Annotated in this window: 53 protein-coding genes, 2 tRNA genes and 1 pseudogene; 25 read left to right on the top strand and 31 right to left on the bottom strand. The window is 71.0% G+C overall.

Going from position 1 to position 56,358, the window contains the following annotated elements:
• Positions 1 to 67: 67 nt before the first annotated feature.
• Positions 68 to 502 (top strand): hypothetical protein, encoded by a 435-nt coding sequence (locus E9934_RS00595; protein ID WP_136560900.1) that lies wholly within the window; start codon positions 68 to 70, stop codon positions 500 to 502.
• 24 nt (positions 503 to 526) lie between these two features.
• Here the strand turns inward: E9934_RS00595 and E9934_RS00590 are convergent, their stop codons facing one another.
• From E9934_RS00590 to E9934_RS00560, 7 genes are all read right to left on the bottom strand, one after another.
• The gene (locus tag E9934_RS00590) at positions 527 to 1,921 is read right to left on the bottom strand and encodes an endonuclease/exonuclease/phosphatase family protein (RefSeq protein WP_136560899.1); all 1,395 of its coding nucleotides are present in this window, start codon (positions 1,919 to 1,921) and stop codon (positions 527 to 529) included.
• Between the two features lie 132 nt (positions 1,922 to 2,053).
• Positions 2,054 to 2,263: a hypothetical protein gene (locus E9934_RS00585; RefSeq protein ID WP_136560898.1), complete on the bottom strand. Its 210-nt coding sequence runs from the start codon at positions 2,261 to 2,263 to the stop codon at positions 2,054 to 2,056.
• Positions 2,260 to 3,537, bottom strand: coding sequence for a DUF6752 domain-containing protein (locus E9934_RS00580; RefSeq protein WP_136560897.1), 1,278 nt, complete (start codon positions 3,535 to 3,537; stop codon positions 2,260 to 2,262). Before E9934_RS00580 ends, E9934_RS00585 begins: the two co-directional genes overlap by 4 nt.
• Positions 3,534 to 5,111 carry a hypothetical protein gene (locus E9934_RS00575; protein ID WP_136560896.1) on the bottom strand — a complete coding sequence of 526 codons (1,578 nt, stop codon included), beginning with the start codon at positions 5,109 to 5,111 and terminating at the stop codon, positions 3,534 to 3,536. Before E9934_RS00575 ends, E9934_RS00580 begins: the two co-directional genes overlap by 4 nt.
• Before the next feature lie 70 nt (positions 5,112 to 5,181).
• Positions 5,182 to 6,549 (bottom strand): phospholipase D-like domain-containing protein, encoded by a 1,368-nt coding sequence (locus E9934_RS00570; protein WP_158294876.1) that lies wholly within the window; start codon positions 6,547 to 6,549, stop codon positions 5,182 to 5,184.
• Between the two features lie 135 nt (positions 6,550 to 6,684).
• Positions 6,685 to 7,107 carry a hypothetical protein gene (locus tag E9934_RS00565; protein ID WP_136560894.1) on the bottom strand — a complete coding sequence of 141 codons (423 nt, stop codon included), beginning with the start codon at positions 7,105 to 7,107 and terminating at the stop codon, positions 6,685 to 6,687.
• A gap of 29 nt (positions 7,108 to 7,136) precedes the next feature.
• Positions 7,137 to 8,222, bottom strand: a complete 1,086-nt coding sequence (locus E9934_RS00560) for an endonuclease/exonuclease/phosphatase family protein (protein ID WP_136560893.1) — start codon at positions 8,220 to 8,222, stop codon at positions 7,137 to 7,139.
• Positions 8,223 to 8,400: 178 nt separating this feature from the next.
• Here E9934_RS00560 and E9934_RS00555 point away from each other — a divergent pair, with 178 nt between their 5' ends.
• From E9934_RS00555 to E9934_RS00540, 4 genes are read left to right on the top strand one after another with little or no spacing between them, the layout of a single operon-like run.
• Entirely contained in the window at positions 8,401 to 9,660 is a 1,260-nt protein-coding gene (locus tag E9934_RS00555; RefSeq protein WP_136560892.1) for a magnesium transporter MgtE N-terminal domain-containing protein, read from the top strand.
• Complete coding sequence (locus tag E9934_RS00550; protein ID WP_136560891.1) at positions 9,657 to 10,211, top strand: DUF1003 domain-containing protein; 555 nt, start codon at positions 9,657 to 9,659, stop codon at positions 10,209 to 10,211. Before E9934_RS00555 ends, E9934_RS00550 begins: the two co-directional genes overlap by 4 nt.
• Before the next feature lie 47 nt (positions 10,212 to 10,258).
• Positions 10,259 to 11,404: an Mrp/NBP35 family ATP-binding protein gene (locus tag E9934_RS00545; RefSeq protein WP_136561447.1), complete on the top strand. Its 1,146-nt coding sequence runs from the start codon at positions 10,259 to 10,261 to the stop codon at positions 11,402 to 11,404.
• A 30-nt stretch (positions 11,405 to 11,434) separates the two neighbouring features.
• Entirely contained in the window at positions 11,435 to 11,782 is a 348-nt protein-coding gene (locus E9934_RS00540; RefSeq protein ID WP_136560890.1) for a sec-independent translocase, read from the top strand.
• Positions 11,783 to 11,785: 3 nt separating this feature from the next.
• Here the strand turns inward: E9934_RS00540 and E9934_RS00535 are convergent, their stop codons facing one another.
• Positions 11,786 to 12,322, bottom strand: a complete 537-nt coding sequence (locus E9934_RS00535) for a hypothetical protein (RefSeq protein WP_136560889.1) — start codon at positions 12,320 to 12,322, stop codon at positions 11,786 to 11,788.
• A gap of 139 nt (positions 12,323 to 12,461) precedes the next feature.
• Here E9934_RS00535 and E9934_RS00530 point away from each other — a divergent pair, with 139 nt between their 5' ends.
• The 3 genes from E9934_RS00530 (at position 12,462) to E9934_RS00520 (ending at position 14,903) form a co-directional block, all read left to right on the top strand.
• Positions 12,462 to 13,115: a LysM peptidoglycan-binding domain-containing protein gene (locus tag E9934_RS00530; protein WP_136560888.1), complete on the top strand. Its 654-nt coding sequence runs from the start codon at positions 12,462 to 12,464 to the stop codon at positions 13,113 to 13,115.
• Entirely contained in the window at positions 13,112 to 13,633 is a 522-nt protein-coding gene (locus E9934_RS00525) for an Rv3235 family protein (protein WP_136560887.1), read from the top strand. The genes E9934_RS00530 and E9934_RS00525 overlap by 4 nt, the downstream gene beginning before the upstream one ends.
• 70 nt (positions 13,634 to 13,703) lie before the next feature.
• On the top strand, positions 13,704 to 14,903 hold the full coding sequence (locus tag E9934_RS00520; RefSeq protein ID WP_136560886.1) for an SGNH/GDSL hydrolase family protein: 1,200 nt from the start codon (positions 13,704 to 13,706) through the stop codon (positions 14,901 to 14,903).
• A gap of 56 nt (positions 14,904 to 14,959) precedes the next feature.
• On the opposite strand, the gene secA is transcribed toward E9934_RS00520, so the two are convergent.
• From secA to E9934_RS00470, 10 genes are all read right to left on the bottom strand, one after another.
• Positions 14,960 to 17,851 (bottom strand): preprotein translocase subunit SecA, encoded by a 2,892-nt coding sequence (secA, locus tag E9934_RS00515; RefSeq protein WP_136560885.1) that lies wholly within the window; start codon positions 17,849 to 17,851, stop codon positions 14,960 to 14,962.
• A 29-nt stretch (positions 17,852 to 17,880) separates the two neighbouring features.
• The gene (locus tag E9934_RS00510; protein WP_238694665.1) at positions 17,881 to 18,291 is read right to left on the bottom strand and encodes a DUF4233 domain-containing protein; all 411 of its coding nucleotides are present in this window, start codon (positions 18,289 to 18,291) and stop codon (positions 17,881 to 17,883) included.
• Complete coding sequence (gene folC / locus E9934_RS00505; RefSeq protein WP_136560884.1) at positions 18,288 to 19,640, bottom strand: bifunctional tetrahydrofolate synthase/dihydrofolate synthase; 1,353 nt, start codon at positions 19,638 to 19,640, stop codon at positions 18,288 to 18,290. Before folC ends, E9934_RS00510 begins: the two co-directional genes overlap by 4 nt.
• Positions 19,641 to 19,697: 57 nt before the next feature.
• A complete protein-coding gene (locus tag E9934_RS00500) occupies positions 19,698 to 20,471 on the bottom strand; it encodes an ABC transporter ATP-binding protein (protein WP_136560883.1) in 774 nt (257 codons plus the stop codon).
• Entirely contained in the window at positions 20,468 to 21,460 is a 993-nt protein-coding gene (locus E9934_RS00495) for an ABC transporter substrate-binding protein (protein ID WP_136560882.1), read from the bottom strand. The genes E9934_RS00500 and E9934_RS00495 overlap by 4 nt, the downstream gene beginning before the upstream one ends.
• A 30-nt stretch (positions 21,461 to 21,490) precedes the next feature.
• Positions 21,491 to 22,492 carry a FecCD family ABC transporter permease gene (locus tag E9934_RS00490; RefSeq protein WP_202977170.1) on the bottom strand — a complete coding sequence of 334 codons (1,002 nt, stop codon included), beginning with the start codon at positions 22,490 to 22,492 and terminating at the stop codon, positions 21,491 to 21,493.
• Positions 22,493 to 22,650: 158 nt separating this feature from the next.
• Complete coding sequence (locus E9934_RS00485; protein ID WP_136560880.1) at positions 22,651 to 23,538, bottom strand: alpha/beta hydrolase; 888 nt, start codon at positions 23,536 to 23,538, stop codon at positions 22,651 to 22,653.
• Positions 23,539 to 23,562: 24 nt separating this feature from the next.
• Positions 23,563 to 25,353: a methionine--tRNA ligase gene (gene metG / locus E9934_RS00480; RefSeq protein ID WP_136560879.1), complete on the bottom strand. Its 1,791-nt coding sequence runs from the start codon at positions 25,351 to 25,353 to the stop codon at positions 23,563 to 23,565.
• A gap of 44 nt (positions 25,354 to 25,397) precedes the next feature.
• Positions 25,398 to 26,033: a mycothiol-dependent nitroreductase Rv2466c family protein gene (locus E9934_RS00475; RefSeq protein ID WP_338036655.1), complete on the bottom strand. Its 636-nt coding sequence runs from the start codon at positions 26,031 to 26,033 to the stop codon at positions 25,398 to 25,400.
• Positions 26,034 to 26,064: 31 nt separating this feature from the next.
• Entirely contained in the window at positions 26,065 to 27,714 is a 1,650-nt protein-coding gene (locus E9934_RS00470) for a CHAP domain-containing protein (protein ID WP_158294875.1), read from the bottom strand.
• A 172-nt stretch (positions 27,715 to 27,886) separates the two neighbouring features.
• On the opposite strand from E9934_RS00470, the gene pepN reads away from it, so the two are divergent.
• Positions 27,887 to 30,478 carry an aminopeptidase N gene (pepN, locus tag E9934_RS00465; protein WP_136560876.1) on the top strand — a complete coding sequence of 864 codons (2,592 nt, stop codon included), beginning with the start codon at positions 27,887 to 27,889 and terminating at the stop codon, positions 30,476 to 30,478.
• Between the two features lie 7 nt (positions 30,479 to 30,485).
• On the opposite strand, the gene E9934_RS00460 is transcribed toward pepN, so the two are convergent.
• Both E9934_RS00460 and E9934_RS00455 read right to left on the bottom strand, forming a co-directional pair.
• Positions 30,486 to 30,845 (bottom strand): DUF5130 family protein, encoded by a 360-nt coding sequence (locus E9934_RS00460; protein WP_136560875.1) that lies wholly within the window; start codon positions 30,843 to 30,845, stop codon positions 30,486 to 30,488.
• Between the two features lie 7 nt (positions 30,846 to 30,852).
• On the bottom strand, positions 30,853 to 31,212 hold the full coding sequence (locus tag E9934_RS00455; RefSeq protein ID WP_136560874.1) for a hypothetical protein: 360 nt from the start codon (positions 31,210 to 31,212) through the stop codon (positions 30,853 to 30,855).
• A gap of 61 nt (positions 31,213 to 31,273) precedes the next feature.
• Between E9934_RS00455 and E9934_RS00450 the strand changes: the two genes are divergently transcribed.
• The 5 genes from E9934_RS00450 (at position 31,274) to E9934_RS00430 (ending at position 34,991) form a co-directional block, all read left to right on the top strand.
• Entirely contained in the window at positions 31,274 to 32,308 is a 1,035-nt protein-coding gene (locus tag E9934_RS00450; protein ID WP_136560873.1) for a mechanosensitive ion channel family protein, read from the top strand.
• 7 nt (positions 32,309 to 32,315) lie between these two features.
• Positions 32,316 to 32,699, top strand: a complete 384-nt coding sequence (locus tag E9934_RS00445; RefSeq protein WP_136560872.1) for a globin — start codon at positions 32,316 to 32,318, stop codon at positions 32,697 to 32,699.
• A gap of 157 nt (positions 32,700 to 32,856) precedes the next feature.
• Positions 32,857 to 33,504, top strand: a complete 648-nt coding sequence (locus tag E9934_RS19880) for a hypothetical protein (RefSeq protein WP_193556848.1) — start codon at positions 32,857 to 32,859, stop codon at positions 33,502 to 33,504.
• Positions 33,505 to 33,630: 126 nt separating this feature from the next.
• On the top strand, positions 33,631 to 34,182 hold the full coding sequence (locus E9934_RS00435) for an RNA polymerase sigma factor (RefSeq protein WP_136560871.1): 552 nt from the start codon (positions 33,631 to 33,633) through the stop codon (positions 34,180 to 34,182).
• Positions 34,183 to 34,214: 32 nt separating this feature from the next.
• Positions 34,215 to 34,991, top strand: a complete 777-nt coding sequence (locus E9934_RS00430) for an enoyl-CoA hydratase/isomerase family protein (RefSeq protein ID WP_136560870.1) — start codon at positions 34,215 to 34,217, stop codon at positions 34,989 to 34,991.
• On the opposite strand, the gene E9934_RS00425 is transcribed toward E9934_RS00430, so the two are convergent.
• On the bottom strand, positions 34,975 to 35,838 hold the full coding sequence (locus E9934_RS00425) for an acyl-CoA thioesterase (RefSeq protein ID WP_136560869.1): 864 nt from the start codon (positions 35,836 to 35,838) through the stop codon (positions 34,975 to 34,977). The two genes, E9934_RS00430 and E9934_RS00425, sit on opposite strands and share 17 nt — an antisense overlap.
• Positions 35,839 to 36,004: 166 nt before the next feature.
• On the opposite strand from E9934_RS00425, the gene E9934_RS00420 reads away from it, so the two are divergent.
• From E9934_RS00420 to E9934_RS00410, 3 genes are read left to right on the top strand one after another with little or no spacing between them, the layout of a single operon-like run.
• Entirely contained in the window at positions 36,005 to 37,219 is a 1,215-nt protein-coding gene (locus E9934_RS00420) for an acetyl-CoA C-acetyltransferase (protein WP_136560868.1), read from the top strand.
• A gap of 40 nt (positions 37,220 to 37,259) precedes the next feature.
• The gene (locus E9934_RS00415; RefSeq protein WP_136560867.1) at positions 37,260 to 37,829 is read left to right on the top strand and encodes a GNAT family N-acetyltransferase; all 570 of its coding nucleotides are present in this window, start codon (positions 37,260 to 37,262) and stop codon (positions 37,827 to 37,829) included.
• A 4-nt stretch (positions 37,830 to 37,833) separates the two neighbouring features.
• On the top strand, positions 37,834 to 38,322 hold the full coding sequence (locus E9934_RS00410; RefSeq protein WP_136560866.1) for a MarR family winged helix-turn-helix transcriptional regulator: 489 nt from the start codon (positions 37,834 to 37,836) through the stop codon (positions 38,320 to 38,322).
• Between the two features lie 20 nt (positions 38,323 to 38,342).
• Here the strand turns inward: E9934_RS00410 and ettA are convergent, their stop codons facing one another.
• The 5 genes from ettA to E9934_RS00385 form a co-directional block, all read right to left on the bottom strand.
• Complete coding sequence (ettA, locus tag E9934_RS00405) at positions 38,343 to 40,025, bottom strand: energy-dependent translational throttle protein EttA (protein ID WP_136560865.1); 1,683 nt, start codon at positions 40,023 to 40,025, stop codon at positions 38,343 to 38,345.
• 61 nt (positions 40,026 to 40,086) lie between these two features.
• Positions 40,087 to 40,485: a single-stranded DNA-binding protein gene (ssb, locus tag E9934_RS00400; RefSeq protein WP_158294874.1), complete on the bottom strand. Its 399-nt coding sequence runs from the start codon at positions 40,483 to 40,485 to the stop codon at positions 40,087 to 40,089.
• A 204-nt stretch (positions 40,486 to 40,689) separates the two neighbouring features.
• Entirely contained in the window at positions 40,690 to 42,309 is a 1,620-nt protein-coding gene (locus tag E9934_RS00395; protein WP_136560863.1) for a GTPase, read from the bottom strand.
• Positions 42,306 to 44,000, bottom strand: coding sequence for a dynamin family protein (locus E9934_RS00390; protein ID WP_136561445.1), 1,695 nt, complete (start codon positions 43,998 to 44,000; stop codon positions 42,306 to 42,308). The genes E9934_RS00395 and E9934_RS00390 overlap by 4 nt, the downstream gene beginning before the upstream one ends.
• Before the next feature lie 53 nt (positions 44,001 to 44,053).
• On the bottom strand, positions 44,054 to 45,175 hold the full coding sequence (locus E9934_RS00385; protein ID WP_136560862.1) for a PrsW family intramembrane metalloprotease: 1,122 nt from the start codon (positions 45,173 to 45,175) through the stop codon (positions 44,054 to 44,056).
• 59 nt (positions 45,176 to 45,234) lie between these two features.
• Here E9934_RS00385 and E9934_RS00380 point away from each other — a divergent pair, with 59 nt between their 5' ends.
• Positions 45,235 to 46,689, top strand: coding sequence for an aminopeptidase P family protein (locus E9934_RS00380; protein ID WP_238694663.1), 1,455 nt, complete (start codon positions 45,235 to 45,237; stop codon positions 46,687 to 46,689).
• Between the two features lie 298 nt (positions 46,690 to 46,987).
• Positions 46,988 to 47,818, top strand: a complete 831-nt coding sequence (locus E9934_RS00375) for a hypothetical protein (protein ID WP_136560861.1) — start codon at positions 46,988 to 46,990, stop codon at positions 47,816 to 47,818.
• Between the two features lie 30 nt (positions 47,819 to 47,848).
• Here the strand turns inward: E9934_RS00375 and E9934_RS00370 are convergent, their stop codons facing one another.
• Positions 47,849 to 48,889 carry a phosphotransferase family protein gene (locus E9934_RS00370; RefSeq protein WP_202977140.1) on the bottom strand — a complete coding sequence of 347 codons (1,041 nt, stop codon included), beginning with the start codon at positions 48,887 to 48,889 and terminating at the stop codon, positions 47,849 to 47,851.
• A complete protein-coding gene (locus E9934_RS00365; protein ID WP_202977139.1) occupies positions 48,886 to 49,983 on the bottom strand; it encodes a TIGR03857 family LLM class F420-dependent oxidoreductase in 1,098 nt (365 codons plus the stop codon). The genes E9934_RS00370 and E9934_RS00365 overlap by 4 nt, the downstream gene beginning before the upstream one ends.
• A gap of 146 nt (positions 49,984 to 50,129) precedes the next feature.
• On the opposite strand from E9934_RS00365, the gene E9934_RS00360 reads away from it, so the two are divergent.
• Both E9934_RS00360 and E9934_RS00355 read left to right on the top strand, forming a co-directional pair.
• Positions 50,130 to 51,470, top strand: coding sequence for an NAD-dependent malic enzyme (locus E9934_RS00360; protein ID WP_136561441.1), 1,341 nt, complete (start codon positions 50,130 to 50,132; stop codon positions 51,468 to 51,470).
• A 26-nt stretch (positions 51,471 to 51,496) separates the two neighbouring features.
• Positions 51,497 to 51,570, top strand: a tRNA-Arg gene (locus E9934_RS00355).
• A gap of 111 nt (positions 51,571 to 51,681) precedes the next feature.
• On the opposite strand, the gene E9934_RS00350 is transcribed toward E9934_RS00355, so the two are convergent.
• From E9934_RS00350 to E9934_RS00340, 3 genes are read right to left on the bottom strand one after another with little or no spacing between them, the layout of a single operon-like run.
• Entirely contained in the window at positions 51,682 to 52,719 is a 1,038-nt protein-coding gene (locus E9934_RS00350) for an adenosine deaminase (protein ID WP_136560860.1), read from the bottom strand.
• A gap of 2 nt (positions 52,720 to 52,721) precedes the next feature.
• Positions 52,722 to 53,483 carry a DsbA family protein gene (locus tag E9934_RS00345; protein WP_136560859.1) on the bottom strand — a complete coding sequence of 254 codons (762 nt, stop codon included), beginning with the start codon at positions 53,481 to 53,483 and terminating at the stop codon, positions 52,722 to 52,724.
• On the bottom strand, positions 53,483 to 53,986 hold the full coding sequence (locus E9934_RS00340) for a DoxX family protein (protein ID WP_136560858.1): 504 nt from the start codon (positions 53,984 to 53,986) through the stop codon (positions 53,483 to 53,485). The genes E9934_RS00345 and E9934_RS00340 overlap by 1 nt, the downstream gene beginning before the upstream one ends.
• A 91-nt stretch (positions 53,987 to 54,077) precedes the next feature.
• On the opposite strand from E9934_RS00340, the gene orn reads away from it, so the two are divergent.
• The 4 genes and pseudogenes from orn to E9934_RS19435 form a co-directional block, all read left to right on the top strand.
• Positions 54,078 to 54,692: an oligoribonuclease gene (gene orn / locus E9934_RS00335; RefSeq protein ID WP_136560857.1), complete on the top strand. Its 615-nt coding sequence runs from the start codon at positions 54,078 to 54,080 to the stop codon at positions 54,690 to 54,692.
• Between the two features lie 88 nt (positions 54,693 to 54,780).
• A tRNA-His gene (locus E9934_RS00330) sits at positions 54,781 to 54,856 on the top strand.
• A 94-nt stretch (positions 54,857 to 54,950) separates the two neighbouring features.
• Positions 54,951 to 55,445 (top strand): GNAT family N-acetyltransferase, encoded by a 495-nt coding sequence (locus E9934_RS00325; RefSeq protein ID WP_158294873.1) that lies wholly within the window; start codon positions 54,951 to 54,953, stop codon positions 55,443 to 55,445.
• Positions 55,446 to 55,610: 165 nt separating this feature from the next.
• Positions 55,611 to 56,358, top strand: a pseudogene (locus tag E9934_RS19435) (hypothetical protein); the annotation flags it as partial.

The raw sequence follows: 56,358 nt of genomic DNA, 5'->3' as shown, positions 1-56,358 counted from the left end.
GTAGGTCCGGGTCGGTGGGTGAGCACGACACATGGACCCGTGAGACGCAGCACTACGATCGGCGGCCATGAGCGAGTTCCACCCCACCCCGCGTCCCGGCCTCGACGACCCGACGGGCGACGGACGCAAGCGCTCCCGGGTGCGGACCGTCCTCGACGTCGACCAGACGATCACGAAGCTGGACGCCACCGCCGACCGGCTCAACACCACGCTCGACACGTTCGGCTCCCTGCTGGTCGACTTCACCGCCGCCCTCGAGGGCTTCAATGCCTCGATCCGGGGCTTCGACGGCACCGTCGACGACTTCCGCGTCGTCGTGGAGAAGGCCGACGGCCTGCTCGCACGGGCCGACCTGATCCTGGCGCCTCTGGCCGCGACCCAGCAGGTGGGCGACCAGCTCCGTCAGGCGGGAGCGATGGCCGGCCAGATCGCCGGCCAGGTGGCCTCGAGCGCGGTGAAGAAGGGCATCGCCTCGGGTCGCAACCTCACCCAGCGTCCCTGACCGCCTGGCCCTGGCCTCCGCCGCTCAGGGCTTCCAGCCGGAGGCCCGCTGCTTGCGGCTCCACAGGGCGTCGTAGGCCGTCTTGCCGATCTGGATCCGGGCCCGGGTCGCGACCCGGGCGGACGCGGGGACCAGCGGACGGTTGATGTCGGTCCGCAGTGCGGTCGCGCCGCCACTCGCGCTGGCCAGCACGCTCGCGGTCGGCAGCTGCCACCGGTCCCACGTCGCGCCGGAGACCCGCAGGATCCACGACCGGCCGGACGTCCTCGTGCCGAGAACGCGGATGAGGCGACGCTCGGCGGCGCTGGCCCGATACGCCTTCGTGCGGGTCATCACCTGGACGTTCACGCCGCGAGCGCGGGCCTGCTCGATCGCGGTCAGCAGGGCGCTGCCATCGATCCGTCGCGTGATGACGTGGACGGTCGCGCCCGCCGGCGCCTTGTTGAGGATCCGCCGCACCAGCACCGCCACGGTGTTGGGGGCGTCGACCGGGTCGTTGGTCACCACGCCGGGCGAGAAGGCCACCGCGCCGGCGCCGACCATCGCGACGTCGGCGAACAGGAGGCGGTGGTCGGAGTTGATGTCCTGCACCCACTGCTTGAGCACCTGGAACTGCTCGGCCGCGCCGAGCAGGATGTAGTCGATGGTGGCGTTGCGATAGACGCCGGTCGCGAGGGCCGCTCCCATGACGTCGTACGTCGGGGTGAGCCCGGCCTCCTTCATCGTGCTCCGCGGGTAGTCGCTGGCGTTCTTGTAGTTGGCGTTGAGGTCACCGCCGACGAGGACCGGACCGGCGGCGCGCAGGCCGGCGACGAGGAGACCGAGACGCCGTAGCGATGGCGCGGTGATGCCCGCCGTGTAGCCGCCCTCCGGGGAGAAGTGCGTCGAGACCACCGACACCGTCTGTCCCGAGGCGCTCTGGACGGTGATCCAGTTGGCGTAGCGGATGCCGAGCTCGAAGCCGGAGGTGCCGGCCGGCCGCTTGCGGTTGCTGATCAGATGGGTGCCAGAGCCGATGAGGGTCCAGCGCGCGGTGTTCCAGGCGACCGGGGTCTCCCCCTTGTAGGCCCCGGGAGTGCGGAAGAGGGCGTAGCCGTCACGGAGGAGCATCGAGTCGGGGCGGTAGGTGACCTCGTTGAAGGTCACGAAGTCGGGGGCGCGACGATAGACCGCGTTGACGTCCTCGCGCGTCCTGGAGTTGGCCATGCCGGACTTGATGTTGGCCTGGACGATGCGGATCGGCTCGCTCACGGCACCGTCGGTGCGCTGCGCCACGCGCGGGGACTCCGCTGCCGTCGGGGTCAGGACGTCACGTCCCCACTCGCCGGCGGCGAGCGCCAGGGCCAGCAGCAGGACCGCCGTCAGGAGGGTTCCGGGAGCGCGGAATCCGCCCGCGGTGCGGCGCAGACCTGCGGACATGGAAGAACCCCCGTAACGCTGATGAACTCGGTGCACACGGATCACACCAGTCACATCGACACCACGGCAAGGGGTGTTGAGAAACTACAAATATGTAATTCCCATCCGCCGTTGTCGCGGCGACACGCCGACTTAGTGCTGGTCGGGGTGGATCCGCTCCAGCACCGGCACGACGGCCCGCTCCAGTTCGGAGAGCACGCCGTCCAGCCGCTCGCGCAGCAGGGCGTTCTCGCGTACGCCGATCTCCAGCTCGGCCAACCGCCGGTACTGACGGCTCACCCTCACCACGTCGGCCAGCGCCGCGCTGTCCTGAGCCCGGCGACGGACGCGGTCGAGGCTCACAACGAGTTCCTGCGGTAGCGGCGCAACCCGCTCAGCGTCACGTCCCGGTTGCGGGCGTCGGCCGGCAGCACCAGCTCCGTCACGACGTCCTGGAGCATCGCCACGCGCTGCTGCAGCTCGCGGGCCTCCTGGACCTCGCGCTCGAGCTCGTCGAGACGGCGGCGCAGCGCCTCGTCACGCTGGCGCACGACCGGACCCGTCGCGGAGCGGACCCACCGGCTCAGCCGCGATCCGCCCGCTCCCCCACGGCCTCTGCCCCGCGATCCCGCCGCCGAGCGGTGGACCAGCAGGAGCTCGAGGAGGGCGTCGAGCGCGGCGTCGAGCACCTCGGCGTCACTCACGTCACTCGGCATCCGCCCGGTGCTCCGCGAGGCACGCAGGTCCTCGAGGTCGCCGTGGACGACGCAGCCGGCGGCGGTCAGCGCCTCGATGGTCGCCGCCGAGCGGCGCTCGGCCTTGCGGAGGTGCTCGTCGGTCATGGCGAGCGGCACGTCGTCCCGCTGGGCGATGATCTGGTGCGCCATCAGGTCGCGCAGCCAGCGTGCGCGCTCGGCACTGCCGACCAGCGGCGGGCGGAGCCGCTCGTTGAAGCGTCGCAGCAGCTCGGCGCCCACGGCACCCAGCGACTCGTTGACGCGCGGGAGCTCGAGGTCGACCGGGATCCCGCTCAAGCCGCACGCATCGGCGAAGCGCCGCCACAGCTCGTCCGGCGCCGCGGGACTCCGGGGCACGGTGACCAGGTGGAGGTGGTCCGGCCCCGCCGGCGGGGTCCAGCGCTCGGCGACCGACGCCGGGTCGATCGTCCGCCACCCCCACTCGGATCGCGCATTGCTGGCCGGCGGCGGACTCCACTCTTCGAGCGGCGTGGTCAGCCCGAACTTGAGCCGCTCCTGCCAGGCCGACGGGACTGCCCGTCCCAGGTCGCGGCCGGTGATGACGACGTGCACGTCGAGACCGGCCAGGTCGTCGAACACGCGCTGGGCCTGCTCCGCCGTCGCCGCCGACAGCAGCTCGTAGGACAGCACGGCCGTGTGCCCCTGCCAGGCGCGGATCTCCCGCACGAAGTCACCCCAGTGGTCGGGGCGGGGCTCCATCTCCTGCCACCGCGCGTCCTCCCGGACCTGCAGACCGGCGCGGACCCGCTCGCCCTGGTTGCGTCCCACGACGAGGACACCACTGTCGGCGAGGACGCCCCGGTTGGCGTCGAGCAGACGCTGGAGGTACGTCGTGCCGGACTTGGGCGAACCGACGTGCAGGTGGACGGTCCGGGTCATTCGGCGATCTCCGATCGGTCGGTGGCCGCAGCTGCGGCAGGGGCGGGCCAGCTGGCGACCAGCCGCCAGGGGACGGGGGCCACGACGGCGCGGGAGCCGTGCACCGCCTCGGCCTCGGCGATGCCCTCGGACTCGGTCACGGTGCCCCCGGCGGCACGGATCGCGTCGATCGCGTCGTGGGGCGAGGCCGGCCAGACCCGCGGCGCGGCGTCGTTGCGGCGGGCGCCGATCGACGGACCCGACCATGACTCCGACTCCAGGCAGAGCAGGCCGCCGCGCCGCAGCGCCACCGGCACCAGCTCCCAGAAACGGGCCCGGCCGTCGGGAGCCACGGACTCCAGCAGGCCTCGCGCCACCACGGCCTGAGGGCCGGGATGGTGGGCGAGCATCGCCGCACGAGTGAAGGTGTCGCGGGCGTCGTACAGGTTGAGACCGCCGCGGGTGAGGCCCTCCCGCTCCGGCCAGCGCCGCTTGGGCGCGTGGGCGAAGTCGAACGCGACGACCTCGAATCCGCCGTCCGCCCAGGATGCGGCGTCGACGCCGGCAGCACAGCCGATCTCGACGACCCGGTGGTCGGCCGGGACGAGACCGGCGACCCACCCGGCGAACGCCGACGGCTCGCCCGGCGTCTCGGACTGCTGCTGGTTGGCGTTCGACCACTCCCGGCGCTGACGCCAGAACTTGCCGAACCAGCCGTCGAACCGCTTCTCGATCTCGGGTCCGGGCTGGTGCTGGAACGACGGGTCGGGCACGCGCCAGCCGGGGCCGTAGGAGGCCGCCAGGATGGCAGCGGGATCCGCGGGGGCGGCAAGCTGTCGGCCTTCGAAGGGCAGCGTGCCGAGGGGCAGCACGGCGGACTCGGGCACGGGCGCCCGCACGGTCGCGGTCTCGTAGAAGAGCCCGTCGAAGAAGAAGGTCGTGTAGACGTCGATCCCCAGGCCAGCGCCGTCGGGGGTCTCGATCATGACCGTCAGGAAGCTGCCCGTGCGCATCTGCACCCGCATGCCGTTGGACCGGAGCACCCGGGCGATGCGCCACAGCTCGCGCTGCGACTCCGCGGGCGTCGGCTGTCGGGAGAGGTAGCAGAGGTCGACGTCGGAGTCGTGACCGATCGCCTTGCCATCGCGGGCCGCACCGAGCAGCGTGCCGAACGAGATCCATGCGGGCACGTCGCACTGCTCGCGCAGCACGTCGAGGATGCGGGCCGACTCGTCGGCCATGATGCCGCGCAGGTCTCCGGCCCGGTCCTCGAAGGTGCGCTGCAGCAGGCCCCACTTGTCGACCGTGACCGGAATGCCGTGCTTGTCCCGGAGGACGACCTCGCGGTCGGCGTCGGTGAACCGGACGGCATCGTCGTAGAGCGTCCGGCCGTCCTGGACGATCCGCACCCGCGCGTGCCCGTCGAGGAAGCGCCGCAGCCGCTTCGGCCACGCCACGAGGGTCTGACCCGGGGCCTCGGCGGCGAAGGACCAGCCGCGGTGATCGCCGAAGTGCACGTCGGCCGACCCGGTGAACGGCGCGTCGAAATGGATGCCGTCCAGATCGAGCCGGATCCGGCCAGCCTCGCTCACCACGCGCAGAACCCTAGACGCTGCGCCGGTCGCCCGCACGTCGCGGGCGACCGGTCGCTGCGGTCCCGGAGGCCTACAGCCCCTGCTCCTTCATGAAGGAGTACGGGTCCACGCCACGCTGACGGGCAATGTCCTCGGTGCGGTCCTCCGTGCTGCCGATCGTCATGCGCCCCACCCGCCAGTGACCGGGCCGGTGCGTGTAGAGGTAGTCGATCCAGCTGATGTACTTGTTGGTCAGCGGACCCGAGTCGAACTGACCGACCACCTCGTCGCTGGCGAGCGGCACGGCGCTCCAGTTGGCGCTGCCGTTCCACACGATCCGCTCGTTGGACACACCGTTGTAGTTGCCGCTGATGGCCATGGCCTTCATGTGCAGGTAGATCTCGTAGACGCCGTTCTCGTCGCCGTCGTAGGCGTACTTGGAGAGGCCGACGCCGCCGCGCGTGAGGATTCCCTTCACGCGGTCGCCCATGAGGGCGTAGACGATCCGGATGTCGCAGCCGGCGCGGCGCAGCTTGACGAGCTTGTTGGCGAGGCGCTCGCCGCGGTCGCCGTGGATGGCCGTCTGGGCGACCCGGATCTTGGTGCGGCCGTTGGTGCCGGCTCCACCCGTCGCGCCCTGGCACTGGACGCGGTTGAGGCGGGCCATGTCGGGGTCCGGGACGACTTGCGGCACGGGCCCGACGTAGGGGAAGAACTCGACGGTCTGCGCGGAGTTGATCACCAGGCGCTGGAAACCCTGCGCCCCGACGTTGCGGTCACGCTTCATCTGGTTGAAGACCTGAACGAACTTCGCGTAGATCTCGTCGCGGTTGGTCCACGTGTAGACGTCGTTCCACTGCTGGTTGGCCGCCACGTCGGTGGCGTTGTTGGAGCCGAAGATGACGATCTTGCGTGCGTTGCCGGCCTTGCTGAAGAGGAAGAACTTCGAGTGCGGGATGCCGCGGGCGCCGCGGCAGGACCCGGCGCAGAGCTTGAGGAAGCTCTGGTACTTGCGACCACGCTCGGTGCCGGCGAGCACGCGGGAGAGGTCGGCGACCTCGGGGTTGGGGTGCGAGGCGTTCCAGTTGCCGCGATCCATCACGATCTGGACGCCGACGCCGCGCTTGTGGGCACGGATGAGCGCGTTGACGAAGTTGCGGCCGCGGATGTTCCAGGCCGACATCTGCATGATGCCGCCGGCGGGGACGCTGTCGATGGTCCGCAGGATGTGCTGCCGGATCGCGGAGCGACCGTGCACCCGGTTGAAGGGATCGTTGAAGCGGACACCGGTCGGCGGCGTGTAGAAGTCCGGTGCCCCACCCTTCGGCGACTCGACGCCCGGTCCCGGCATCCAGTACTGGTTGTCGGCTGATGCGCTGGTGGCCGGCATCAGGCACAGACCGAGTGCGATCGCGACTGCGGTGAGCCATGCGAGCAGGCGGCGCAGGGGTGACAGCATGGAGAACTCCCTCACTGGAAACGGCCAGGCCCACGTCATCGCGGAGCCGCACCCGGCGATCCAGCCAGGCGTCGTCGTCGCACCACCATAACCGAGGAGACCGTCCCGTCCGATTCGGCCCGATGGCCCGGCGCGTCAGCCCGTGCAGGCCAGAACCGCCGACTGGTAGGCCTGATCGCGCTCCAGATCGGGGACTGCGTGATTGATCACACGCCCCGGGACGGCGTACCAGCGGTCGTCGTGAGTAGCGAGGGTGTCGCCGATCGAGCACATCCTCACGTCCCGCGACACCTCGCCCGCGTCGTCGACGCACCCGGCATAACCGGCTGGGAGACGCCTGCCCTCGACCCAGACCCCGGAGCAGCCGGGCAGGTCGGGAGGCGTAGGTGTCACGGGAGTCGTGGCCGGCGCGGAAGTCGTGGCATCCGTGCCACTGGCCCCGTTGGTGGCGCTGCGCTCGCTGCGTGGCTCCTCCGCGTCGTCACCACCGCAACCGGCCAGCGCCACCGTCGCGGCCAGCAGCAGTGCCGCGGCGGGGATCGAGACGAGCCGACGCATGGCCCGAGCGTAGTCCACGGGCCCGAGCCTCACCGGCTCGAGTTGGTGCCCGTGTCGGTCAGCTTCGCGTCCGCGTAGATCAGGTAGTGATCGCTCCAGCCCTGGCTCTTGGTCGTCCCGTCCTGCACGTAGCCGGAGAAGGACGTGCCGTCGCCCGTGCCGAGGATCCAGTCGATCCGCAGCGGTCCGCCCGGGACGCTGCAGCCGCCGTTGTAGCCGCCGCCGTTGGCCGCGATCATCCCGGCGTCACGGGCCATCTCGCAGAAGAACGTGGACTTCTCGTTCATGTCGCCGAGCAGGAACACCGGGTGGCCGCTTTTGCGCAGCTCGGAGATGATCGACACCTGGTTGCGCGTCGACGCGTCACGCTGGGACTGCAGGCCGTTGGGCGAGTGGTGGGTGGCGATGACCCAGAACTGGGCGCCGGTGGTCTTGTCCTTCAGCAGGACGAAGGGGATCGGGACGCTGCCGATGCTGTTGAACGTGTGGGACGAGCCGCCGTTGTCGACCATCTCGAACCGGTCGGTGCGCCACATGATCTGGACCCGGTAGCCGTCACGACCGAGCGCGTCCTGCGGCCACATCTGCATGTGGGAGAGGTTGTTGATGAAGACGCCGCGCTGGTCGCGCTGGACCTCCTGCAACCCCACGATCTCGATGCCACGGGACTTGATCAGCCCGGCCTCGGCCGATGCCCGTCCGAGCCCGTTGCGCGCGTGGTTGCTGCCCAGGACGTTGAGGGTCGCGATCCGGAACGACGACGTCGCGGGTCGTGACTGCTCGACCTCGGCCGCGACCTTGTTCTCGACCTCCTCGGCCAGCGGGCTGCGTACGCCCTCGTAGCGCTGGGCGTCGTCGGCTGCCGGCGCGGAGGCGACGGCGCCGTCACCGACCTCGCCCTCGACGTCCTCGGTCTCCGGCTCGTCACCGGTCTGCGTCACCGTGCTCCCGAGCGCGGCCGTCGTGGTGGTGCTCGCGGCCGGCGCCGTCTCGGTGTCCACGAGCATCGAGGCGGAGAGTGCCCCGACGGCGACGACACCGGCGGCTGCCACGGCGAGCAGCTCAGGCATGCTGAAGCGCTCGAGCCGGCGCACGCGTCGACCGCTCTCCGTCATGCCTTCACCTCCGGACCGGTTGCCTCATCCCTGATCGGCACCGGGCGGGGCGATCATAGGTCAGGTGTGACCCGGGCCTCAAAAGCCCGGCGCGAAGCGCGAGACGGGGCGTGCCGCGCACTCCCCCGCCTGCGGGCACCTCCGACGAACTCGCCGGGAGTAGGACTAGCGTTGCCGCGTGAGCACCTCGCCCTCCCGCGTCTTCGCGGCCCGACTGGTCGGGCTGCCGATCTTCGACCCCCAGGGCGACCAGGTCGGGAAGGTCCGGGACCTGGTGGTCACCATGCGCACGGAGGGCACCCAGCCGCGCGTCCTCGGCATGGTCGCCGAGGTCTTCGGACGTCGCCGGATCTTCGTGCCGATGACCCGGGTGACCAACATCGACAGCGGCCACGTCTACACCACCGGCCTGCTCAACATGCGCCGCTTCGAGCAGCGCAGCACCGAGACGCTGGTCATCGGCCAGATGCTCGACCGCACCGTCACGATCACCGACTCCGGCGTGACCGGCACGGTCTACGACGTCGCGATGGAGCCGGCCCGCAACCGCGACTGGGTGCTCAGCCGGGTCGCGGTGAAGGAGCCGTCGAAAGGCTTCCGGCGGCGCGGGCAGACCCATGTCGTCGAGTGGCGCGACGTCGTCGGCCTGAGCCGGTCCGACGACCGGCAGGGCGCCACCCACCTGGTCGCCGCCCTCAACGAGATGCGTCCGGCCGACGCCGCCAACATCCTCCACGACCTTCCTCCGGAGCGACGCACGGCGGTGGCGCTCGCGCTGGACGACGAGCGACTGGCCGACGTGCTCGAGGAGCTTCCGGACAGCGACCAGGTGGAGATCCTCAAGGGCCTGGACAGCGAGCGTGCGGCCGACGTCCTCGAGGAGATGTCCCCCGACGACGCCGCCGACCTCGTCCGCGACCTGCCCCCGGAGACCGCCGAGATCCTCCTCGAGCTGATGGAGCCGGAGGAGGCCGAGGACGTGCGCCGGCTGATGTCGTACGTCGAGGACACCGCCGGCGCCATGATGACGCCGGAGCCCGTGATCCTCGGCCCCGACGCCACCATCGCGGACGCGCTCGCGCACGTCCGCAACCCGGACCTCACCCCCGCCGGAGCGGCACTCGTCTACGTCTGCCGGCCTCCGCTCGAGGCGCCCACGGGCCGGTTCCTCGGCATCGCGCACATCCAGCGGCTCCTGCGCGAGCCGCCCTCGACGCTGGTGGCCGGTGCGCTCGACGACTCCCTGGCGTCACTACGACCCGAGGCGAGCATCGACGAGGTCGCCGCACACCTGGCGACCTACAACCTGGTCGCGGCACCGGTGGTCGACGAGAACGGTCGGCTGCTCGGCGCGGTGACCGTCGACGACCTGCTCGACCACATGCTGCCCGCCAACTGGCGCGACCGCGCGACCCGACGGCCCGGAGGGACGTCATGACCGACGCCCACCGGACCCGGGAGCGACTCGACACACCTCGCGAAGAGCGCCGCTCGCTCGTGCGCCGACCGTCCTATGACAAGGACGCCTTCGGCGTCTTCGCCGAGCAGTTCGCGCGCTTCATGGGTACCGCCACGTTCCTGATCTACATGACCCTCGTCGTGGTGGTGTGGATCAGCTGGAACCTGCTCGCTCCCGAGGACGCGAGGTGGGACGACTACCCGTTCATCTTCCTCACCCTGATCCTCAGCCTGCAGGCGTCGTACGCCGCCCCGCTCATCCTCCTCGCGCAGAATCGCCAGGAGGCGCGTGACCGGGTGGTGGCCGAGCAGGACCGGCAGGCCGACGCCCGCGCGCATGCCGACATGGAGTTCCTCGCCCGCGAGGTCGCGTCGCTGCGGATGGCCGTGGGCGAGGTCGCGACCCGCGACTACCTGCGCTCCGAGCTGCGGACCCTGCTGGCCGAGCTGGACGACCGGACGAGCCAACGCGACGGACGTGCCGCGTCTCACGAGGACGGCGAGGACCGGCAGTCCCCGGGCACTCCCTAGACTCGGTTGTTGTGAGCACCCAGCAGGCCCCGTCCGTCGAGCAGGTCATGACCGCGTTGAGCAAGGTCAACGACCCGGAGATCAAGCGACCGATCACCGAGCTCGGGATGGTGGACGACGTCGCGATCGCGCCGGGCGACGGAGGCTCGGTCGTGACCGTCAAGGCGTTGCTGACCGTCGCGGGCTGTCCGCTCAAGGACACCATCACCCGCGACGTCACCGCCGCGGTCAAGGCCCTGCCGGGTGTCACGCAGGTCGAGGTCGAGCTGGGCGTGATGAGCGCGGAGCAGCGCTCGGGCCTGCACGAGACCCTGCGCGGCGGCCAGGCGCAGCGCGAGATCCCGTTCGCACAGCCCGGGTCCCTCACCAAGGTCTTCGCGATCGCGTCCGGCAAGGGCGGCGTGGGCAAGTCCTCGGTCACGGTCAACCTCGCGATCGCGCTGGCGAAGGCCGGCCGCAAGGTCGGTCTGGTCGACGCCGACATCTACGGTCACTCGATCCCCGCCATGCTCGGTGTCGCCGACTCGCGGCCCACCCAGGTCGAGGACCTGATCATGCCGGTCCCCACGCCGTCGGGTGTCTCGGTCATCTCGATCGGCATGCTCAAGCCCCGCCGCGACCAGGTGGTCGCGTGGCGCGGCCCGATGCTCGACCGAGCCCTCGTCCAGATGCTCGCCGACGTCTACTGGGGCGATCTCGACGTGCTGCTGCTGGACCTGCCGCCGGGCACGGGTGACATCGCCATCTCGATGGGCCAGCACCTGCCCGGCGCCGAGGTCGTCGTGGTGACGACGCCGCAGGAGGCCGCGGCCGAGGTCGCGGAGCGCGCCGGCACGATGGCCTCGATGATGCACCAGCGGGTCGTCGGCGTGGTCGAGAACATGAGCTATCTCCCCTGCCCGCACTGCACGCCCGAGGGCAAGGAGCACCACCTCGACGTGTTCGGCACCGGCGGTGGGGACCGGGTCGCCGCGACCCTCTCCCAGCGCTTCGGCTACGACGTCCCGGTGCTCGGCCGCATCCCGCTCGCCATCGCGTTGCGCGAGGGGGGCGACGTCGGGAACCCGATCGTCGAGTCGGACCCGACGGCTCCGGCTGCCGCGGCCCTGACGGCGATCTCCGACCGCCTCGACGGACGCGGGCGGGGGCTGGCCGGGCTCCAGCTCGGCCTCACTCCCACGAACAAGTTCTGACCGACCGGCGGACGAGGACAGGGGCGGGCGATGTTCGGCATCGGCTTCGGCGAGCTCATGGTGATCGCGTTCCTCGCCGTGCTCGTCTTCGGCCCCGACAAGCTGCCCGACCTCGCCCGCCAGGCCGGCCAGCTGGCGCGCAAGGTCCGTGGCTTCGCCACCCAGGCTCGCGACGAGCTGCGCACCGAGCTCGGCCCGGAGTTCGCCGACCTGGAGCTGCGCGACCTCGACCCGCGCACGATCGTGCGCAAGCACATCGCTGAGGCGATGGCGGAGCTGGACGAGCTCGACGACGCCATGGCGGAGGAGAAGAACTCAGCGGGACGACGCCCGCTCGAGACCGGCGAGCTCCCGCCCTACGACACTGACGCGACGTAGTCGTCAGGCCCGCGACTGCGCCGCGGCCAGCGCCGCGAAGGACACGAGGACCGTGCGTCGCTCCTCACCCTCGGCCAGCTCACAGAAGTCCCGTCCGACGCGGCGCAGCACGCCGTCGTGACGGGTGCCGTCGCGGAGGTGGAGCAGGCAGGGCTCACCCGCCTCGGCGATCCGGCGCAGCGCGGAAGCGAGGCCGAGTCGGGTCAGCGGTGACCAGGCGACCTCGGGCACGGAGCGGACCGAGGCCTCCTCGACCGTGGCGACTGCCTCGAGGTTGACGACCCAGTCGTGGTCCCCGGAGGCGAGCAACAGCCAGCCGTCGGCCACGCGCTCGACGATGCCGGAGACCGGGCCGACGCCGAGGAGTCCGAGGCGGGCCGTGCTGCCGATGGTGGCCATCAGCCGGCTGGCAAGCGTGACCGCCTGGTACTCAGCGCGGCTGCGGTCGGCGTGCTCGGCCGTGCGCTCAGCGGCATAGAGAGCACTGGCCTGGTCCTCGAGATCGTCGAACAGTGCGAACAGATCGTCCTCCCAGCCCATGGCCTCCACCCTCGCACGGCCTGCTGGGGAGGGCCGAGGCAGGGCCCTCGGCGAACAGCACCTGTGCACAACCGGTTGACTACACCGCTCAATCTATTCATCCTGATGCAAACGGAAGCAAACGCAAAGGTTTCTCGGGATGAACCACGCTGCCGCTGCCCGCCGGCGACGCCGGCTCCGCAGCCTTCTCGTCTGGGCGACGATCACCGCACTGTGCTCCATGCTGCTGATGGCCACCCTGCGGGGCGCGCTCGTGCCACTGCGGACGCCGCCGGACTTCGCCGAGCTCGTCCTGCAGGTCGCCGGCAGCGGCGCCCTCGCGGCGGCGGGCGCCCTGTGGCTCCTCGCCACCCACGTCGTCGTCGACGTCTGGCGCGACCGGGCGAGCCGTCCGGGCGGAGCCGCGCGACGCCTGCTCCTGGTGGCCTGCGGGGTGACCACGGCCGCCGCCCTGACCCTGCCGCCGGCCCAGGCACACCGAGCCGCCGAGGCGCCCTCGGTCCCCCTCGCCGGGCTGCCGCTGCCCGACCGCGCCACCGGTGGGGCACCGCCAGCCGGACCGACTCCCCACGGTCACACCGTCGTGGTCCAGACCGGCGACTCGGCGTGGTCGATCGCCGCCCGTGCGGTCGCGGCCACCACGCCGGAGTCGCCCGCACCGAGCAACGCCGCCGTGGCGTCGTACTGGCGCCGCCTGGTGGAGCTCAACCGCGCCGCGCTGGGCGACGACCCCGACCTGATCCACCCCGGACTCCGCCTCCACCTGCCCGACCCACCGAGGAGTGAACGATGAGCGCCACCGTCCCCGAACTGACCGGCCTGCGCCTGCCCGTGCCGGTCGCCACCAGCCAGGGCACCCTGGCCCTCGCCCTACTCCCCCGGCAGGCACCACCGGCCGGCACCCCGCGGCCAGCCGGACCGGGAGCCAGACCCGGAGCCGCCGTGGTGCCGATCGACCGACGCCTGCGGCGCACGATCGAGGAGTGGACCCAGCGCTACGCCCAGGCAGCCGTGGAGATCGTCGGCGGCGACCGCCCGGTCTCCCAGCTGGTGCGGTGGACCTCCCCCGACGTGTACGCCGACCTCAAGCGACGCGCCCACCTCGTGGCACTGGCCGGGGGCCATCAGCCGGGACTGGCCCGCGTGCAGGTCGTGCGCCCGCGGGTCCACAGCGTCCACGCCTGCTTCGTCACCGACGAGATCGTCGAGTGCGGCGTCCACGTCCGCCACGGCGAGCGGTCGCGAGCCGTCGCAGCCCGCTTCGAACGGCGCGGACAGCGCTGGATCTGCACCGCTCTCGACTTCTCCTGAGGGCCCCTCCTGTCGACAGCTCGAAACCTGACCCTTGTTCATCTGTGACCTGGGTCACTATCGTCCGTCCATGATCCGTACCCTCGCGGCCGGCCTGGCCGTTCTCGGCGCGACCCTCGTCGCACCCCTCACCTCATCCCCCGCCCATGCCGACGGCCCCGGCAGCGGGACCCCTTGGGTCGTGTCCGTCGGCGACTCCTACATCTCCGGCGAGGCCGGCCGGTGGGCTGGCTCCAGCAACAGCAGCAGCGCCCGCGCGGACGCGCTCGGATCGACGGCCTACTTCGACAACGCCAGTGGCACCGGTGAGGCGATCAACCGCTGCCACCGCTCGAAGAGCGCGGAGATCCACATCGGCAGCGGCGTCCGGAGCCTCAACCTCGCCTGCTCCGGAGCGAAGGCGGCGACCGCGACGGGCAGCGATTTCAAGCCCGGCCTGGACTTCCACAGCGGCTCCCAGGGCGTCGGCCAGGCCCGCGCCCTGCAGACGTTCGCGACCACCAACAACGTCCGGATGGTCGTCGTGTCGATCGGCGGCAACGACTTCAACTTCGCCGGGATCGTCCAACAGTGCGTGCAGGACTTCCTGCTCTCGCCGTCGTGGTGGAAGGACTACTGCTACGACGACAGCAGCGTCACGAGCAACTTCACCTCGAGCAACGTCAGCGCGGTGCGCAGCCGCGTCGCGACTGCCCTGACCAACGTGCGCACGGCGATGCGCAACGCCGGCTATGCCGACTCACAATGGACGATGCTCGTCCAGACCTATCCCTCGCCGGTCCCCGGCGGTGCGGGCTTCCGCTACAGCCAGAGCGGCTACACCCGCCAGAGCACCGGCGGCTGCGGCTTCTGGAACGCCGACGCCGACTGGGCCAACAACACCGCACTCCCGACGATCAACAACACGGTCACCGGAGCGATCGGTCAGGCGGGCATCACCAACGCCAAGGTCCTCAACCTCGCCAGCACGTTCAACGGCCGTCGCCTGTGCGAGTCCGGCGTCGGGCTCTACGAGGAGGTGGGGGTGGCCAACTGGACCAGCGCAGGCGCGGTCGACCGGACCGAGTGGGTCAACCAGATCAGGACGGTCACGACGGCCGGCGACAGCCCCTACTACATCCAGGAGTCCCTGCACCCCAACTACTGGGGACAGCTGGCCGTCCGCAACTGCGTACGCCAGGCGTGGAACGGCGGCACGCCCAGGGGCGGAGCCTGCGTGCGGACCGGCACCGGCCTGGTCGGCGGCGAGCCGCGGATGACCTTGCAGTAGAACGGCCGACGCCCTCTCCCGGAGCTCCGGGAGAGGGCGTCGTGACGTGCGGGCGATCAGCCGCGCAGGGCCATGCCCGTCGGCCCGCCCGGGGCGCCGTGGCATCGCTTGTACTTCTTGCCCGAGCCACAGGGGCACAGCGAGTTGCGGCCCACGTCGCCGAACTCGTCGTCGGCGTTGCTGGCCGAGCCCGTGCGGACCTCCTCGTGGCCGGTCTCGTCCGGCGCCGAGTAGGAGAGGTTCTGTGGCTGCTTCGGCGCGTCGAGACCCTTCGCGGTCACCTTCGGCGCCTTCTGCGGGACCTCGGTGTCGGCGTCGGCGAGGGCGCCGGAGATCTTGTCGAGGCTCAGACCACCGGTGTTGACGCCCACGGGCGGCTCGGCGAGCGCACCCTCGTGCATCGGGCCGGCGTGGCGGCTGCCGTCGGCGTGGTAGTGGAACTCCTGCTCCTCCTCGACCTGGACCTCCAGGTTGAAGAGGAAGCCGACGGTCTCCTCCTTGATGCCGTCCATCATGGCGGCGAACATGTCGTAGCCCTCGCGCTGGTACTCCACCAGCGGATCGCGCTGCGAGTAGGCACGCAGGTAGATGCCCTCACGGAGGTAGTCCATCTCGTAGAGGTGCTCACGCCACTTGCGGTCGAGCACCGACAGCAGCACCCGCCGCTCGAGCTCGCGGGCGACCTCCTCGCCGACCTCCTCCTCGCGACGGTCGTAGGCCGCGTGGGCGTCCGCCTTGAGCTTCTCGATGAGATCCTGCTTCTCCAGCGCTGCCTGGGAGCCGGCCTCCTCGACGAGATCCTTCCAGTCCAGCTCGACCGGCCAGAACTGCTTGAGGTCGGTCCACAGCTGGGCCAGGTCCCACTCCTCCGAGAACTCGTCCAGCGTGCCCGAGACGAAGCCGGTCACGACGTCGTCGATGAAGGTGCGGACCTGGTCCTCCAGGTCGACCCCCTCGAGCACCTCGCGGCGCTCGCCGTAGATCACCTTGCGCTGGCGATCCATGACGTCGTCGTACTTGAGGACGTTCTTGCGGGACTCGAAGTTCTGCGACTCGACCTGGCCCTGCGCGTTGGCGATGGCGTTGGTGACCCGCTTGTTCTCGATCGGGACGTCGTCCGGGATCTTGAGCAGCAGCAGGACGCGGTCGACCCAGTCGGACTTGAAGAGCCGCATGAGCTCGTCCTGCAGCGACAGGTAGAAACGGCTCTCACCCGGGTCGCCCTGACGACCGGATCGACCGCGCAGCTGGTTGTCGATGCGGCGCGACTCGTGGCGCTCGGTGCCGATCACGTAGAGGCCGCCGAGGTCCCTGACCTCGTCGTGCTCCTTCTCGACCTGCTCCTTGAACTTCTCGATCGCGGCGGGCCAGGCGGCGTCGTACTCCTCGGCGGTCTCGCCGGTCGGCTCGAGGCCCTGCTTGCGCAGCTCCGCGTCGGCGAGGAACTCATAGGAGCCGCCGAGCATGATGTCGGTGCCTCGACCGGCCATGTTGGTGGCGACCGTGACGGCACCCTTGTGACCGGCGAGGGCCACGATCTTTGCCTCCTCCGCGTGCTTCTTCGCGTTGAGGATCGAGTGCGGCACGCCGTGCTTGGTGAGCGCCTGGTGGAGGTACTCGGACTTCTCGACCGAGACGGTGCCGATGAGGACCGGCTGGCCGGTCTTGTGCCGCTCGACGATGTCGTCGACGACCGCGTCGTACTTGGCCTCCTCGGTCCGGTAGACGAGGTCGGGCTGGTCCTTGCGGACCATCGGCTTGTTGGTCGGGATCGGGACCACGCCGAGCTTGTAGATCTTGTCGAACTCCGAGGCCTCGGTGAGCGCCGTGCCGGTCATGCCGGAGAGCTTCTCGTAGAGCCGGAAGTAGTTCTGCAGGGTCACCGTCGCCAGGGTCTGGTACTCCTCGCGGACCTTGACGCCCTCCTTGGCCTCGATGGCCTGGTGGAGGCCGTCGTTGTAGCGACGTCCCGCGAGCATGCGGCCGGTGTGCTCGTCGACGATGAGCACCTCGCCCTCCATGACGACGTACTCCTTGTCGTTGCGGAAGAGCTCCTTGGCCTTGATCGAGTTGTGCAGGAACGAGATGAGCGGCGTGTTGGCCGACTCGTAGAGGTTCTCGATCCCGAGGTGGTCCTCGACCTTGGTGATGCCGTCCTCGAGGACGGAGATCGTGCGCTTCTTCTCGTCGACCTCGTAGTCGACGTCCTTGGTGAGCTTCTGCGCGATCTTGGCGAACTCGGCATACCACTTGACCTCGTCCTGGGTCGGGCCGCTGATGATCAGCGGGGTCCGGGCCTCGTCGATGAGGATCGAGTCGACCTCGTCGACGACGGCGAAGTTGTGGCCGCGCTGCACGCAGTCCTCGATCGAGGAGGCCATGTTGTCGCGCAGGTAGTCGAAGCCGAGCTCGTTGTTGGTGCCGTAGGTGATGTCACAGGCATAGGCCTTGCGGCGCTCGGCCGGGCGCATGCTCGGCAGGATCACGCCGACGGTCAGGCCGAGGAAGTGGTGGACGCGGCCCATCATCTCGGACTGGTACTTGGCGAGGTAGTCGTTGACGGTGACGACGTGGACGCCCTTGCCCTCCAGGGCGTTGAGGTAGGCCGGCAGCGTCGAGACCAGCGTCTTGCCCTCACCGGTCTTCATCTCCGCGATGTTGCCGAGGTGCAGCGCCGCGCCGCCCATGAGCTGGACGTCGAAGTGCCGCTGGCCGAGCACCCGCCTCGCGGCCTCGCGAACGGTCGCGAAGGCCTCCGGCATGATGTCGTCGAGGTCCTCGCCCTCGGTCAGACGCTTGCGGAACTCGTCGGTCATGCCGCGGAGTTCCTCGTCCGACATCGCCTTGAAGTCGTCCTCGATGGCGTTGACGGCCTTCGCGATCCCCTCGAGCTGACGGAGGATCTTGCCCTCGCCGATGCGGAGGAGCTTGTCGATGATCACTGGCACGGCGCCACTCTACCGAGCGGAACTCAGCGTCAGGATTCCTGGCGTCGGTCGTACTCCGCGAAGGCCGCGGCGCGCTCGGTCTCGATCTTGCGACCGAGCCCGTAGGCCGTGGCCCACAGCAGGGCGAAGACCGCGCCGACGAAGAACATCAGGGGGGCGAGGAAGCCCAGCGCGACCGCCCCGACCTGGGCCAGGTGCCCGACGACGTAGCCGCGCTCCGTGCGCAGCATCCCCGCCACCAGTACGCACAGCAACGCCAGGCCCAGCCCCGCGACGAGGGCTGGCACCAGGTCGACGTCCGAGATCGTGATCATCACCGGCGTCGACAGTCCGACCGCGATCGCCTCGAGGGTGAGCACGGCCGCGCACATCGCCCGGCGGGGCGACTTCATCCGCTCGGGGTCGGTGACCGGCTCGGGCAGGCCCACCTCGTCGCTCACTTGCGGCCCCCCAGCAGCACGCGGGCCTCGCCGACGGTGACCACCGAACCGGTGACCAGCACCGCACCGGAGCTCAGCGCGTCGTTGCCGCCCTCCTCGGCGAGTGTCGCGGCCGCCTCGATCGCCTCCGCGAGGGAGGGTACGACGCTCACCCGGTCGTCCCCGAAGACCTCTCGCGCCGTCATGGCGAGCTGCTCGGCCGGCATCGCGCGGTCGGTGGCGTTCTGCGTGACGACGACATGGGCCAGGTGGGGCTCGAAGGCCGCGAGCAGTCCCTCGGCGTCCTTGTCGACCATGACGCCGATGACCCCGATCAGCGGGTCGAAGCGGAACGAGTCCTCGAGCGCCGCCGCAGTCGCTTCCGCCCCATGGGGGTTGTGCGCGGCGTCGAGCACGATCGTCGGGCTGCGTCGCACCACCTCGAGCCGGCCGGGCGAGGTGACCTCGGCGAAGGCGCTGCGGACCAGGTCGTCGCCGAGGGGCTCCTCGCCGCCGACGAAGGCCTCGACGGCCGCCAGAGCCGCCGCCGCGTTCTGCGCCTGGTGGGCACCGTAGAGCGGCAGGAACAGGTCGTCGTACCGCCCGCGGAGGCCCTGCAGGGTCAGCGACTGGCCGCCGACCGCGGGCGATCGCGTCACCACGCCGAACTCCAGCCCCTCGCGGGCGACGGCGGCACCGACCTCGGCGGCCCGCTCGAGGAGCACCGTTGCGACGTCGACAGGCTGCTGGGAGAGGATGGCGGTCGCGCCGGGCTTGATGATCCCCGCCTTCTCCCGGGCGATCTCGACGACGGTGTCCCCGAGGTAGCGGGCGTGGTCCACGGCGATCGGCGTGACGACGGCGACGTCGGCGTCGATGACGTTGGTGGCGTCCCAGGAGCCGCCCATGCCGACCTCGACGACGGCGACGTCGACGGGCGCGTCCGCGAAAGCGGCGTAGGCCATGCCGACGACGGTCTCGAAGAAGCTGAGCGGGTGGGCCTCGGCAGCGTCGACGAGGTGGGTGTAGGGCGCGATGTCGTTGAACGCACGGACGAACGCCTCGTCGTCGAGCGGCTCGCCGTCGACGCTGATCCGCTCGCCCATCTTCTCGACGTGTGGACTGGTGAACCGCCCCGTGCGCAGGTCCAGGGCCCGTAGCAGCGCATCGATCATCCGCGACGTCGACGTCTTGCCGTTGGTGCCGGTCAGGTGGATCGACCGGAAGGACCGCTGTGGATCGCCCAGGAGCTCCGTGAAGGCCTGGATCCGGTCGAGCGACGGCTCCAGACGGGTCTCGGGCCAGCGCGAGAGGAGGGCATCCTCGGCTTCGGCGAAGGTCTCGGCGGCACGCGCGTCGGGCTGGTTCATGACGCGCCGGATTCTAGGTCCTCGCGGCCGCTGGCACGCAGTCCCCACTGGTGACACTCATGCGGTGCTCTCCTGGTGCAGCGGGTGGAAGAGCAGCTGGACGCCGTCGTCGACGAACGTGCGGGTGGCACCGATCCCGTAGACGGACTCGATGAGCTCCGGCGCGAGGACCTCCTCCGGAGACCCGGACGCGACCACTCGGCCCTCCGAGAGCAGGACGAGGTCGTCGCAGTAGCGCGCCGCGAGGTTGAGGTCGTGGAGGACGACGACGGCGCTGTCGGACACGTCGCGGACCAGCTGCAGCACCTCGTGCTGGTAGCGGATGTCGAGGTGGTTGGTGGGCTCGTCCAGCAGCAGGTAGTCCGCCTCCTGGGCCAGCGCCCGAGCGACCAGCACCCGCTGCCGCTCACCGCCCGACAGCTCCACGTAGCGTCGGCCGGCCAGGTGGCGGGCACCGACCCGGGCCAGCGACGCGTCGACGGCGTGGTGGTCGGCCGCGCCCGTGCGCTGGAAGGAGCGCAGCCGCGGAATGCGACCGAGCATCACCATCTCCCGCACGGTCAGCAGCGAGTCGGAGTCGCTTTCCTGGACCACGACCGCCAGCTGCCGCGAGACCTCGCGTGGTCCCAGCGCGGCCAGCGGCCGGCCGGCGAGGCTGACCCTCCCGGAGGAGGGTGCCAGCGAGCCGTGGAGCATCCGGAGGGCGGTGGTCTTCCCGCTCCCGTTGGGCCCGAGGAGACCGAGCACCCGCCCGGGCCGCGCGACCAGGCTCACCCCCTGCAGGACGGGAGAGCTGCCGTAGGAGAAGTGCAGGCCCTCCGCGACGATCATCCGCCGCTCCCGAAGCGCTCCAGGATCTGCTCGAGCCCGTCCAGCGCGAGAGGCGTCGGCGGCTCGACGTAGTTGAACAGCAGCGGCAGCAGGTTGCCGTCCGCGACCGCGGTGATGCTCTCAACACCGGGGAGTGAGGTGACGGCCTCCTCGACGTCGGCGGGGTCCCCGCCGCTGTGGAGGAGGACGAGGACGTCGGGGTCGCGGCCGATCAGATCCTCGCGGGTGACCTCGAAGACGCGCTCGTCGGTGTCGGCGAAGACGTTCTCGAAGCCGGCCGCCTCGAGGATCGGGTGGGCCATGCTGCGGGTCCCGTAGGCGTAGGTGACGCCGCCCCCGACGGTCGGGTAGAGCACCGCGGCGGTGCGCTCCTCGCCCGGGGAGACCCGCGAGCCGAGCTCGGTGAGCCGCTCCTCGAGTGCGGCGTTGGCGGCGACTGCCTCCTCGGTACGCCCGAAGACCTCACCGTACGTCGTCATCTGGGCGTGGACATCGTCGAAGCCGGGGCCTTCGAGGCCCTCGGCGCACATCGCCGGCTCCTCGATGAGCGGGATGCCGACGTCGTCGAGGGTGTCGCGGCTGAGGTTGTCGACCTCGCCGAGCACGAGGTCGGGCTCCTCGCCGATCACGACCTCCTTGGAGATCAGCAGGTGGCCGGACGTGTCGGTCTTGCCGGTCAGCGCCGGGATCTGCTCCAGCGCTGCCCACGTCGCGTCGCCGTAGTAGTCACGTGGGTACTCGCCCGCGCGCGCGGTCACCGTGTCGAGCACGTCGAGCGCGGCCAGGAAGGGCACGGCCGAGCTCTTGAGCAGCACGACCTGCTCGGGCGCGGCGTCGAAGGTCACCTCGGCGCCGCAGTTGTCGATGGTGACGGGATAGCCGGCCGCAGGGCTTCCACCCGAAGTCGCGTCCCCCTCGGCCACCAGTCCGCACGAGGTCAGGACGGCGACGGCGCTGGCCACCAGGGCGAGGGTGCGGATGCGGTTCACGGTGCTCCTTGGGCTGGCATGCGGTGCCGGTCAGGCGGCGGTGGCCTGGAGTCGGCGGACGAGGATGAGGAGGAAGGGCGCGCCGACGACGGCGGTGATGATCCCGATCGGGATCTCCTGCGGCGCGAGCAGCACCCGGGCGATGACGTCGGCCCAGACGAGCAGCACGGCGCCGATCAGGGCCGCGACGGGTACGGCGCGCGCGTGGGCCGCCCCGACCGCGCGCCGGGCGAGGTGGGGCACGACCAGTCCGACGAACCCGATGCTGCCGGCGGCGGAGACCACGACGGCGATGCAGAGCGAGACCAGGACCAGCAGCAGCGTGCGGAGGCGCTCCGGGGAGACGCCGAGCGCGAGGGCGGTCTCGTCGCCGACTCCGAGCGCGTCGAGCTGACGCCCGAAGATCGTCAGCACCGCCACCGTCAGCAGCACCACGACGGCCGCGAGCGCCAGCGGTTGTCCCCAACCGGCGAGCGCGAGGGAGCCGAGCAGCCAGAACATCACCGAGCGGGCACCCTCCGCGGAGTCGGAGGCGAAGATCAGGAAGCTGGTCACGGCCTGGAGGGCATAGCCGACGGCGACGCCGGCGAGCAGCAGCCGCGTGGAGGTGACGCGGCCGCCGGAGCGGGCGACCGCATAGACCAGGACGGAGGCCGCGAGGGCTCCCACGAACGCGCTCGCGGAGAGCGCGTGCTCCCCGAGGCCGAGGGTCACGCCGAAGAGGATGGCCGCCGCGGCACCGGTCGAGGCGCCGGAGTTGACTCCGAGCAGGTAGGGGTCGGCGAGCAGGTTGCGCACCATCGCCTGCAACGCCATGCCGCAGACCGCCAGGCCGGCGCCGACCAGGGAGGCGAGCAGCACCCGCGGCAACCGGACGTCCCACACGATCGATTCGCGCGGACGCGACCAGGTCCGCTCGTCAGGGACCAGGAAGAGGTGGTGTCCCAGCACCTCGAGGACAGCGGCGAACGGCACGTGCACGGCCCCCAGCGCGATGCCCGCCACGAGCGAGAGGCCGAGGGCTGCGACCAGGCCGGCCGTCCAGCAGCGTGCCCGACGCGCCGCGGCGAGATGGTCGTCATGGACGGGGGCCTCGGCGGTCGTGGTGGCCACGACACCCCCTCGACCTTGTTGCGACCTATTTGCAACAACGACGCTATCGCATCAAGGTCGCCCTGGGGTCGGTGGGGTCAGCGCCGCCCGACCAGCATCCGCATCCAGCCCGCCACCTGCCACATCAGCGGCTCGGCGGCCGGGAAGGCCGCGGTGTGCCGCCAGAAGCCGTGGACCTGACCGAGGTGGCGGGTCGCCACCACTTCCACGCCGGCCTCGGCGAGCAGGAGGGCGAGGTGCTCGCCCTCGTCCCTCAGCGGGTCGTGCTCGGCCGTCGCCACGAAGGCCGGCGGCAGCGTCCCGAGCCGGTCCGACAGCAGCGGCGCCAGGTCGGGGTCCTCGAGGTCGGCCGGGCCGGCGACGTACTGCTGCCAGTACCACGCCGCCTCGGCGGGGTCGAAGCCGTCCGCCGCCGTGCGGTAGGAGTCGAAGGAGGCACTCGGGTCGAGGAAGGGGTAGACCAGCGCCACCCCGTCGAAGCGGCCAGGGCGCCGCAACGCGCTCACCAGGGCGAGGTTGGCGCCCGCACTGTCGCCGTGCGCGAAGGTCGGCAGGTCCGCCAGCTCCGGCTGCGTCGCCAGCCAGTCGGCCGCGGCCGTGACGTCGTCGGGCGCGGCCGGGAAGCGGTGCTCGGGTGGCCGGCGGTAGTCGACGCTCAGCACCGCCATCCGCGCGATCGTGGCGAAGCGCCGGACGGCGCCGTCATGCACCTCGACGTCGTTGAAGACGAAGCCGCCGCCATGGGCGTGCAGCACCACGGCGTCGTACCCCTCGGGGAGGTAGAGCCGGGCCGGCACTCCCCCGGCGTCGACGTCGCGAACCTCCGCCATGGGCAGCCGCTCCTGGCGGGAGGCCTCGGCACGTGCCTCGAGCCGCGCCGCGGCGATGTCGTACGACGGATCGGTGACCGGCCGCGCACCGGCGGCGTCCTCGATGGCGCGACGAGCGTGGGGATAGAGGGCCATGGCAGTGACTCCGAGGACGCCGGCTCAGCCGTCGAGCCGCGCGAGCTCCTCCTCGATCACCGAGGGGTCCAGCTTCACGAACACCGGGGTGGGCTTCGCGACCGCGCGCCCGACCTCGATCGGGTGGCGCCGCCACTCGGGGAAGCCGGCGTAGTCGCCGGTGATGATCGGGTAGCCGCGCGTGGCGTCGTCGAGGTCGGCGGCCTCCTCCACGTGCGGCATCGGCGCGACCGCGCCCTCGCCCCCCAGCGCCACGTCGACCGCGTTGGCGGAGAACGGCAGGAACGGGCTGAGCAGCAGGTTGAGGTCGGCGACGCACTGCGCCATGACGTGCAGGACGGTGCCGAGGCGCTCGGGATCCTCCTTGATCTTCCACGGCTCGGAGTCGGTGACGTACTTGTTGACCTCGGCCACCGCGCGCATCGCCTCGCCGATCGCCTGCTTCTGCCGGTGCCGGCCGATCAGGTCACCGACCACGCCGAACGCGGCGTCCGTGGCCGCGAGCACGGCCTCGTCCTCCGGGGCCAGCGGACCGGCCGCCGGGATCTCACCGAAGTTCTTGGCGATCAGGGTGGCCGTGCGGTTGACCAGGTTGCCCCAGCCCGCCACCAGCTCGTCGTTGGTACGACGGACGAACTCCGCCCACGTGAAGTCGGAGTCCTGGCTTTCCGGTCCGGCCGCGGCGACGAAGTAGCGGAAGGCATCGGGCTGGTAGCGCGCCAGCAGGTCGTGGACGTAGATGACGACCTTCTTGGAGGAGGAGAACTTCTTGCCCTCCATCGTCAGGAACTCGCTCGAGACCACCTCGGTGGGCAGGTTGAGCACGCCGTACTCGCGGGGCTCGCCGCCCTTGTCGCCGCGGCCCGCGTAGGCCAGCAGCTCGGCGGGCCAGATCTGGGAGTGGAAGGTGATGTTGTCCTTGCCCATGAAGTAGTAGGACAGCGCCTCGGGATCGTTCCACCAGTCGCGCCAGGCATCGGGGTTGCCGCTGCGGCGGGCCCACTCGATCGACGCCGACAGGTAGCCGATCACCGCGTCGAACCAGACGTAGAGCTTCTTGGTGGGGTTGTCGCGCCATCCCTCGAGCGGGACGGCGATGCCCCAGTCGATGTCGCGCGTCATCGCGCGCGGACGGATCTCGTCGAGGATGTTCTTGGAGAAGCGGATGACGTTGGGGCGCCACGTCCCCGACGCCTCGCGCTCGTCGAGCCACTCGGTCAGCGCGCCGGCCAGCGCGGGCAGGTCGAGGAAGAAGTGCTGGGTCTCGATGAACTTCGGCGTCTCGCCGTTGATCTTCGACCGCGGGTCGATGAGGTCGTGGGGGTCGAGCTGGTTGCCGCAATTGTCGCACTGGTCGCCACGGGCACCGTCGTACTTGCAGATCGGGCAGGTGCCCTCGATGTAGCGGTCGGGCAGGGTGCGCCCGGTCGACGGGGAGATGGCGCCGTAGGTCGTCTGCTCGACGAAGTAGCCGTTGTCGTGGACGCCGAGGAAGAGCTCCTGCACGACGGCGTGGTGGTTGCGCGTCGTGGTCCGCGTGTAGAGGTCGTAGGTGATGCCGAGACCGACCAGGTCCTCGACGATCAGCCGGTGGTTCTTGTCCGCGAGCTCCTGGGGCGTCATCCCGGCCTCGTCGGCGGCGATCAGGATGGGCGTGCCGTGCTCGTCGGAGCCGGACACCATGAGCACGTCGTTGCCCGCCATCCGCTGATAGCGGCTGAACACGTCGGAGGGCACGCCGAACCCGGCGACGTGGCCGATGTGGCGGGGGCCGTTGGCGTAGGGCCAGGCGACGGCGGAGAGGACATGCGTCATGAGGGGAATCCTATTGACCGGTCCGCTCTGCCGCCGACCCGCAGTCAGCTGAAGTCCAGATCCCCGGTCCGGGAGCGCTTCAGCTCGTAGAAGTACGGGAACGACGCGACGGCGACGGTGCCGTCCCAGAGCCGGCCGGCCTCCTCGCCGCGCGGGATCTTCGAGAGCACGGGACCGAAGAAGGCCGTGCCGTTGACGTGGATCGTGGGCGTGCCGACCTCGTCCCCGACGGCGTCCATGCCCTCGTGGTGGGAGCGCGCGACCTTGTCGTCGTACGACGGGTCGGTGGCCGCGTCGATCAGATCGGCCTCGAGTCCGGTCTCGGCGAGGACCTCCGCGATCAGCGCGAGACCGCCGTCCGGCTCGTGGTCGAGGCGGCGGCCGTCGAGGTGGATGCGCTGCCCGAAGGCGTCGTACATCGCACGGAGGACGCCGTCCCCGTGCCGCTCCTGGGCGGCGATGAGCACGCGCACCGGCCCCCAGGCGGGCGCGAGCATGGTGCGGTACTCCTCCGGGATGTCGCGGTCCTTGTTGAGGTGGGCCAGCGACATCACGTGCCAGTGCACCTCGATGTCACGGACGTCCTCGACCTCGATGATCCAGCGCGAGGTGATCCAGGCGAAGGGGCACAGCGGGTCGAACCAGAGGTCGGCGCGGTTGGTCATGACTGGCGCAACCACGTCGGCAGGTGAGCCATTCCCGGTTGCACGCTCAGCGGATGACGACCCGGTCCGTGGCCCGCGCCTCGGTGACCGCGTCGGATCCGAGGTAGCGGATCAGGACGTTGCGCCGACCGGGGGTCGAGAACGGGACGCTGACACGGGCGAGGCCGTCGACCAGGGTGACGGTCCGGGTCTGGCCACCGATACGCACCAGGACGCGGCCGGTCACGGGGTCGACCTCCGGCGCGAGCACCCGGACGGCGACGGCGACGGCGCGGCCGCGGGCCCCGACGACACGGACGGACGTGCGCAGGCTGGAGGTGGACTGCACGCGGGCGCGGGCGGCCACCTCCCCGGTCCACGGGGCGTAGTTGGTGCGGGTCAGGTCGGTCCGCACGGAGACGCGGGCGCCGGCGTCCTCCCCGGTGAGCGTGTACGACGTCCCGGTGGCCCCGGCGATCGGGACACCGTCGCGCAGCCAGGTGTAGGCCACCTTGGTGTCCGAGGGGGTCGTGACCCCGCCGGTCACCTTCAGCGTCTCGCCGACCCGCGGTCGACCGGTGACGGCGAAGGGCGTGGCGACCTCGATCTTGCCGGCGAGGACGGTCCCGACCGGGTTGATGGGCGTGCGGGTGATCTCGTAGCCATCGGTCCGGGTGACGACCTGGAGTCCGAGCTTCTTGCCGACGAGGTCGCGGGTGAGCGCCAGGCGTCGGGTCTTGTAGCTGGGACGCTCGATGAGCTGGCCGTCGGCGTACCACCGCCACGCCGTGGCAGCCGGCTCCGGCGTCCAGGTGCCGCTGTCGGCGACGAGGGTGTTGTCGACGAGCAGCTCCCCCGCGACAGCCGGGTCGCCGGTCAGGGACATCACGCCCCTCGCGACGCTCTTCGGCGGGGTGACGTCGTGGACGGCGGTCGTGTACCCGCTGCGCGCGGCCCGGATCCGGAGGAAGACGGGCTTGCCCACGTCGGAGGGCCGCGGGGTGAACGACAGCCCGCTCACACCGGTGTAGGAGCCGTTGACGAACCAGCGGTAGGTCACGGCGCCGGGCTTCACCGTCCAACTCGGCTCGGGCACCGTGAGCTCGGTGCCGACGACGGGCTCGGCCTTGACGGTCGGCGTGGTCTTGAAGCCGATCGTCTTGTCGACGAAGTGGATGAAGCCGGTCGGCCAGCGTCCGCTGTCCTTGCTGATGCGTCGCCACGAGAAGGTGCCGCCCCAGCTGTCCTGGGACACGATGATCTCGGTGCTGGAGATGACCTTCTCGACGTAGGCGACGTGACCGGCGGAGCCGCTGCCGTTGTCGTAGCGCGCCCACCAGGCGACGGCCCCGACGTTGGGGACCTGGTCGGTGATGGAGCTCATGTGCAGGCCCCACTCACTGGCGTTGCCGCCGCCGGACCAGGGGCGGCTGGTCGACATGCCGGCCTTGATCATCCGGTAGGCGACGTAGTTGGTGCAGTTGTGGCCGGAGTACATCCGCCAGTACATCCGGTCGTTCACGGCGCCGTAGCCCGCATCGGAGTACCCGTCCGAGCTGCACCCCGAGTAACCACTGCAGAGATAGGTGTTCGTGGCCGATGGGGTCACCGGAAGCGGTGTCCGTGCCATCCCGGCGGCGAACACCAGCATGGTCGCGAACAGTGCGCTGGCGAGGACCGACGTCCCCCAGCGCGCGACGAGTCCCGGTTGGCGCATGTCCGACACCATCGGTCACAACTGCCCCAGAACGCAACAAAAACCCCCGAAATCTCACCAATCACCGGCGTGTCGCGTTGACTTTCAATAATTACAACCGTGTCATTCGTCGCTGCCTCGTCAGGTCCGGGCGGTTGTCAGACAAGTTCACCCGGATGCGAGGATGGTCGGCATGCCCGGCACCAACCTGACCCGCGATGAAGCAGCCGCCCGCGCCGCCCTCCTCGAGGTGGCGTCCTATGTCGTCGAGCTCGACCTCTCCGAGGCCACGACGAGCGGCGTGCAGACCTTCGGCTCGACGACCACGCTGACCTTCAGCTGCCGCCAGCCGGGCGCCACCACCTTCGCCGACCTCGTCGACGCCGAGGTCCACGAGGTCACGCTCAACGGCGTGGCCCTCGACCCCGCGACGTCGTACGCCGACAGCCGGATCACCCTGCCCGACCTGCAGGCCGACAACGTGCTGGTCGTGCGTGCCGACTGCACCTACTCGCACACCGGCGAGGGCCTGCACCACTTCGTCGACCCCGCCGACGGCAACGTCTATCTCTACACCCAGTTCGAGGTCCCCGACGCTCGGCGCGTCTTCACCACCTTCGAGCAGCCCGACCTCAAGGCGCCGTTCACCTTCGACGTCACCGCGCCCGCGCACTGGAAGGTCGTCTCCAACAGCACGACCCCCGTGCCGGTGCCGACCGGTGCCGCCAACACCAACGGCGAGGACGTCGCCCGGTGGACGTTCGAGCCGACGAAGCCGATGTCGACCTACATCACCGCGATCGTGGCCGGCGACTACTACGAGGTCCAGGACACCTACGAGGGCGCCCACGGCACGATCCCGCTCGGTCACTACGCCCGCCAGAGCCTCAAGGACTACCTCGAGCGCGACCGCGAGGAGATCGTCACGCTCACCCGGCAGGGCTTCGAATTCTTCGAGGAAGCCTTCGGCTACCCCTACCCCTTCGGCAAGTACGACCAGCTCTACGTGCCGGAATACAACATGGGAGCGATGGAGAACGCCGGCGCCGTCACCCTGCGCGACGAGTACCTTCCCCGCTCGAAGCAGCCGCGCTCGTTCTACGAGTTCCGCGCCTCGGTGATCCTGCACGAGATGGCGCACATGTGGTTCGGCGACCTCGTCACCATGAAGTGGTGGGACGACCTCTGGCTCAACGAGTCGTTCGCCGAGTGGGCCTGCTATCACGCCGAGGCCCTCGCGACGTCGTACGACGACGCCTGGACGGGCTTCACCAACGCCCGCAAGCAGACGGGCTACCGCGCCGACTCGCTCCCGTCGACCCACCCGATCGCCGCGGACAACGTCGACCTGCACGCCGTCGAGGTCAACTTCGACATGATCACCTACGCCAAGGGCGCGTCGGTGCTCAAGCAGCTCGTCGCGTGGGTCGGCCTCGAGCCGTTCCTCGCCGGCATCAAGCAGTACTTCCACGACCACGCGTTCGGCAACACCGAGTTCAGCGACCTGCTCGACGCGCTCGAGAAGTCGTCCGGGCGCGAGCTCGCCGGCTGGGCCCAGGAGTGGCTGCAGACCGCGGGCACCAACACCCTCTCCCCCGTCTTCGAGCTCGACGACGACGGCACCTACCGCAGCTTCGCGATCGAGCAGACCGCGCCGGCCGACCACCCGACGCTGCGACGGCACCGCGTCGGGATCGGCTTCTACAACACCGAGGGCGCCGACACGGGGCGTCTCGTCCGCACCGACTACGTGGAGGTCGACGTCGCGGGCCCGCGGACCGAGCTCGACGCGCTCGTCGGGAAGGCACAGCCCGAGCTGCTGCTGCTCAACGACGACGACCTCGCCTTCGCCAAGATCCGCCTCGACGACCGCTCCCGCGCGACCGCGATCTCGCGCCTGTCCGACCTGGACGACTCGCTCGCCCGCGCACTGGTCTGGAGCGCCGCGTGGGACATGACCCGCGACGCCGAGCTCCCCGCCACCGACTTCGTCGACCTCGTCCTCAGCAACATCGGCGCCGAGACCGACGCGTGGGGTGTCAGCCGGATCCCCGTCTACGCTGAGCAGGCGGTGACGACCTACAGCGCTCCGGACACCCGCGACGCGCTGGCTGCCCGGTGGGAGGAGGGTCTGCGCGCGCTGCTGCTGGCCGCCGCGCCCGGCACCGACCACCAGCTCACCTTCGTCCGGTCCTACGCCAGCATCGCGCACAGCGAGGCCGCGATCACCGACCTCGAGGGACTCCTCGACGGGTCACTGTCCGTCGAGGGCCTCGAGGTCGACCAGGACCTCCGCTGGACCGTGCTCACCCACCTCGCCCGCCTCGGCCGCGCCGACGACGCGCGCATCGACGCCGAGCTCGCGAACGACCCGACGAACTCCGGGCAGGAGAAGTCCGCCGCCGCCCGCGCCGCCCAGCCGAGTGCCGAGGCCAAGGAGCGCGCCTGGGCCCAGGCCATGCTCGACCCCGGCACGCCCAACGAGACCCAGCGCTGCGTCGTGATGGCGTTCATGCAGCCCGGACAGGAGGAGCTGCTGACGCCGTACGTCGAGCGCTATCTCGCCGAGGTCGCCAGCACGTGGGAGCGCCTCGGCACCCACAAGGCCTCCACGGCGCTCAACGGGATCTTCCCGCGCGTGCTCGCCACGACGACGACCCTCGCCGCCGTCGACGCCTGGCTCGAGGAGCACGCCAGCACGGTCAACCCCGGAGCAGTCCGCTACGTGCGCGAGGGTCGAGCGGACGTCGCCCGCGCGCTGGCCGCGCAGGCGGCCGACGCGTAGGTCCCGCTCAGTCCCGGGCGAGCTCACCCAGGAGCTCGATGCCCTGGGTGAGGCCGGCGGCGAGGTCGCCGGCGGCGAAGCCGTCGGTCATCGCCGACACGGCCAGCTGGGCCTCGGCGTCGGTCAGCCGCTCACGGACGTGGCCACCGGTCACGATCTCGATGATCCGGCGGTGCGGGTCGACCATGACCAGGATGCTGCGGGTCGGCAGCACGAGGGTGTTGTGCAGGCTGGTCGCGAAGTCACGCGGCTGCCCGGTCGCGGTGCCGATGAAGACGGAGATCTCGGCGCGGCAGGCCTGCTCGCTGGTCCGGATCGTGACGTCGAGCGCCGCCTGCTCGGCGGGGGTGAGGGCGAGGGCTCCCATGCCGGGACTACCAGCTGCCGCCGGCGCCGCCGGCCTTGGAGTCCTCGGAGTCCGGCGCGGCCAGCTCGCCGGCCGCCTTGCGAGGACCACCGAGCCACTGGTTCTCCGGCTCGAGGGCGTTGGGGCTGAGGTCGGCGCCACGAGCGAGCGCCGGGGCGACGAAGAGGAGCGTGATCAGGATCATGATCAGCAGCGGGACACCGCCCAGCAGCAGGAAGGCGTGCAGCAGGTCGACGTCGGGCTTGGGCTCCCAGCTGCCCGGACGCGGCTCCGGGGTGTCCGCCGACGCGGCGACGGCCGAGCCGACGACGAGGAGCGCGACGAGGGAGCTGACGGCGAGGAGGCGTCGTACGACGGTGCTGGTCACGTGAGGAGGATATCGGCACCCGCGCCCTTGAGGACAACGAGGTCTTTGCAAGACTGGCCGGATGCTGACGACCTCCGTGACCGCCCTGGCCGCCAGCGCCGACGAGGCGTCTCCCTGCCAACCCGGGGAGCAGGTGTGCGACGCCGTGTGGGACTGGACCGACAGCCGCAGGTTCGCGGAGTGGTCCGACGTCCTCATCGGCAAGCCGCTGGCCGTCATCGGGTTGATCCTGCTGGGGATCGTCTTCCGCTGGGTCCTCCACCGGGTCGTGGACCGGGTGGCGCGGCGCGCCGAGGTCGGAGTGCTCCCCGAGCGCGTCGAAGCGGCGATCACCGCCCGGCGCAAGCAGCGCGCCGCCACCATGGCCGGCGTCCTGAAGTCGATCATCACGATCGTCGTCTCCGCCGTCGTCGGGACGATGGTGCTCAGCGAACTGGGGGTCAACATCGCCCCGATCATCGCGAGCGCGGGCATCATCGGCATCGCGCTCGGCTTCGGCGCCCAGTCACTGGTCCGCGACTTCCTGGCAGGCATCTTCATCTTCCTCGAGGACCAGTACGGCGTCGGCGACGTCGTCGACCTCGGCGAGGCCAACGGCACCATCGAGGCCGTCACGCTCCGCATGACCCGGCTGCGCGACATCAACGGCACGGTCTGGTACGTGCCGAACGGCGAGATCATGCGGGTCGGCAACAAGAGCCAGAACTGGTCGCGCGCCGTCGTCGACGTCGGGGTCGGCTACGGCGAGGACCTGGTGCGCGTCCAGCGCGTGCTGCGCGAGGTCGCCCACGACCTGTGGGACGACGAGGACTTCAACGGGGTCATCGTCGAGGAGCCGGAGGTGACCGGCGTCGAGATGCTGGCCGCCGACTCGATCACGGTCCGGGTGATGGTGAAGACCGCACCGCTCCAGCAGTGGGCCGTGGCCCGCGCCCTGCGACAGCGGATCAAGGCCCGCTTCGACCACGAGGGCATCGAGATGCCGTTCGCCCAGCGCGTCGTGTGGCACCGCGACGACCGGAAGCAGCCGCAGCAGGAGGGCGCCGCCGCGTCCGCCGGCGCCCCCGAGTCGGCTGCCGACGACCGCGAGGGATGATGGAGGGGTGAGCGACGAGACGAGCTTCTACGAGGAGATCGGCGGCCTGCCGACCTTCCGTGCCATCGTCGCAGCGTTCTACGAGGGCGTCGCCCAGGACGAGGTCCTGCGGCCGATGTATCCCGAGGAGGACCTCGGGCCCGCGGAGGAGCGCTTCCTGCTGTTCCTCGTGCAGTACTGGGGCGGTCCGACGACGTACTCCGAGCAACGCGGTCATCCTCGTCTGCGGATGCGGCATGCTCCGTTCGCGGTGGACACCGACGCCCGTGACCGCTGGCTCTCCCACTTCCGGGCCGCTCTCGACAGGGTGGCGCTGACGCCCGCCCAGGACCAGCGCTTCTGGGACTACGTCACCCACGCGGCGAACTTCATGATCAACAGCCCCGGCTGAGCTCCCGCCGCTGGAACGAGCCTCGGAAACTTTCTTCGGGACTGATGTAACGCCGGGGAGCGCCGGCGACATGTAGGGGGTGAAGTGCTCGTGAGCCGTCCCCGTCTCGGGTGGGCGCGGCTCACGATGCGAAGCACCGAGCTGGAGATCACACCCCATGACGAGTCCGCACCGGCCTGACCGGCTCCGCGTCGCTGCCCCGACGCTCGAGCCGACGCCGGTGTTCCTCGCCCTGCTGGCCGAGGCGAGTCTCGCCTCGCAGCCAGCCCCCCGATCGGCCCGGTCGGCTGGACTCCGCACGATCGTCGTGATGGCCGCGGTCGCGGCCATCGCGACGGCCACGTGGGCCGGCGGCAACCCCAGTGGCGCGGGAACCCCACTCTCGCCCGCCACTCGCCCCGCCCAGGAGTCCCCCAGCCCATCGGCCAGCGGTGACGTCGGCACCCCACATTCCGACGTCACCGCAACGCCCGGCAGCCCCTTGTCCCCGGGGCTGCCGGGCACGACCTCTCCCGATGACGCCGACCGCGCCACCGATCCCACCGGCCCGGCGGCCGGTCCTCGCTCCTCAGCGGGCGATCGTCAGGCTCGCGGTGGTGAGCGGACCCGCGATCGTGATCGCAACCGGGACCGGAACGGCAACCGCAACCGGGACCACGACCGAGATCGCGATGGCGCCCGGGACCGCGACCGCGGTGACGACCGGGACCGCGACTACCGCTACGGCGAGCGCGACCGCGACGACGACCGGGACGACGACCGGGACGACGACCGGGACCGCTCTCGCGACCGCTGGAGGCGCTGAGAGGGAGCACCGCCTGACAACTCGCCCGATCCGCTCCACTCGGGGGAGAATGCGAGAGACATGCCCTCGGGGGGCTTTCGGGACAGCCGGCACCAGCCGGTCGTGGAGTAGGGGTGGGACACGTCGGTGCGCGACGACGACCAGACCGTCGCCGCTGCAAAAAGCGGAGACTCGACTGCGTGGCACGAGTTGTATCGCGCCCACGCCGGTCGACTGCTGCTCTGGCTCGACGCCCGCGCGCATCCCGGGGGCGAGCTCCCGGAGGACCTCGCCGCAGCAAGCTGGCTGGTCGCCGCTGAGCGGATCACCGACTTCCACGGCGACCAGTCGGACTTCGGCGGCTGGCTCTTCGGCATCGCACGCAACCACGCAGCCAACGCCGGCCGCCGGTCCGCCACGCGATCACGGGGGCTCGGCGCGATCGCGTCGTCGACGCTGACGGCCGCCACCGGCCCCGAGCATCACCTGATCGCCGACGAGTGGGTGCGTGAGGCGCTCGCCTCGCTCCCCCCGAAGGAGCGCGACGTCATCGCCTGCCTGGAGGTCCTCGATCTCGACGTCGCCGCGACGGCCGATGCCCTCGGCATGAGCGCCGTGGCGGTGCGAGTCGCACGCCATCGCGCGCTCAAGCGCTTGCGCGCGCAACCCGAGGGCACCGAGCCGGCGGCCGATCACTAGTGGCTCACTAGAACACGTTCTATCCTGTGGCCATGGTGCTGCAGGTGACCGACGCCGACCGCGTCCGCACGCTCGTCCTCGACCGTCCCGACGCGCTCAATGCGTTCAACGAGGAGCTCTATGACGCGACCGCGCAAGCGCTGCTGGAGGCGAGCGCCGACCCCGGTGTCGCCGTGGTCCTGCTGACCGGCGCCGGCCGCGCCTTCAGCGCCGGCACGGACCTTCTCGAGATGCACCGGATCGCCACCGACCCCGACTTCCAGCGCGGCGCCCACGGCTTCACCGGCCTCGTCGATGCCCTGGTCGACTTCCCGAAGCCGCTCGTCGTGGCCGTCAACGGGCTCGGGCTCGGCATCGGTGCCACCATCCTCGGTTTCGCCGACCTGGCCTTCATGGCGGACACGGCACGGCTCAAGTGCCCGTTCACGTCGCTCGGCGTCGCGCCCGAGGCCGCGTCGTCGTACCTCTTCCCGACCTTGGTCGGCCGTCAGGACGCCGCCTGGATGCTGCTCTCCTCCGAGTGGGTCAGCGCCGAGGAGGCGCGGCGGATGGGACTCGTCCGCGAGGTCTGCGCTCCCGATGACCTGCTGCCCACCGCGCGGCGTCATGCCGCAACGCTGGCCGCACGCCCGATCTCGTCGCTGATCGCGGTGAAGCGGGCGATGGCCGAGCCGCACCGCGACGCGATCAGGGCCGCGCGGGACCGCGAGAACGCTGCGTTCGCCGAGCTGATGGGCGGGCCCGCGAACCTCGAGGCGCTGCGCGCCTTCGCCGAGGGCCGCGAGCCGGACTTCACAGCGCTGCCATGACCGCCTCGCGGTAGCCCTCGGGCGGGGTGACCGACCGCTGCGTGGTGGTGTCGAAGAAGACCAGCACCACCCGGGACCGGGCATGGACCGTGTCGCCGGACGTGATCTCCGACTCGATCGTCATCGACTTGGTGCCGAACGCCGACACCACGGCCCAGCAGTCGAACGGTGTCGCATGGAGCTCCATCGGGACGACGTACTCGAGGTCTGTCTGGGCGACCACGACACCCATGCGGGGGAACTGGCTCACCGCGTCCTTCAGCGCCCGGAAGAGCGCGATGCGCGACTCCTGGAAGTACTCGACGTACTTCACGTTGTTGACGTGCCGATAGACGTCGATGTCGGAGAAGCGGACCTGCACCGGGTAGTGGGCCGAGCGGTCCCGCGGTACGTCGACCCGGACCGGCTCCGACCGTGGCCGCTCGCTGGTCTCGGCGAACGGGGCGAGCGCATCGCGCTCGACCGGGAGCATGCGGCGCGGTCGGCCGACGTCGAGCTGGAACGGCGCGAGGACGGTGCGGGCTCGCAGGTAGACCGTGCGCGTGCCGTCGGCGTCCTCGTCGAAGATCTCGTGCTCGAGCGCGAAGCTGGCGGCACGGATCTCACCGACCCAGGACTCGACGGACACCGTGTCCCGCCGCAGGAGCAGCGGCGCGACGAACGTGACCTCGTGGCGCACCACCACGTAGGCGTCGCCTGCCGGCCGGTCGACCCCGGCCGCGGTGAGGCAGGCTTGGAGCAGGGCGGACCGCGCCTCCTGCAGGTAGTCGACGTACTTGACGTTGTTGATGTGACCGAGGAGGTCCAGGTCTGCCCACCGGAGGGGGCACTCGTAGCGATGCCGCACGGGCGCATCGTCCCAGACCGGGGCCCGCGAGGGCTCGTCGGCGCGATGTGGAATGGGACACCACTGCAACGTGTTCTCGCGTGCGAGGACTACGCTGGGCGGGCTCTCCCCGCCGGCATCAGCCAGGTCATCCGGGGAGCCCATCCCCGCACCACCAAGGAGTGTCATGCCCGAGGCCGTGATCGTTTCCGCCGCTCGTACCCCGATCGGACGAGCCAACAAGGGTTCCCTCAAGGACTTCCGTCCCGACGACCTCACGGCGTTCATCGCCCAGGCCGCGCTGGACAAGGTCCCGGCCCTGGACCCCGCGGAGGTCGATGACTTCTACCTCGGCGTCGGCCTGCCCGGCGGCGAGGCCGGCAACAACATGGCCCGCATCGTCACCACCCTGATGGGCACGGAGATCCCGGGCGCGACGATCACCCGCTACTGCTCCTCCTCGGTCCAGACCTCGCGGATGGCCTTCCACGCGATCAAGGCCGGCGAGGGTGACGTGTTCATCAGCGCGGGCGTCGAGACGGTGTCCCGCTTCCAGTTCGGCACCTCCGACCACATCCCCAACACCAAGAACCCGCTCTTCGCCGACGCCCAGGTGCGCACCGAGGAGTACGCCAAGGGCGGTCAGGTCTGGCACGACCCGCGCGAGGACGGCCTGCTGCCCGACATCTACATCGCGATGGGCCAGACCGCCGAGAACGTCGCGAGCATCCGTGGCCTCAAGCGCGAGGACCTCGACGCGTTCGGCGCCCGCTCGCAGAACCTCGCCGAGAAGGCCATCAACGACGGCTTCTGGGAGCGTGAGATCACCCCGGTGACCCTCGCCGACGGCACCGTCGTCAGCAAGGACGACGGCCCCCGTGCCGGCGTCACCTACGAGGCTCTCTCGCAGCTGCAGCCGGTCTTCCGGCCCGACGGCGTCGTCACGGCGGGCAACTGCTGCGCGCTCAACGACGGCGCCGCCGCCGTCGTGATCATGTCCGACACCAAGGCCGCCGAGCTGGGGCTCACCCCGCTGGCCCGCATCGTGTCGACCGGCGTGTCCGGCCTGTCCCCCGAGATCATGGGTCTCGGCCCGGTCGAGGCGACGCGCAACGCCCTCAAGCACGCCAACATGACCATCGACGACATCGACCTCGCCGAGATCAACGAGGCCTTCGCCGCGCAGGTGCTGCCGTCGGCCGAGGACCTCGGCATCCCGATCGAGAAGCTCAACGTCAACGGCGGCGCGATCGCCGTCGGGCACCCGTTCGGCATGACCGGCGCCCGCCTGCAGAACACGCTGATCAACTCGCTGCAGTGGCACGACAAGTCCACCGGCCTGATCACCATGTGCGTCGGCGGCGGCCAGGGCATGGCGATGATCCTGGAGCGCATGAGCTGAGCGTCACTGCCCTGTCGGCGGCGGGCCGTACCTTCGGTGCATGAGCATCGAGGTGCGGCCCGCCACCGTTTTCGAGGACGTCCGGACACTCGTCGGTCCGAAGAGTCCCGACGCGAGCGTGTGCTGGTGCCTGAGCTACCGGATCCCGTCGAAGGTCAACAACGCGATGCGCGGGCAGGAGCGCGGCGCGTTCGTCGCGCAGCTGCTCGAGGACGGCCCGCTCGGCGTGATGGCCTATGACGGCGACGAACCTGTCGGCTGGGCTGCGGTCGCGCCCCGCGCCGACACGACCTTCGCCCGCAACCGCAAGATCCCCCACGTCGACGACCTGCCGGTCTGGTCGCTCTGGTGCATCCGCGTCCGTCCCGGCCACCGCGGACGCGGCGTCTCCCACGCCCTCATCGCCGGCGCCATCGACCATGCCCGCGCCGGCGGGGCGCCCGCGCTCGAGGCCTACCCGCTCGACAACCGCGGCGCGAAGGTCGACCTGACCATGGCCTACGCCGGGCTGCGGGCCAACTTCGAGGCCGCGGGCTTCCAGCACGTCGCCGACACCGACTCGGTGCTCAGCGGCCACCCCCGCGTCCTCATGCGTCACCTCCTAGACTGACGCGGTGAGCGACGAGGGCGAGCCGCGCTGGCTCGACGAGACCCAGCAGCGGGCCTGGCGCTCGTTCCTGCTCGCCACGACCCTGGTCCAGGACCGGATCGATGCCGACCTGCGGCGTCAGCACGGCATCGCCGCCGTCGACTACGAGATCCTGGTGCGCCTGTCGGAGTCCGGCGGCCAGCTGCGGATGGCCCAGTTGGCCGCGTCGCTGGCGCACAGCCGCAGCCGGGTCACCCACACGGTCAAGCGGATGGAGGAGGCGGACCTCGTCCGTCGAGCGGACGCGACGGACGACGGGCGCGGCGTCGTCTGCCGTCTCACCGACCGCGGCTTCGACGTGCTCGCCGCTGCGGCTCCCGACCACGTCGAGACGGTCCGTGCCGCGCTCGTCGACCTGGCCGACCCGGCCGACCTGGCGGCCCTGGGCCGAGTCATGGACGCGGTCTGCGACGCCCTCATCGCCGAGCACCCCGAGCGCGAGATCAGGTCCTGACCCCGCGCTCCTCGTGAGGATCAGTCGCGGGTGAGGCGACGGTGGGTGACCCGATGGGGGCGGGCGGCCTCGAGGCCGAGTCGCTCGATCTTGTTCTCCTCGTAGGAGGCGAAGTTGCCCTCGAACCAGAACCACTCGCCCTCGTTGTCCTCCGTGCCCTCCCAGGCGAGGATGTGGGTGGCGATCCGGTCGAGGAACCACCGGTCGTGGGAGGTGACCACGGCGCAACCCGGGAAGTCGAGCAGTGCGTCCTCCAGGGAGGACAGGGTCTCGACGTCGAGGTCGTTGGTCGGCTCGTCGAGCAGCAGCATGTTGCCGCCCTGCTTGAGGGTCAGCGCCAGGTTGAGACGGTTGCGCTCGCCACCGGAGAGCACGCCGGCCTTCTTCTGCTGGTCCGGACCCTTGAAGCCGAAGGACGCGACGTAGGCGCGGCTGTTCATCTCGAAGTTGGCGACCTTGATGAAGTCCAGTCCGTCCGAGACGACCTCCCAGACGTTCTTGTTGGGGTCGATGCCGCCGCGGCTCTGGTCGACGTAGGAGATCTTGACCGTCTGGCCGACCGTGAGCTTGCCGGAGTCTGGCTCCTCGCCACCGGTGATCATCCGGAAGAGCGTGGTCTTGCCGACGCCGTTGGGGCCGACGACGCCCACGATGCCGGCACGCGGCAGCGTGAAGGTGATGTCGTTCCAGAGGACCCGGTCCTCGAAGCCCTTGGTCAGGTGCTCGGCCTCGAGCACGATGTCACCGAGACGCGGGCCCGGCGGGATGTTGATGTCGGCGGCGTCGATCTTGCGCGCCTTGTCGGCCTCGGCGGCCATCTCCTCATAGCGGGCCAGACGCGACTTGGACTTGGTCTGGCGCGCCTTGGCGTTGGAGCGGACCCACTCCAGCTCCTTCTCCAGCATCTTGGCGCGCTTGGCGTCCTTGGCGCCCTCGACCTTGAGCCGCTCCTTCTTGGTCTCGAGGTAGGTCGAGTAGTTGCCCTCGTAGCCGTGGATCGAGCCGCGGTCGACCTCGGCGATCCACTCGGCGACGTTGTCGAGGAAGTAGCGGTCGTGGGTGACGGCCAGGACGGCACCCGGGTAGGACTTCAGGTGGCCCTCGAGCCACTGGACCGACTCGGCGTCGAGGTGGTTGGTGGGCTCGTCGAGGAGCAGCAGGTCGGGTTGCTGCAGGAGCAGCTTGCACAGGGCGACTCGGCGGCGCTCACCACCCGACAGGTTGTCGACGAGGGCGTCGGACGGCGGGCAGCGCAGCGCGTCCATCGCCTGCTCGAGACGACTGTCGAGGTCCCAGGCGTTGATGTTGTCGAGCTCGGTCTGCAGGTCGCCCGTCTCGGCCATCAGGGCATCCTGGTCGGCGTCGGGGTCGCCCATCTCCATGTAGGCGTCCTCGAGGCGCTTCATCTTCGCCTTGGTGTCGGCGACGGCCTCCTCGACGTTCTCCAGCACCGTCCTGCCCTCGGTCAGCGGCGGCTCCTGCTGGAGCATGCCCACCGTGGCGTCGGGGTCGCGCACGATGTCACCGTTGTTGGGGACGTCGAGCCCGGCCATCAGCTTGAGCAGCGAGGACTTGCCCATGCCGTTGGGGCCGACGACACCGATCTTGGCCCCGTGCAGGAACGACAGGGTCACGTTGTCGAGGACGACCTTGTCGCCGTGGGCCTTGCGGACATTGCGCAGGGAGAGGACGTATTCCGCCATGGGGCAAGGCTACGCAGCGCTTCCCCGGGGAGCACGACCGGGCTGCCTCGGGCTGCCTTCCTCAGGCCGCCGGCGCGGTCCCCTGCTGCTCGGTGGTCGCGACCGCCTTGGAGAAGGACGCCGTCCCCCTGGTCAGGTCGTGGCCGACGGTGATGGCCTCGATCTCGATCGAGATCGTCTCGACGCCGGCCTTGTTGACGTAGGTGCGGTGCTGCAGCCGGCCATGGACGATGACTGCGTCGCCCTGGCGCAGCGACCGCTCGCCGTGCTCGGCGAGGCGCCGCCAGGCGCTGACGGCATACCACTGCGTGTGGCCGTCGACCCACTCGCCGTTGGAGCGGTTGAAGTGCCGCGGGGTGGCGCCCACCCTGAAGTTGAGCACCGGCGTGCCGGCGACCTCGCGCAAGGCGGGGACGCTGCCGACCCAGCCCTGGATCGTCACCATCGTGTCGTTGGCCATGGCCCTGTCCTCCATCGTGTCCGTGCGACTCGCTCGTCGCACCGGCACGCCGTGTGCCGGTGTCGACCAGTGGACGCGACGGAGCCGACGCCGCGCCGCCCGAGGTCGAGCCCCTGTGGAGGGCCCCGGCGAGACGACGGCCTGTGGACCGGAACCGGTGTGTGCGGTGACGAGAGAGTCGGACGACCCGGCCCCGGGACCGGGTCAGCGACCGCCGCGAGCCGTCGCGATGCCGCGCCGGAAGGCGGTGTAGGAGGCGATCTCACGGGTGACCGGCACGACGATCTCGGCGTCGAGGAGGCGGTGGACCACGTCGCGCAGATCCTCGTCAGCCGCGTCCGCGCGGGAGCGGGCGAGCCCGCCGACGAGCACCCGGCCGACCACGGCCAGCAGCAGACCGAGCACGAGCCCGGCCACCGCCACGATCGCGGGCAACGGGGCGCCGGCCACCGCCGGCAGGTCGTCGGCGGTGCCCTGCACGAGCGCGGCACCCCACCAGACCAGTCCACCGAGGACGGCGAGCAGCAGCACCCAGTGCAGCAGCCGCACGGCGCCCACCCAGAACGGCAGCCGGGCCCCCAGGTCGACCCGGCCCAGCTCACGGGACAACGCGTCGCCCAGCGCCGGGAGGCGTCCGGCCGCGGCGGAGCGCAGGTCGCCCGCCCACGGCGGACCGACGCCCTCGGCGGCCTCGTCGACGAGCCCGCGGACGGACGTGTCGACCGACGAGCGGTCCAGCGGTGCGACCTGCGGAGCCTCGGAGCTCTCATCGTCGTCGCCGCGCCGCAGCAGGGCGAACGGCGGCCAGGCGACGGCCGCTCGGGCGCGCACGCCGACGGTCCGCTCGATGCCGTCGACGACGGCCGAGACGCCAGCCGCGTCCGCGACGACGTCCTCGAGGTCACGCACCCGCTCGGCACGCAGCTCCACGGCGGGCGTGGCGCCGCCGGCCTGCTCGAGGCGGCCCGCGGCCGCCTCGAGGTCGGCGGCGACGCGCGCGTTCATCGCGGCCTTGTCCTGGACCCGGCGACGGATCTCCTCACGCAGCGTGTCCATGCCGATGCCCTCGCGGGCCGAGATGCCCAGCACCGTCACCAGGGGCAGGCCGTCGGCGGCCAGCAGCCGACGAACGTCGTCGATCATCGCCTGGCGACGCTCGACCGGGACGGTGTCGATGTGGTTGAGCGCCACCACGATCACGTCCTGGTGGGTCGCGAGCTTCTTGAAGTAGCGGTCGTGGACGGCCGCGTCGGCGTACTTCTGCGGATCCAGGATCCACACCATCAGGTCCGTGCTGGCGACGAGACGGTCGACCTCGAGGTGGTGGGAGACCTCGGTCGAGTCATGGTCGGGCAGGTCCAGCAGCACGACGCCGTCGAGCTCGGTCGCGTCGGGATCGCGCTGCCGCGAGTCGAGCATCGAGTCACGCATCGTCTGGTGACGCGGCGGGATGCCCAGCCACTCGAGCAGCTCGCCCGCGCCCTCGCTGCCCCACACGACGGCCGTCGCCCACGACGTGGTCGGGCGGCGGATGCCGACGGAGGAGAGCTCCAGGCCGGTGAGGGCGTTGTAGGTCGACGACTTGCCGGAGCCGGTGGCGCCGGCGATGGCGACGACCGTGTGCCGGGCCGAGAGCCTCAGCCGGCCGGTCGCCTTCTCCGCCGCGGCCGCGACGTCGTCGAGCAGCCCGTCGGAGATCCGCCCGCGGGCAGCGGCGCTGGCGTCGGCGAGCCCGGCCACCCGGTCGCCGAGCGCCGTCCCGCGGGTCGCGAGGTCGCCCCGTCCGTCAGCCGATCCGGTGGTGCTCGTCGAGCTGGTCGTCACAGGTGTCCACCCGTTCCCTTCTTGGCGGCGGCGAAGCGCAGGTCGTCGACCCGGCGGGCGGCCTGTCGCAGCTGGTCGGCGGCATCCGGCTTGAGCTGCCACTGGGCGGCCGGCGCCAGGTAGCGCCCCCGCTCGGCGACCATCAGCCCGGCGAGACGCCGCGCGAGCGTGCCCCGGGCCTGGTCGATGAGGCGGTCGGCGGCGGCGCGTCCGAGGACGGTCTCGAGGAGACCGTGGCCCAGTCGCACCGACTCGGCGGCCTGGCCGCTCGGCGTCGGTCCGGCGAGGGCGACGACAGCGAGGGTCACCGACAGTCCCCGGACGCCGACGGCGAGGAAGCGGGCACTCGTGCGGGCGTCACCCGCCTCGTGCCGGACGAACTCCTGGAGCTCCTCGTGCCACCCGCGGGCATCCTGGCCCGCACGCGAGCGCAGCCCGCGCCCCGCTCGTCGCAGGTCGTCGGTCGTCGCCTCGAGCAGGGCAGCGCCGTGCCCGGTCGTCGCCCAGGCGGCCGACGCGGTCGCCGAGGCCTGGTCGGCACGGTCGACGGCGAGGGCCTCGAAGGCCAGCTCGATCGCCGCCGCGACCCGCTCGGCCTGCTGCGGCTTGCCCTTGATCGCGTTGACGAGGCGCTCGCGCACGAAGCCGACCTTCGCGTCGAGGCTGCGCACCAGCTCGCCGCTCCCGACGAACTCCTGCCACCGGGCCAGCAGGTCGCCCCGCAGCAGCGTGCCGTCGGTGCTGGCCGACAGCAGCTCGGTCTGCGCGGCGTCGTAGACCGCGTCGGCGGAGGCCAGCAGCTCGCCGACGGCCTCGACCTGGGCGGCGGTCGCGTCCGCCAGGGGGAAGGCCTTCCGCGTCACCGTGCGTACGGCGCCCGCAACCGTCTGCCCGACGACGTCGCGGCGCGCGGCGCTGTCGGCGGCGAGGGCCTGCAGCCAGCCGCGGATGTCGGCGCCGTAGGACGCCGGCAGGAGGCCCTCCTCGCTGACCTCGCCCTGGGCGACGGAGAAGAGAGGGCTGTCCTTGAGGCCGCGGGCGGCCATCATCCGCGCCAGGTGGACGGAGACGGTCGCCACGTCCTCGGCGGGGGTCCGGCCGAGGACGAGCGCGACCGCGGTGTTGCGGTCGACGGCGACCTTGAGGTGCTCCCACGGGACCTGGTCGGAGTAGCGGGCAGCGGAGGTCACGAAGAGCCAGAGGTCGGCGGCCGCGAGCAGCTGGGCGGCGAGCTCGCGGTTGCGCTCGTCGACCGAGTCGACGTCGGGTGCGTCGAGGAGGGCGAGGCCGCGCGGGACGTTGGCGCTGGCGACGAGCTGGATCGCCGACTGGTCGTTGGTCGACTGGTGGACCCGCTTCAGGTCGGGCAGCAGGCGGTCCTGCCCGAACCAGCGTCCGTCCTCGGGGTGGTGCACGAGGACGGGCGAGCGAGTGGTCGGCCGCAGGATGCCGGGAGTGGTCACCCGCTCCTGGACGAGGGTGTTGACGAGCGTCGACTTGCCGGCGCCCGTCGAGCCGCCCACGACGACCAGCAGGGGCGCCTCGACCTCGGTCAGCCGCGGGATGATGTAGTCCTCGAGCTGCTCGATGATGTGGTCGCGACCGACCCGCAGCGCCTCGATGCCGGGGAGGTCGAGCGGCAGTCCGGCGGCCCGCAGGGCGCCGTGCAGGCGCACGACCTCCGTCAGCATCCGACTGTTGAGGCCGTCCCCCACGAGGCCGTCGGTGGCCGGGTGTCCGTGGGTCATCGCTGTGGTACCACCTGTCCGGGGAACACGATCCGTGGTCGGGCCGCCTGGATGCGCCCGACGAAGTCCTGACCACGCAACTGCCAGTCGTGCGGAGCCGTGCCGCGCAGCAGCCGGTGGTGCAGGTAGCCGAGCTCGATCGCCGCCTGCTGGTAGGCCCGCACGGCCCGCTCGGCCTCGCGCCCGCCCTGGCGGCGGGCGTGCTGCCGCGCGTCGCGGCGGGCCCGCAGGTCGACCACCCAGCCGATGTCGGTGGCGGGGATGAGGCCCCGCTCGGCGGCGTCGGTGAGCGCCATGCGCAGCAGGTGCGCCTCGGTCTCCCGCAGCCACCAGGCCAGGGCGACCAGACCGACGAAGGCCGGCGCCATGATCACGACGTAGACGACGAGGAAGCCGCCGAGGCCGAAGACCGTCGAGGTGTTCCACAACGCATGCGCACCCACCGCGACGACGTACCCGATCATCGGCGCCACCATCCGCACGGCCCGCGACCGGGACGCGACGGCGAGACCCACACCGATGCCGATGAAGGCGGTGAAGAACGGGTGCGCGAAGGGGCTGAAGACGCAGCGCAGCACGAAGGTCCAGGTGAGGGCGCCGACGCCGCCGGGGCCCGCGCCGTCGGTGCCGTCGAAGGCCGCGATGAGGTAGAGGATGTTCTCGGTGAAGGCGAAGCCGACTCCGACCATGCCGGCATAGACGATGCCGTCGAGGACGCCGTCGATCTCGTGGCGGCGCCACCACAGCAGCAGGAGCAGGAAGAGGCCCTTGCTCGCCTCCTCGATCACCGGGGCGAGCACGGTCAGGGAGAAGTTGTCGGTGAAGCCCACGAGCAGGCCGCCGACGCCCTGCACGAGGATCGCGACGACCGTCGCGACGAAGGCCCCCCACGCCAGGCCGGCGGCCAGCAGGCGCTTGGGCTCGGGCTCGTAGCGATCGAGCCACAGATAGAGGGCCACGACCGGTCCGACGGGCAGTGCGGCGAGAGCCGTCGCCAGAAGAGCGGTGCCCGGCGCACCGGACAGGGCCAGCACCACGAGCACGACCAGGGCCCCCACGACGGCGGACACGGTCACGACGACCGTGAACGCGACGCTGTCTCGGGGGGCTGAGGGCATGGGGGGCAGCCTATCCGGCAGGCTCTTCCGGCTCCTGATCGCGGCGTAGGATCGGCGAGGTGAGCGAGGAAACCCCCACCGCAAGCATCGCCCCCGGGTCGGACCCACGGTCCGAGACAGGGCTCGACACCGAGCAGCACGATCCGGCCGTCCCGGCAGCCTACGCCGCCTTCATGCGGACCGGCTGGGACGACCGGGTCAGCGAGGTCGCGGCGCATCCCGTGGCCGCTCCCGCGGCGGCCCGGCGCGCCCGACTGGCCGAGGCGTTCCCCGGCGAGCGCCTGGTGCTGCCGGGCGGCGGCTACAAGGTCCGCTCCTACGACACCGACTACCGCTTCCGGGCCGACACCGCGCATGCCTACTTCAGCGGCAACCAGACCTCGGATGCCGTCCTGGTGATCGAGCCCGACGGCGAGGGTCTCCTCTACGCCCGGCCGCGCTCGGGACGCGACAGCGACGAGTTCTTCCGGGACCGGACCTACGGCGCCCTGTGGGCCGGGAAGCGTCCGTCGGCGGAGGAGCTGGCAGCCGCCCTGGGGCTCAGGGTGCGTCACGTCGACCAGCTGCAGGACGATCTGACCGGCTCGACGAAGACCCGCGTGCACCGGGGTGTCTCGGCCGCGGTCGACGGCTGGGTGACGCCCGATGCCGAGCGCGACGCCGAGCTGGGCCGGGTCGCCTCCGAGATGCGCCTGGTCAAGGATGCGTGGGAGCTCGGCGAGCTGCAGGCCGCCGTCGACGCGACCACGCTGGGCTTCGAGGACTGCGTGCGGGAGTGGGACCGGGTCGTTGAGCACGGCGAGCGCTGGCTGGAGGGCACCTTCTTCCGCCGGGCCCGCACGATGGGCAACGACCTGGGCTACGACTCGATCGTCGCCTGTGGATCGCACGCAACGACCCTGCACTGGATCGAGAACTCCGGTCCGATCACGCCCGGCCAGCTCGTGCTGTGCGACATGGGTGTCGAGGGCGCCAACCTCTACACCGCCGATGTCACCCGGACCCTGCCGGTTGCGGGGCGGTTCACGCCCCTGCAGCGCGACCTCTACTCGCTCGTTCTGCAGGCGCAGGACGCCGCGATGGACGTGCTCGGTCCCGGCGCTCGCTTCCTGGCCGGTCACGAGGCGGCGATGGTGGTCCTGGCCCACGGTCTCGAGGACCTCGGCCTGCTGCCGGTCTCCGTCGAGGAGGCACTGGACCCGGACTCCAAGGTTTACTCCCGCTGGACCCTCCACGGCGTCAGCCACATGCTCGGGATGGACGTGCACGACTGCGGGCAGGCCGCCCCCGAGGCCTACCGCGAGGCGGAGCTCGCCGAGGGCATGGTGCTGACGGTCGAGCCGGGCCTCTACTTCCAGGCCGACGACCTGCTGGTGCCCGAGGAGCTGCGCGGCATCGGCATCCGGATCGAGGACGACGTCGTCGTCACCGCCGACGGCATCCACAACATGTCCGCCGCCCTGCCACGGACGGCCGAGGGCATCGAGGAGTGGATGGGGTCGTTGAGCGGCTGAGCCCCGCGTGAGTCATGTCCTGACGGTGGCCGCGCAGGGCGGTGGCTGCGTGAGGTCCACGAGACGAAGGCAGCCGCAGGTCGAACTTCCCGGGGTCCCCTCAATACGCTCCGGCGGGCAGGGAACCCCGCTAGGGTCCACTGCCGTGGCGCCTCGGTGGATCCCCCTGCTCCTGACCGGACTGTTGGCCGGTTGCGGAACTCACGACACGCCGTCGGCGTCAGAACCGGCCCCGATCGAGAGCCTCACCACCGGCGACGAGGCGGAGCTGTCGCCGGGGATCCACTTCCGGGTCGCCGTGGACTCAGTCGGCGGCGACGGCGAGCAGATCTGGCTGACCACCTCCGTCTCGTGGGACGGCTGGGACGCTCCGCCCGACTCGCGCCTGTCCGTCGCCCCGACGTTGCATTGCTCGTCGTCGAAGCAGGCTGGTTCGTCACGGTCTGCCACCACCGTGGACGCGGGCCATGGCGGCGGAGGCCAGCTTGTCGACTTGCTGATGCCCGCTGACGAGAGCGGCGAACCACTCACGGAATGCCGGGCGCCCGCCTACATCGCCATCGGCTCGACTCACTGGCAGCTCGGACCCATCGATCTCGACTACCTCAACTCTGAACTCGCGAAGACCCCCGGCCGGCCGTACAGCTGGGTCGACACGGACGCCCGCTTCTCGTCCGGGTACCAAGTCGTGGTCGTCCCCAAGATGAGCACCGCCGAGGCCAAGGGAATCCTGGACCTGGAAGGCCAGGCGGACTTCGCGGGAGACGGCGAGGGAGTCCTCGTCGCACAGCGCGGCGGCGCGGCGGTTCTCTTCACCTGGTTCGACGTCGTGCCCGAGGAGTCGATGCGTGCCCTGAGCCGCGATGGCACGGTGGCGTCGTACAGCACCACCGTCAACGGCGACGACCACGTGTTCGTCGCCATCAACGGCAAGGCGGTTCGCAGCTTCGACCCGTTTCTCGACCACGACTACCTCGGCACCGAGCCGATGGCTGAGGAGGAGGGCCTCGACTTCGAAGGCGACACCCGGCCGGCTTCGTGGCACCTGCTCGAGCGAGTGACCAGCGTCCCCATCACTCCCGAGTGGTTGCTCGAGGACGAGCATCCGGCATACCTGCTGCCCCACTGAGCCTTCCGATCCCGCGGCCCAACCGACCCGTCAGACCAGGTCGAGGGTCCCGAGATCGCGTATCGCCGCACAGCACCGGGAGGTCATGGTGGCGAACATCGCGTCGCCGCGCTCGGTGCGGGTGCCGTAGGCCTGGCCGAAGACGGTGACCAGCGGCCCCTGGAGCTGGGCGAAGCGGTAGTCGTCCCAGCACTCCTCCAGGGAGTACGACGCCACGCCATGCCCCACCAGCGCGCGGTGGTAGGCCGCGACCAGGTCGCGCTCGGCCTCGCGTCGCGGCGCCGGGTCGAGGCTGGTGGCGATCACGTAGGCCAGGTCGCGCGCGGGCAGCGCCAGGCTCAGGGTCTGCCAGTCGACGGCGACCACGCCGGGCGAGCCGTCGGGTGGGAAGAGCAGGTTGTCGAGGCGGTAGTCGCCGTGGACGAGGCCGAAGCGCTCGGCTCTCGCCAGTGCCCAGCGCTCGATCACGGCGGGGATCTCGCGCACCGCCGCGGCGTCCTCGGCGGACAGCGCGTCGCCCAGGTTGGCGAGGAAGAGGTCGACGGCGGGACCGAACAGCTCCGCCATGAGCGCGGCGTCGTCGGGGCCGTTGAGCGAGAGTCCCTCGACGTCCAGCAGCGTCGGGTCGCACCAGCGGGGACCGTGGAGACCGGCGAGGTTGACCACCGCGTCCTCGACCGCGGCCGCGGACGCTCCCGCGATCTGGTCGCCCTGGACGGCCGGCGCGAGGTCCTCGAGCAGCAGCACGAACTCGCCGTCCTCCCCCACCCCGTCGGCGTACGACGCGTGGGGCACGCGGACCGCGACGGTCGGCGCGATCTCGCGATAGAACCGCAGCTCGGTGCGGTAGGGGTTCGCGAGGAGCGCCCGCGCTCCGGGGTCGGCGGCGGGCAGCTTGGCCAGCAGGGTCGCCGGCAGCGTGGCATCGCCGTCCAGCGAGAGCCGGTGGCAGGTCCCGATCTGACCGGTGCCGACCGGTGTCGCCTCGACCGACCGGACGTCGTACCCGAGGGCGAGGGAGAGCCACTCCGGCGTGATCTCCTCGATCCTCGTCACCATCGGGGCGCTCACCGGGCCACCTCCGCCCGGCCCGGGTTGACGGGCAGGCGGTCGAGGACGTCGGCGTCGCGTCGCGCGGCCCACGACCGGACCACCGGAGCGAGCTCGCTGGGCGTCGCGCCGTGCAGGATCACGGAGTCGGCGCCGGCGTCGAGCTGGTCCTGGATGCGGGCCGCGCAGGCGTCGGCCGTGCCGGTGGCCGAGGCGGCGAGCCAGTGCGCGGGCAGCACCTCCTCGCGCAGTCGCGTCAGCTCCTCGACGGTGCCGATGGCGTCGAACGCGCCGGGATAGCCGACGACGAGCGGGTGCTCGCGGAAGCGCTGCAGATCGTCGAGCGACCAGCCGTTGGCGCGGACGAGGACCTCGCCGTAGCCCTGGAGGTACGTCGCCAGCCGGCCCACCAGCTTGCGCAGACGCGCCTCCTCCGGGATCGAGTCCTCGACCGTGGCAAGGACCGACCACACTCGCACGGACGCGGGATCACGACCGGCGGACTCGGCGGCGGCCCGGATGATCGCGACGGCTCGGGCCAGGGTCTCGTCGGTGAAGAACGTGTGCAGCACGACGCCGTCCGCGACGCGGCCGGCGAGCTGCAGTGACTTCTCGCCGATGGCCATCATCAGGACCGGGATGTCCTCGTCGAAGGAGGAGTCCTGGGAGAGCCACGGGTAGTCGCCGGCCGGGCCCGAGTGTCCGAAGCCCTCGCCGTGCCACAGACGGCGGTAGATGCCGATGGCGTCGGCCATCTGTGCGCCGGTGACCCGCGGCAGGCCCATCACGTCGAAGAGCAGGTCGAAGCCGCGACCGAGACCGAAGGCGTAGCGACCGCCGCTGAGCCGGTGCAGCGTGGTGGCCATGGTCGCGGTGACGAGGGGGTGGCGGGTGTTGTGGTTGGTGGCCGCGGTGCCGATGCCGATCCGGTCGGTCGCCGCGGCGACGGCCCCGGCCAGCACCCCGGCGTCCTTGACGTTGAAGCGCTCCGACAGGAAGACCGAGCCGATGCCGAGCGACTCCGCGAGCCGCGCCTCGTCGACGAGGTCGCGGGGCGAGTCGGTGTGGCCGGCCAGGCCGTAGCAGCCGATCTCCGGCATCAGGGGCGTCGTCACCGCCGCAGCATGACAGTCGTCTGGACACCTGTCCAGCGTTGTGTTCGCAAAGTTCCAGCCCTTGCGACTTCCGAGTAACCCCGCTGCGGCGCCAGACTCGAGGGGTGCCTCGGAGAACTGCCACCGCCTCGTCGTACTCGATCACCATGCGCCTGCACACGCCGACGGACCACAGCGTCGTCGGCGAGGTCGCCACGGCCATCGCCGCGGCGGGCGGCATGGTCACCGCGATCGACGTCGCGGAGTCGAGCAACCAGCGGCTGACCCTCGACGTCACCTGCTCGGCCGCCGACGCCGAGCACGCCGCGGAACTGCAGGACGCGGTCGCGGCCGTGGAGGGTGTCGAGGTCCACAAGGTCTCGGACCGGACGTTCCTGATCCACCTGGGCGGCAAGATCGAGGTCGCGTCCAAGGTGCCGCTCAAGACGCGCGACGACATGTCGCTGGCCTACACGCCCGGCGTCGGTCGGGTCTCGATGGCGATCGCGCAGAACCCGGAGGACGTGCGCCGGCTGACCATCAAGGGCAACGCGGTCGCGGTCGTGACCGACGGCTCCGCGGTCCTCGGACTCGGCAACATCGGGCCCGGTGCGGCGCTGCCGGTGATGGAGGGCAAGGCCGCTCTGTTCAAGCGGTTCGGTGACATCGACGCGTGGCCGATCTGCCTCGACACCCAGGACACCGACGAGATCGTGCGCGCCGTCGAGCTCATCGCGCCGGGCTTCGGCGGCATCAACCTCGAGGACATCGCCGCGCCCCGCTGCTTCGAGATCGAGGCGCGGCTGCGCGAGCGTCTCGACATCCCCGTCTTCCACGACGACCAGCACGGCACCGCCATCGTCGTCCTCGCCGCCCTCACCAACGCGTTGCGCGTGGTCGAGAAGGCGATCGAGTCGGCAAGGGTCGTCGTCTCCGGCGCCGGCGCAGCCGGGACGGCGATCGTGAAGCTGCTGCTCGCGGCAGGCGTGCGCGACGTGGTGGTCAACGACCGGACCGGGGCGCTCGTCGAGGGCGACGGCGCCCTCTCCCCCGCCCACGCCGAGCTCGCCGCGCTCACCAACCCCAACGGTCGCCGCGGTTCGCTGCAGGAGGTGCTCGTCGGGGCCGACGTGTTCATCGGCGTCAGCGCCCCCAACATCCTCCAGCCCGAGTGGATCGGCTCGATGGCCGAGGACGCCGTCGTCTTCGCCCTCGCCAACCCCGATCCCGAGGTCGACCCCGCCCAGGCCGCGAAGTACGCCGCCGTCGTCGCCTCGGGCCGCTCCGACTTCCCCAACCAGATCAACAACGTCCTGGCCTTCCCCGGCGTGTTCCGCGGCCTCCTCGACGCACGCGCGCACGAGGTGACCGTGGAGATGTGCCTGCGCGCTGCCGACGCCATCGCCCACGTCGTCCGGGACGACGAGCTCAACGCCAGCTTCATCATGCCGTCGGTCTTCCACCCCGAGGTGCATCACGCGGTCGCCGCGGCGATCGCCGGGCACTGAGCTGCGGCTGGAATACTGGCGCGCGAGCCTCCGTAGCTCAACTGGATAGAGCTTCCGGTTTCTACCCGGATGGTTGCGGGTTCGACTCCTGCCGGGGGCGCTCTCACGCGTCCGGCGCGCCTTCGCAGCGAGGCGCGCCGGGCGCCGTACAAAAGGACGCAGCCCCGCGGAAGTATGAGCTCCGCGGGGCCGAATGCTCTCGGCTCAGCTGTCAGCCGGCGTGGGCGTCGATCTCCGCCAGCACCCGCGCCTTGACGTCGTCGGGCGCGAAGGACGCCTCGACACCGGCGCGGGCGAGGTCAGTGACCCCTGCGTCGTCGAGACCGAGCAGATCGGCAGCGATCTCGTACTCGCGGTTGAGCGTGGTGCCGAACATCGGCGGGTCGTCGGAGTTGATGGTCACGACCACGCCGGCCTCGACGAACTGCGCCAGCGGGTGCTCGGCCAGCGTTGCCACGGCCCGGGTCGCGACGTTGGACGACGGACACACCTCGAGCGGGATCCGGGTCTCGGCCAGGTGGGCCAGCAGCGCGGGGTCCTGCGCGGCCGACGTGCCGTGGCCGATCCGCTCGGCGCCGAGGTCGCGCAGCGAGGTCCAGATGGTCTCCGGGCCGGTCGTCTCGCCGGCGTGCGGCACCGAGTGCAGACCCGCGGCGCGCGCGGCCTGGAAGTGCGGGACGAACTGCTCGCGCGGCACGCCGATCTCCGGCCCGCCGAGCCCGAAGCCGATCAGCCCGTCGGGGCGGTGGTCGAGCGCGAAGCGCAGCGTCGCGTCGGCAGCGGGGATCCCCGACTCCCCCGGGATGTCATAGATCCAGCGCAGCACCAGCCCGAAGTCGCGCTCCGCCGCCAGCCGCGCGTCCTCGATCGCCTCCGTGTAGGCCTCGATCGCCATGCCCCGGTCGGGATCGTCCGGCAGCACCGACGTGTACGGCGTGCAGGTGAGCTCGGCGTAGCGCACCGACTGTCCCTCGTGGAGCTCGCGGGCGATCTCGTAGGTGAGGAACCGGACGTCCTCGGGCTCGCGGATCAGGTCGACGACAGCCAGGTAGACCTCGATGAAGTGGGCGAAGTCCCGGAACGCGAAGAATTCGCGCAGCAGCTCGGGGTCGGCCGGTACGACGCCGGGGTGCCGGGCGGCGAGCTCGGCGACCATGCGGGGCGACGCCGAGCCGACGTGGTGGACGTGCAGCTCGGCCTTCGGCAGGCCGGCGATGAAGGCGGGCGTCGCCCGGGGCTGGGCGGTCATCCTCAGTCGACCGCGCCGATGATCCCGCGGGCGAGGCCGTCGACGCCGCCACCGGTCTGGAAGACCTCGCCGTCGACGAAGACGGTCGGCGTGCCCGAGACGCCGGACTCCCGCGCCTCGGCGGTCGCGCCGTCGACCCAGCCCTCCTGGTCGAGGCCCTCGATGCCGCCTCGGACGTCGGCCTCCGTCGCACCGGCCTCGACGGCGAGCGCAACGAGCTCGTCGTCGGTCAGGTAGGAGTCCTCGTCGCCCTCGGTGGGCTGGCGCTCGAAGAGCAGGTCGTGGAACTCCTTGGCGGCCTCGTCGCCGGCGGTGTCCCGGACGACGGCGAAGGCGTTGGCCGCGCGGATCGGGTAGTCGGTCTCGATCATCTGGCTGAGCAGGTCGAAGGGCCGGTATTCGACGCGCACCTTGCCCTCGGCCGCGAGCTCGGCCAGGTTGTCGCGGGTGGCTGCCTCGAGCTGGCCGCAATAGGGGCAGAGGAAGTCCTCGTAGATGATCACCGAGTGGGGGGCGTCCTCCTCGCCGATCACCAGCCCGTAGTCGCTCTTGCCGATCGCCGGGATCCCGGCCTCGAGCTCGTCCTGCTCCTTGTCGGTCTGGATCTTGCCGATCAGGATCGCGCCACCGACGATCGCGATCATCGCCACGACGACACCGAGGATGGTGAGGATCCGGCGACGGGCCTCCCTCTTCTCCTGCACCGCGCGCATCTCGGCGGCCTTCTGTGCGCGAGCGGCGGCCTTCGACGAGGACGACGACATCAGTTCTCAGCTCCTTCAGCGACCTCGACGGGCTCGTCGGGTCGACGGTCGAACAGTACGGAATCAAGGGCGAGCCGGGTGCGTCGTACGCACACGACCAGGAGGGATGCGGCCAGGAGGGCGACGTCGCGGGCGATCTCCCACGGGTACTGGTCAGCAGCGTCGGCGTCGTAGCCACCACCGCCGAAGCAGCCGCAGTTGATCTCGATGCCACGCGCCCACACCGAGGCGATGCCGACGATGAACGCCACGAACAGCAACGCGGAGATGGCGGCGGCGCCTCGGGCGAAGAGGCCGAGCACCAGGGCGAGCCCGATCACGAGCTCGAGCGCCGGCAGGGCGAGGCCCACCCACTCGGCCACCGACCAGGGCAACAGCTGGTAGGCCCGGACGGCCTCGACGCTGGCCGCCGGGTCGGCGATCTTGAGGGCCCCTGCGACGATCCACACGCCACCGGTCACCAGCCGGGCGAGCAGACCCAGCCAGGCCAGTCCCTTCCACACGTGAGCGAGCGTAGCCCGCGCCTCTGAGCACTCCCTGAGAGCCCGCAGCACCCCGCTCGGCTCCCCGGCGTACGGCGTAGGGTGGCCGATCGTGAACGAACGACTGGTCTGGATCGACTGTGAGATGACGGGGCTCGACCTCGTCAACGACGCGCTGGTCGAGGTGGCGGCCCTGGTCACCGACTTCGACCTCAACGTGCTCGGCGAGGGCGTCGACGTCATCATCAAGCCGCCCGCCGAGGCGCTGGACCAGATGATCGAGTTCGTCCGCAACATGCATGCCACCTCCGGCCTGCTGGAGGAGCTGGAGAACGGCGTGACCCTGCAGGAGGCCGAGGAGCAGGTGATGGCCTATCTGCGCGAGCACTGCACGCCCGAGAGCCGCCCGCCGCTGGCCGGCAACTCCGTCGCGACCGACCGGGGCTTCCTCGCCCGTGACATGCACGACCTCGACGCCTTCCTGCACTACCGGATCGTCGACGTCTCCTCGATCAAGGAGCTCTCGAAGCGCTGGTACCCGCGGGCGTACTTCAACGCGCCGACCAAGCGCGGCAACCACCGTGCGCTGGCCGACATCCAGGAGAGCATCGAGGAGCTGCGCTACTACCGCGACGCGGTCTTCGTCGCCGCCCCGGGCCCCGAGGCCGACCGCGCCAAGGAGCTGGCCGCCCGCCACGGCGGCTCGATCACCGGCCTCGGCGGCTGAGGCTCGAGCTGACCAACGGATCGGAGCGATACCGATTCCCGCTTCGGGACGACGTACGTCTACACTCGTCCCCGGCCGTCAGGCCATGGTGGGTATAGCTCAGCTGGTAGAGCGCCGCCTTGTGGTGGCGGATGTCGCGGGTTCAAGTCCCGTTACTCACCCCAACCGGATCGAGCCCCTGACCTTCGGGTCGGGGGCTCGACTCATTGGCGGGTTGTTGCACCGCCCTGCGCCGTGATGCCTGACTACAGTCGGGTCATGACGTCCGACGCCGCGTCGGCGGACCGACGGGCGCGGGCCGCGACGATCGACCTGCGTGAGGTCGCCGCCGACGAGCCGATCGCCCGCGAGGCGACCGCCCGCTACTTCGCCGAGCTCGATGCCACCTTCCCCGACGGCTTCGACCCGGGCGGACCGGACTCCCCCGAGCCCGGCGCGACCTACGTCGTTGCGACGTCCGACGGCGCGCCGGTCGCCTACGGCGGGATCCGGCCCGTGCCCGAGGTCGGCGCGGGGACGGCGGAGATCAAGCGGATGTGGGTGCACGACGCCTGGCGCGGCGCCGGACTGGGCTCGCGGATGCTGCGCCACCTCGAGTCGCTGGCACGCGAGCACGGGCACCGGCGGGTCGTCCTCGACACCAATGGCGCCCTGCTCGAGGCGATCGCAATGTACGAGCGCGCCGGCTACGAGCGGATCGACCGCTACAACGACAACCCCTACGCCGAGGCATTCTTCGCCAAGGAGCTGTGACCCCGCCGGCCCCTCGTTGATCGAGTAGCCGCGCCACCTTCGTTGGTCGAGTAGCCGCGAGGGACGAGCGGCGTATCGAGACCCCGGTCCCGACCCTCCCCACTTTGTCCACACCCATCCCCGCGCAGACCGCAATCTGTCGGACCTCCCGTATTGACTCCTTCCATGAGCAATCGGGTGCTCGACGAGCTACGGGAGATGGGCAAGACCGACGTCCTGTCCTTCGCGACCACGCGCCACGAGACCCGCCTCCAGGCCGAGCGCGAGCTGCTGGCAGCGGCGTATCAGTGGGCTGTCCTGCACAACCCCGACGCGCTGGACCCGTTCTCGAAATGCGCCGCCGACCGCGCCCGCCCCGCCGGCGCGGCCGGGACACCGCTGATCACCAAGTACGCCGCCGCAGCCTTCGGCGCCCGCATCCAGACGTCTCCGTTTGGTGCGAAGCGGCTGATCGCGGACGCGGTGGACATCCACCACCGCCTCCCCCGCCTCCAGGCCGGGGTCACCGCGGGGACGGTGCGGGTCGGGCACGCCAGGCATGTCGCGACCGCGACCCGAGACCTGAGCGACGACGAAGCCGCCTGGGTCGACAACGAAGTCCACGAGGCCGCGGACGGGCGGCTCGGGTGGGCCCGGTTCGAAGCACTCGTCGAGAGCAAGGTCGCCGCCGCAGCCCCCGCCACTGCGGCAGCCAAGGAACGTGCTGCTGCGCTCGAGCACGGCATCCGCCCCGCACGCGTCAACAAGCACGGCACCGCCACCCTCACCGTCCGCGGCGACGCCGCCACCATCAGGAGCATCGAGCACGCCGCCCGCGTCCGCGCGAATGAGCTCGAGGAGACACTGCCGGGCACCACCTTCGGCCAACGACAGATCGCCGCACTGGCGGGCAACGTCGGTGCCGGCAAGCCGC

Source organism: Nocardioides caeni (assembly GCF_004912195.1).
Lineage (GTDB): Bacteria > Actinomycetota > Actinomycetes > Propionibacteriales > Nocardioidaceae > Nocardioides > Nocardioides caeni.
The sequence above is the reverse complement of the archived record's forward strand: the minus strand, read 5'-3'. Positions and strand labels throughout refer to the sequence as shown.

What these genes read in the sequence shown, in the direction of transcription:
- E9934_RS00595 (WP_136560900.1), top strand. Translation starts at nt 68, where the DNA reads ATGAGCGAGTTCCACCCCACCCCGCGTCCCGGCCTCGACGACCCGACG.
- E9934_RS00590 (WP_136560899.1), bottom strand. Translation starts at nt 1,921, where the DNA reads ATGTCCGCAGGTCTGCGCCGCACCGCGGGCGGATTCCGCGCTCCCGGA.
- E9934_RS00580 (WP_136560897.1), bottom strand. Translation starts at nt 3,537, where the DNA reads ATGACCCGGACCGTCCACCTGCACGTCGGTTCGCCCAAGTCCGGCACG.
- E9934_RS00570 (WP_158294876.1), bottom strand. Translation starts at nt 6,549, where the DNA reads ATGCTGTCACCCCTGCGCCGCCTGCTCGCATGGCTCACCGCAGTCGCG.
- E9934_RS00565 (WP_136560894.1), bottom strand. Translation starts at nt 7,107, where the DNA reads ATGCGTCGGCTCGTCTCGATCCCCGCCGCGGCACTGCTGCTGGCCGCG.
- E9934_RS00560 (WP_136560893.1), bottom strand. Translation starts at nt 8,222, where the DNA reads ATGACGGAGAGCGGTCGACGCGTGCGCCGGCTCGAGCGCTTCAGCATG.
- E9934_RS00550 (WP_136560891.1), top strand. Translation starts at nt 9,657, where the DNA reads ATGACCGACGCCCACCGGACCCGGGAGCGACTCGACACACCTCGCGAA.
- E9934_RS00545 (WP_136561447.1), top strand. Translation starts at nt 10,259, where the DNA reads ATGACCGCGTTGAGCAAGGTCAACGACCCGGAGATCAAGCGACCGATC.
- E9934_RS00540 (WP_136560890.1), top strand. Translation starts at nt 11,435, where the DNA reads ATGTTCGGCATCGGCTTCGGCGAGCTCATGGTGATCGCGTTCCTCGCC.
- E9934_RS00535 (WP_136560889.1), bottom strand. Translation starts at nt 12,322, where the DNA reads ATGGGCTGGGAGGACGATCTGTTCGCACTGTTCGACGATCTCGAGGAC.
- E9934_RS00530 (WP_136560888.1), top strand. Translation starts at nt 12,462, where the DNA reads ATGAACCACGCTGCCGCTGCCCGCCGGCGACGCCGGCTCCGCAGCCTT.
- E9934_RS00525 (WP_136560887.1), top strand. Translation starts at nt 13,112, where the DNA reads ATGAGCGCCACCGTCCCCGAACTGACCGGCCTGCGCCTGCCCGTGCCG.
- E9934_RS00520 (WP_136560886.1), top strand. Translation starts at nt 13,704, where the DNA reads ATGATCCGTACCCTCGCGGCCGGCCTGGCCGTTCTCGGCGCGACCCTC.
- folC (WP_136560884.1), bottom strand. Translation starts at nt 19,640, where the DNA reads ATGAACCAGCCCGACGCGCGTGCCGCCGAGACCTTCGCCGAAGCCGAG.
- E9934_RS00500 (WP_136560883.1), bottom strand. Translation starts at nt 20,471, where the DNA reads ATGATCGTCGCGGAGGGCCTGCACTTCTCCTACGGCAGCTCTCCCGTC.
- E9934_RS00485 (WP_136560880.1), bottom strand. Translation starts at nt 23,538, where the DNA reads ATGGCCCTCTATCCCCACGCTCGTCGCGCCATCGAGGACGCCGCCGGT.
- metG (WP_136560879.1), bottom strand. Translation starts at nt 25,353, where the DNA reads ATGACGCATGTCCTCTCCGCCGTCGCCTGGCCCTACGCCAACGGCCCC.
- E9934_RS00470 (WP_158294875.1), bottom strand. Translation starts at nt 27,714, where the DNA reads ATGCGCCAACCGGGACTCGTCGCGCGCTGGGGGACGTCGGTCCTCGCC.
- pepN (WP_136560876.1), top strand. Translation starts at nt 27,887, where the DNA reads ATGCCCGGCACCAACCTGACCCGCGATGAAGCAGCCGCCCGCGCCGCC.
- E9934_RS00460 (WP_136560875.1), bottom strand. Translation starts at nt 30,845, where the DNA reads ATGGGAGCCCTCGCCCTCACCCCCGCCGAGCAGGCGGCGCTCGACGTC.
- E9934_RS00450 (WP_136560873.1), top strand. Translation starts at nt 31,274, where the DNA reads ATGCTGACGACCTCCGTGACCGCCCTGGCCGCCAGCGCCGACGAGGCG.
- E9934_RS19880 (WP_193556848.1), top strand. Translation starts at nt 32,857, where the DNA reads ATGACGAGTCCGCACCGGCCTGACCGGCTCCGCGTCGCTGCCCCGACG.
- E9934_RS00430 (WP_136560870.1), top strand. Translation starts at nt 34,215, where the DNA reads ATGGTGCTGCAGGTGACCGACGCCGACCGCGTCCGCACGCTCGTCCTC.
- E9934_RS00420 (WP_136560868.1), top strand. Translation starts at nt 36,005, where the DNA reads ATGCCCGAGGCCGTGATCGTTTCCGCCGCTCGTACCCCGATCGGACGA.
- E9934_RS00415 (WP_136560867.1), top strand. Translation starts at nt 37,260, where the DNA reads ATGAGCATCGAGGTGCGGCCCGCCACCGTTTTCGAGGACGTCCGGACA.
- ettA (WP_136560865.1), bottom strand. Translation starts at nt 40,025, where the DNA reads ATGGCGGAATACGTCCTCTCCCTGCGCAATGTCCGCAAGGCCCACGGC.
- ssb (WP_158294874.1), bottom strand. Translation starts at nt 40,485, where the DNA reads ATGGCCAACGACACGATGGTGACGATCCAGGGCTGGGTCGGCAGCGTC.
- E9934_RS00390 (WP_136561445.1), bottom strand. Translation starts at nt 44,000, where the DNA reads ATGCTGACGGAGGTCGTGCGCCTGCACGGCGCCCTGCGGGCCGCCGGA.
- E9934_RS00385 (WP_136560862.1), bottom strand. Translation starts at nt 45,175, where the DNA reads ATGCCCTCAGCCCCCCGAGACAGCGTCGCGTTCACGGTCGTCGTGACC.
- E9934_RS00360 (WP_136561441.1), top strand. Translation starts at nt 50,130, where the DNA reads ATGCGCCTGCACACGCCGACGGACCACAGCGTCGTCGGCGAGGTCGCC.
- E9934_RS00350 (WP_136560860.1), bottom strand. Translation starts at nt 52,719, where the DNA reads ATGACCGCCCAGCCCCGGGCGACGCCCGCCTTCATCGCCGGCCTGCCG.
- E9934_RS00345 (WP_136560859.1), bottom strand. Translation starts at nt 53,483, where the DNA reads ATGTCGTCGTCCTCGTCGAAGGCCGCCGCTCGCGCACAGAAGGCCGCC.
- E9934_RS00325 (WP_158294873.1), top strand. Translation starts at nt 54,951, where the DNA reads ATGACGTCCGACGCCGCGTCGGCGGACCGACGGGCGCGGGCCGCGACG.